Source organism: Cobetia sp. MB87, assembly GCF_011319755.1.
Classification (GTDB): domain Bacteria; phylum Pseudomonadota; class Gammaproteobacteria; order Pseudomonadales; family Halomonadaceae; genus Cobetia.
Map to the genome: position 1 here is coordinate 1 of NZ_VFBC01000010.1, position 57,671 is coordinate 57,671.

39 protein-coding genes and 3 tRNA genes (1 of these 42 running past the window's edge) are annotated in these 57,671 nt (G+C 64.4%); 20 read left to right on the plus strand and 22 right to left on the minus strand.

Annotated features, from left to right (window positions below; genetic code table 11):
* The 3 genes from CDPAHKCJ_RS11750 to CDPAHKCJ_RS11760 all read right to left on the minus strand — a co-directional run bounded on the left by CDPAHKCJ_RS11750 (window position 1) and on the right by CDPAHKCJ_RS11760 (window position 395).
* Window positions 1-76: transfer RNA gene (locus CDPAHKCJ_RS11750), tRNA-Glu, on the minus strand.
* Between the two features lie 142 nt (window positions 77-218).
* Window positions 219-293: transfer RNA gene (locus tag CDPAHKCJ_RS11755), tRNA-Gly, on the minus strand.
* A 26-nt stretch (window positions 294-319) separates the two neighbouring features.
* Window positions 320-395: transfer RNA gene (locus CDPAHKCJ_RS11760), tRNA-Glu, on the minus strand.
* Window positions 396-664: 269 nt separating this feature from the next.
* Here CDPAHKCJ_RS11760 and msrB point away from each other — a divergent pair.
* The 4 genes from msrB to htpX all read left to right on the plus strand — a co-directional run bounded on the left by msrB (window position 665) and on the right by htpX (window position 4,870).
* Window positions 665-1,087 (plus strand): peptide-methionine (R)-S-oxide reductase MsrB, encoded by a 423-nt coding sequence (msrB, locus tag CDPAHKCJ_RS11765; RefSeq protein ID WP_043334292.1) that lies wholly within the window; start codon window positions 665-667, stop codon window positions 1,085-1,087.
* Window positions 1,088-1,320: 233 nt separating this feature from the next.
* Window positions 1,321-2,298: a ribosome biogenesis GTPase YlqF gene (gene ylqF, locus CDPAHKCJ_RS11770; protein WP_166019969.1), complete on the plus strand. Its 978-nt coding sequence runs from the start codon at window positions 1,321-1,323 to the stop codon at window positions 2,296-2,298.
* 238 nt (window positions 2,299-2,536) lie between these two features.
* Window positions 2,537-3,775, plus strand: a complete 1,239-nt coding sequence (locus tag CDPAHKCJ_RS11775; RefSeq protein ID WP_166019970.1) for a pyridoxal phosphate-dependent aminotransferase — start codon at window positions 2,537-2,539, stop codon at window positions 3,773-3,775.
* A 195-nt stretch (window positions 3,776-3,970) separates the two neighbouring features.
* Window positions 3,971-4,870, plus strand: coding sequence for a protease HtpX (gene htpX / locus CDPAHKCJ_RS11780; RefSeq protein WP_166019971.1), 900 nt, complete (start codon window positions 3,971-3,973; stop codon window positions 4,868-4,870).
* A 102-nt stretch (window positions 4,871-4,972) separates the two neighbouring features.
* Here the strand turns inward: htpX and nhaC are convergent, their stop codons facing one another.
* A complete protein-coding gene (gene nhaC / locus CDPAHKCJ_RS11785) occupies window positions 4,973-6,529 on the minus strand; it encodes a Na+/H+ antiporter NhaC (protein WP_166019972.1) in 1,557 nt (518 codons plus the stop codon).
* 302 nt (window positions 6,530-6,831) lie between these two features.
* Complete coding sequence (gene pdxB, locus CDPAHKCJ_RS11790; protein ID WP_166019973.1) at window positions 6,832-8,010, minus strand: 4-phosphoerythronate dehydrogenase PdxB; 1,179 nt, start codon at window positions 8,008-8,010, stop codon at window positions 6,832-6,834.
* A 211-nt stretch (window positions 8,011-8,221) separates the two neighbouring features.
* Here pdxB and CDPAHKCJ_RS11795 point away from each other — a divergent pair, with 211 nt between their 5' ends.
* The gene (locus CDPAHKCJ_RS11795; RefSeq protein ID WP_043334304.1) at window positions 8,222-8,500 is read left to right on the plus strand and encodes a WGR domain-containing protein; all 279 of its coding nucleotides are present in this window, start codon (window positions 8,222-8,224) and stop codon (window positions 8,498-8,500) included.
* Between the two features lie 93 nt (window positions 8,501-8,593).
* Here the strand turns inward: CDPAHKCJ_RS11795 and CDPAHKCJ_RS11800 are convergent, their stop codons facing one another.
* Window positions 8,594-8,920, minus strand: coding sequence for a glutaredoxin family protein (locus tag CDPAHKCJ_RS11800; RefSeq protein ID WP_166019974.1), 327 nt, complete (start codon window positions 8,918-8,920; stop codon window positions 8,594-8,596).
* Between the two features lie 3 nt (window positions 8,921-8,923).
* The gene (gene rlmKL, locus CDPAHKCJ_RS11805; protein ID WP_166019975.1) at window positions 8,924-11,140 is read right to left on the minus strand and encodes a bifunctional 23S rRNA (guanine(2069)-N(7))-methyltransferase RlmK/23S rRNA (guanine(2445)-N(2))-methyltransferase RlmL; all 2,217 of its coding nucleotides are present in this window, start codon (window positions 11,138-11,140) and stop codon (window positions 8,924-8,926) included.
* 487 nt (window positions 11,141-11,627) lie between these two features.
* Here rlmKL and rmf point away from each other — a divergent pair, with 487 nt between their 5' ends.
* Window positions 11,628-11,837: a ribosome modulation factor gene (gene rmf / locus CDPAHKCJ_RS11810; protein ID WP_043334308.1), complete on the plus strand. Its 210-nt coding sequence runs from the start codon at window positions 11,628-11,630 to the stop codon at window positions 11,835-11,837.
* 834 nt (window positions 11,838-12,671) lie between these two features.
* On the opposite strand, the gene CDPAHKCJ_RS11815 is transcribed toward rmf, so the two are convergent.
* The 8 genes from CDPAHKCJ_RS11815 to doeA form a co-directional block, all read right to left on the minus strand.
* Window positions 12,672-13,715: a quinone-dependent dihydroorotate dehydrogenase gene (locus CDPAHKCJ_RS11815; RefSeq protein WP_166019976.1), complete on the minus strand. Its 1,044-nt coding sequence runs from the start codon at window positions 13,713-13,715 to the stop codon at window positions 12,672-12,674.
* Between the two features lie 256 nt (window positions 13,716-13,971).
* Window positions 13,972-15,108 (minus strand): hypothetical protein, encoded by a 1,137-nt coding sequence (locus CDPAHKCJ_RS11820; RefSeq protein ID WP_166019977.1) that lies wholly within the window; start codon window positions 15,106-15,108, stop codon window positions 13,972-13,974.
* A 338-nt stretch (window positions 15,109-15,446) separates the two neighbouring features.
* Window positions 15,447-20,285, minus strand: a complete 4,839-nt coding sequence (locus tag CDPAHKCJ_RS11825) for an NAD-glutamate dehydrogenase (RefSeq protein ID WP_166019978.1) — start codon at window positions 20,283-20,285, stop codon at window positions 15,447-15,449.
* A gap of 358 nt (window positions 20,286-20,643) precedes the next feature.
* The gene (gene trmA / locus CDPAHKCJ_RS11830) at window positions 20,644-21,774 is read right to left on the minus strand and encodes a tRNA (uridine(54)-C5)-methyltransferase TrmA (protein ID WP_166019979.1); all 1,131 of its coding nucleotides are present in this window, start codon (window positions 21,772-21,774) and stop codon (window positions 20,644-20,646) included.
* Between the two features lie 207 nt (window positions 21,775-21,981).
* Entirely contained in the window at window positions 21,982-22,908 is a 927-nt protein-coding gene (murI, locus tag CDPAHKCJ_RS11835; protein ID WP_166019980.1) for a glutamate racemase, read from the minus strand.
* 52 nt (window positions 22,909-22,960) lie between these two features.
* Window positions 22,961-23,464, minus strand: coding sequence for an Lrp/AsnC family transcriptional regulator (locus CDPAHKCJ_RS11840; protein WP_166019981.1), 504 nt, complete (start codon window positions 23,462-23,464; stop codon window positions 22,961-22,963).
* Window positions 23,461-24,546, minus strand: coding sequence for a N(2)-acetyl-L-2,4-diaminobutanoate deacetylase DoeB (gene doeB, locus CDPAHKCJ_RS11845; RefSeq protein WP_166019982.1), 1,086 nt, complete (start codon window positions 24,544-24,546; stop codon window positions 23,461-23,463). Before doeB ends, CDPAHKCJ_RS11840 begins: the two co-directional genes overlap by 4 nt.
* A gap of 45 nt (window positions 24,547-24,591) precedes the next feature.
* The gene (gene doeA, locus CDPAHKCJ_RS11850) at window positions 24,592-25,902 is read right to left on the minus strand and encodes an ectoine hydrolase DoeA (protein ID WP_166019983.1); all 1,311 of its coding nucleotides are present in this window, start codon (window positions 25,900-25,902) and stop codon (window positions 24,592-24,594) included.
* A 433-nt stretch (window positions 25,903-26,335) separates the two neighbouring features.
* Here doeA and CDPAHKCJ_RS11855 point away from each other — a divergent pair, with 433 nt between their 5' ends.
* A complete protein-coding gene (locus tag CDPAHKCJ_RS11855) occupies window positions 26,336-27,340 on the plus strand; it encodes a glyoxylate/hydroxypyruvate reductase A (RefSeq protein ID WP_166019984.1) in 1,005 nt (334 codons plus the stop codon).
* Between the two features lie 53 nt (window positions 27,341-27,393).
* On the opposite strand, the gene CDPAHKCJ_RS11860 is transcribed toward CDPAHKCJ_RS11855, so the two are convergent.
* Window positions 27,394-27,861 carry an Lrp/AsnC family transcriptional regulator gene (locus CDPAHKCJ_RS11860; RefSeq protein WP_205700861.1) on the minus strand — a complete coding sequence of 156 codons (468 nt, stop codon included), beginning with the start codon at window positions 27,859-27,861 and terminating at the stop codon, window positions 27,394-27,396.
* A 120-nt stretch (window positions 27,862-27,981) separates the two neighbouring features.
* Here CDPAHKCJ_RS11860 and CDPAHKCJ_RS11865 point away from each other — a divergent pair, with 120 nt between their 5' ends.
* Window positions 27,982-29,202, plus strand: a complete 1,221-nt coding sequence (locus CDPAHKCJ_RS11865; protein WP_166019985.1) for a pyridoxal-phosphate dependent enzyme — start codon at window positions 27,982-27,984, stop codon at window positions 29,200-29,202.
* 74 nt (window positions 29,203-29,276) lie between these two features.
* Here the strand turns inward: CDPAHKCJ_RS11865 and CDPAHKCJ_RS11870 are convergent, their stop codons facing one another.
* Window positions 29,277-29,837: a DJ-1/PfpI family protein gene (locus tag CDPAHKCJ_RS11870; RefSeq protein WP_166019986.1), complete on the minus strand. Its 561-nt coding sequence runs from the start codon at window positions 29,835-29,837 to the stop codon at window positions 29,277-29,279.
* Window positions 29,838-30,093: 256 nt separating this feature from the next.
* Here CDPAHKCJ_RS11870 and CDPAHKCJ_RS11875 point away from each other — a divergent pair, with 256 nt between their 5' ends.
* The 3 genes from CDPAHKCJ_RS11875 (at window position 30,094) to CDPAHKCJ_RS11885 (ending at window position 33,193) form a co-directional block, all read left to right on the plus strand.
* The gene (locus CDPAHKCJ_RS11875) at window positions 30,094-30,957 is read left to right on the plus strand and encodes a hypothetical protein (protein ID WP_166019987.1); all 864 of its coding nucleotides are present in this window, start codon (window positions 30,094-30,096) and stop codon (window positions 30,955-30,957) included.
* 195 nt (window positions 30,958-31,152) lie between these two features.
* Window positions 31,153-32,079, plus strand: a complete 927-nt coding sequence (locus tag CDPAHKCJ_RS11880; RefSeq protein WP_166019988.1) for a lysine exporter LysO family protein — start codon at window positions 31,153-31,155, stop codon at window positions 32,077-32,079.
* Window positions 32,080-32,155: 76 nt separating this feature from the next.
* Window positions 32,156-33,193 carry a LacI family DNA-binding transcriptional regulator gene (locus CDPAHKCJ_RS11885; RefSeq protein ID WP_166019989.1) on the plus strand — a complete coding sequence of 346 codons (1,038 nt, stop codon included), beginning with the start codon at window positions 32,156-32,158 and terminating at the stop codon, window positions 33,191-33,193.
* 58 nt (window positions 33,194-33,251) lie between these two features.
* Here the strand turns inward: CDPAHKCJ_RS11885 and CDPAHKCJ_RS11890 are convergent, their stop codons facing one another.
* Complete coding sequence (locus tag CDPAHKCJ_RS11890) at window positions 33,252-33,803, minus strand: gluconokinase (RefSeq protein ID WP_166019990.1); 552 nt, start codon at window positions 33,801-33,803, stop codon at window positions 33,252-33,254.
* A 333-nt stretch (window positions 33,804-34,136) separates the two neighbouring features.
* Here CDPAHKCJ_RS11890 and CDPAHKCJ_RS11895 point away from each other — a divergent pair, with 333 nt between their 5' ends.
* From CDPAHKCJ_RS11895 to betT, 8 genes are all read left to right on the plus strand, one after another.
* Entirely contained in the window at window positions 34,137-35,495 is a 1,359-nt protein-coding gene (locus tag CDPAHKCJ_RS11895; RefSeq protein ID WP_166019991.1) for a gluconate:H+ symporter, read from the plus strand.
* A gap of 357 nt (window positions 35,496-35,852) precedes the next feature.
* Window positions 35,853-37,268 carry an efflux RND transporter periplasmic adaptor subunit gene (locus CDPAHKCJ_RS11900; protein WP_166019992.1) on the plus strand — a complete coding sequence of 472 codons (1,416 nt, stop codon included), beginning with the start codon at window positions 35,853-35,855 and terminating at the stop codon, window positions 37,266-37,268.
* Window positions 37,265-40,390 (plus strand): efflux RND transporter permease subunit, encoded by a 3,126-nt coding sequence (locus CDPAHKCJ_RS11905; protein ID WP_240916789.1) that lies wholly within the window; start codon window positions 37,265-37,267, stop codon window positions 40,388-40,390. The genes CDPAHKCJ_RS11900 and CDPAHKCJ_RS11905 overlap by 4 nt, the downstream gene beginning before the upstream one ends.
* On the plus strand, window positions 40,387-41,805 hold the full coding sequence (locus CDPAHKCJ_RS11910; RefSeq protein WP_166019993.1) for an ATP-binding protein: 1,419 nt from the start codon (window positions 40,387-40,389) through the stop codon (window positions 41,803-41,805). The genes CDPAHKCJ_RS11905 and CDPAHKCJ_RS11910 overlap by 4 nt, the downstream gene beginning before the upstream one ends.
* A 33-nt stretch (window positions 41,806-41,838) precedes the next feature.
* Window positions 41,839-42,582: a response regulator gene (locus CDPAHKCJ_RS11915; RefSeq protein WP_166019994.1), complete on the plus strand. Its 744-nt coding sequence runs from the start codon at window positions 41,839-41,841 to the stop codon at window positions 42,580-42,582.
* A 199-nt stretch (window positions 42,583-42,781) separates the two neighbouring features.
* A complete protein-coding gene (locus tag CDPAHKCJ_RS11920; RefSeq protein ID WP_166019995.1) occupies window positions 42,782-43,177 on the plus strand; it encodes a hypothetical protein in 396 nt (131 codons plus the stop codon).
* 261 nt (window positions 43,178-43,438) lie between these two features.
* Window positions 43,439-44,596: a Spy/CpxP family protein refolding chaperone gene (locus CDPAHKCJ_RS11925; protein ID WP_166019996.1), complete on the plus strand. Its 1,158-nt coding sequence runs from the start codon at window positions 43,439-43,441 to the stop codon at window positions 44,594-44,596.
* Between the two features lie 992 nt (window positions 44,597-45,588).
* Window positions 45,589-47,628, plus strand: a complete 2,040-nt coding sequence (gene betT, locus CDPAHKCJ_RS11930) for a choline BCCT transporter BetT (RefSeq protein ID WP_166019997.1) — start codon at window positions 45,589-45,591, stop codon at window positions 47,626-47,628.
* Between the two features lie 121 nt (window positions 47,629-47,749).
* Here betT and CDPAHKCJ_RS11935 read toward each other — a convergent pair whose 3' ends face one another.
* Genes CDPAHKCJ_RS11935 through ptsP form a run of 3 tightly spaced genes read right to left on the minus strand, consistent with a single transcriptional unit; the run spans window position 47,750 to window position 53,621 of the window.
* A complete protein-coding gene (locus CDPAHKCJ_RS11935) occupies window positions 47,750-49,537 on the minus strand; it encodes a PTS fructose-like transporter subunit IIB (RefSeq protein WP_166019998.1) in 1,788 nt (595 codons plus the stop codon).
* Complete coding sequence (locus tag CDPAHKCJ_RS11940; RefSeq protein WP_166019999.1) at window positions 49,534-50,577, minus strand: 1-phosphofructokinase family hexose kinase; 1,044 nt, start codon at window positions 50,575-50,577, stop codon at window positions 49,534-49,536. Before CDPAHKCJ_RS11940 ends, CDPAHKCJ_RS11935 begins: the two co-directional genes overlap by 4 nt.
* Complete coding sequence (ptsP, locus tag CDPAHKCJ_RS11945; RefSeq protein WP_166020000.1) at window positions 50,577-53,621, minus strand: phosphoenolpyruvate--protein phosphotransferase; 3,045 nt, start codon at window positions 53,619-53,621, stop codon at window positions 50,577-50,579. Before ptsP ends, CDPAHKCJ_RS11940 begins: the two co-directional genes overlap by 1 nt.
* Before the next feature lie 386 nt (window positions 53,622-54,007).
* On the opposite strand from ptsP, the gene cra reads away from it, so the two are divergent.
* The gene (cra, locus tag CDPAHKCJ_RS11950; protein WP_166020001.1) at window positions 54,008-55,015 is read left to right on the plus strand and encodes a catabolite repressor/activator; all 1,008 of its coding nucleotides are present in this window, start codon (window positions 54,008-54,010) and stop codon (window positions 55,013-55,015) included.
* Window positions 55,016-55,076: 61 nt separating this feature from the next.
* On the opposite strand, the gene CDPAHKCJ_RS11955 is transcribed toward cra, so the two are convergent.
* Window positions 55,077-57,671: the 3' portion of a sensor histidine kinase gene (locus CDPAHKCJ_RS11955; protein ID WP_166020002.1), read on the minus strand. The gene runs 174 nt beyond the window's last position; only the last 2,595 of its 2,769 coding nucleotides appear in the window; its start codon lies off the right edge, out of view; its stop codon occupies window positions 55,077-55,079.

Below are 57,671 nucleotides of genomic sequence, written 5' to 3' on the forward strand. Positions count from 1 at the left end.
TGGCGTCCCATAGGGGGTTCGAACCCCTGTTACCGCCGTGAAAGGGCGGTGTCCTGGACCACTAGACGAATGGGACACACTGGAGCGGGAAACGAGATTCGATCGGACTGGCGAACCAGCTCGCGACCTTGTCGCATTGCCTTTTCCTTTGGAGCGAGAGATGAGATTCGACCGGGCTGACGTTCAGCTCGCGACCTTGTCACACCACTTGTTCCGAATGGAGCGGGAAACGAGATTCGAACTCGCGACCCCAACCTTGGCAAGGTTGTGCTCTACCACTGAGCTATTCCCGCACTCCGGTCTCTACGCTGCAAGAAAGTGGCGTCCCATAGGGGGTTCGAACCCCTGTTACCGCCGTGAAAGGGCGGTGTCCTGGACCACTAGACGAATGGGACGTAACGTTCTTGCCTCGTCGAGGTGGCGCGTATATTACAAAGCCCCTCCCCCTTCGTCAACCCCCTGCTTCAACAGGATTTTTCCGGCGTTGGCCAAGTTCACCCACCACATGCTTGTGGTCACGCCCTGACGCCCGCATTCTGGGGGTATGTACCGGGTTTCGCGTGAAGACCGGCAGCCACTCTTTTCGAATTGCCGCGCAGGAGAACTTGCTTGCAGGTTCGCACGAGCACGCATTCGAGAAACGCATAGATAGAGAGAAAAGACCATGAGCGAACAAGACCCGCAGACTCAGGACAAGTTGATTCGCAGTGAAGAGGAGTGGCGCAAGCGACTGACGCCGGAACAATACCGGGTGACGCGCGAGGCAGGGACCGAGCGCCCCTTCACCGGCGATCACGAAGTCAGCCCGACGCCGGGCACCTATCATTGCATCGCCTGTGACGCCAAGCTGTTCGACAACGACACCAAGTTCGATTCCGGCTGTGGCTGGCCAAGCTTCGACCGCCCTTATGCCGATGCCGCTGTCGAGGAGCACTTCGATACCAGTCATGGCATGCGTCGCGTGGAAGTGCGCTGTCGCCGCTGCGAATCCCATCTGGGGCACGTCTTTCCGGATGGCCCGACTGACACCGGTCAGCGCTACTGCATCAACTCCGTCGCGTTGCGCTTCAAGCCGATACGCGCCTGACGCCCGGGACATCGATAGTCGATAGAGGCGCTGGGCAGTGATGACCGGATAGCGCGCCTCCATGGCCAGGCCGCCTCTGATAGAATGCGTCGCCATACGCGTCCCCTCCTCACCCGCATGCCATGCAGCGCCACCCCTGATGGATGAGCGCCTTTCATGGCATGCGGGAAGAAGGAGGCAGGACAGAGGTGACAGAACAACCGTCATACCCCTGACGGCAGGAGAGAAGCGACATGCTGGGCTGGTATCCGGGACATATGCACAAGGCACGCCGTCAGATAAAGGACGCGCTGCCCGAGATCGACGTGGTCATCGAAGTCCTCGATGCCCGCCTCCCCTACTCCAGCACCAATCCGGTGCTGTCCGAACTGACCCGTCACAAGCCGGTACTCAAGCTGCTGTCTCGCGCCGATCTGGCGGACCCGGCACGCACCCGCGAATGGGTCGAGTATTTCGATGCCCTGCCCAACACCCGCGCACTGGCGATCACCACGCTCGAGGCCCGTGACCTCAAGCAGATTCCGCGACTGTGCCGCGAGATGGCCGGTCATATTCGCGTCGATCGCGATGCGCGCGTCATGGTGATGGGCATCCCCAATGTCGGCAAGTCGACGCTGATCAATGGCCTGGCGGGTCGCAAGATCGCCAAGACCGGCAACGAGCCCGCCGTCACCAAGCGCCAGCAGAAGATTCGCATCGACGGTGGCATCGCCCTGATCGATACCCCCGGAGTGATGTGGCCGAAGATCGAGGACCAGGCCAGCGCCTATCGTCTGGCTGGCAGTGGCGCGATCCGTGACACCGCCATCGATTACACCGATGTGGCGGTGATCGTCGCGGCGGAGCTGGCCAAGCGCTATCCCACGGAGCTGACCGCACGCTACAAGCTGAAGTCACTGCCGGCCTACAGCGCCAACCCTGACGCCGAGCGAGTCGAGAGTGATGGCCCACGCAAGGTCGATCTGATGGCGCTGTCCGGCTTCAATGGGGTCGCGATTCTGGAAGAGATCGCCAGCAAGCGCGGTGGCCTGCGTGCCGGTGGCATCATCGATCTGCACCGCGGTGCCGAGGTGCTGCTGCACGAACTGCGCGATGGCAAGCTCGGACGTCTGACGCTGGAAACGCCGGCGGACATTCCTGCCGAGCCGGTGCCGGAAGCCAGTGGCGAGACGGAAGATGGGACCGAAGCGCGTGAGCAAGAGAGCGAATAACGCTACCAGAACAAGGCGCTAACGCGACCCTCGTCCGGCTCCCGCCCGCGGGAGACGCTTGAATACCAGTTGAAAATCCCGCCAGAAAACCTCTGACGGGATTTTTTTCTGCCTGAACATCTCAAACCACAAATTTAACCACGCTATTGGCCCTTGGCCGTGGCGCGGCAGGCCAGCGGCGCGATATGCTGGACGCTCGCCCCTACACCTTACGTGACGGAGATCTACGGAAAGCATCATGGATACCGAGCAAAGAAAGCCCCGCGAAATTCGCAAGTCACACAAGCTGGACAACGTCTGCTATGACATTCGCGGGCCGGTTCTCGAACACGCCAAGCGTCTCGAGGACGAGGGCCATCGCATTCTCAAGCTCAATATCGGCAACCCGGCGCCCTTCGGCTTCGAGGCACCGGAAGAGATTCTGCAGGACGTGATGCGCAACCTGCCGACCGCGCAGGGCTATTGTGATTCCAAGGGGCTTTACTCTGCGCGCAAGGCGATCATGCAGGAGTGCCAGCGCAAGGATATCCAGGGTGTCGGGATCGAGGACATCTACGTCGGCAACGGCGTCTCGGAGCTGATCGTGCTGGCCATGCAGGCATTGCTGGATGATGGCGACGAGCTGCTGGTACCAGCACCGGATTACCCGCTATGGACTGCTGCCGCCAACCTGGCCGGTGGTCGCGCCGTGCACTATCTGTGTGACGAGGCGCAGGACTGGGCGCCCTCCATCGAGGATATCCGCGCCAAGGTGACCAGCCACACCAAGGGCATCGTGCTGATCAATCCGAACAACCCGACCGGCGCGGTCTATCCGCCCGCGGTGGTGAAGGACATCCTCCAGGTCGCGCGCGAATTCGGTCTGGTGGTGTTCTCTGACGAGATCTACGACAAGATCCTCTATGACGGTACCGAGCACGTCTCCACCGGCGCGCTGGCCGATGATCTGCTGATCGTGACCATGAACGGTCTGTCAAAGAGCTATCGCTGCGCCGGCTTCCGCTCCGGCTGGATGATTCTCTCCGGCGACAAGCGCCCGGCGGCCGACTTCATCTCCGGCCTCGACATGCTGGCCAGCATGCGCCTGTGTGCCAACGTCCCGGCGCAGCACGCCATCCAGACGGCGCTCGGCGGCTATCAGTCGATCAATGACCTGGTCCTGCCGGGCGGACGCCTGCTGGCCCAGCGTGACGCGGCCTGGAAGAAACTCAACGAGATTCCCGGCGTCAGCTGCGTGAAACCCAAGGGCGCGCTCTACATGTTCCCGCGGCTCGACCCAGAGATGTATCCCTTCGAGGACGACCAGCAGATGGTGCTGGAGCTGTTGCTGGAAGAGAAGATGCTGCTGGTGCAAGGCACCGCCTTCAACTGGCCGAATCCGGATCACCTGCGCATCGTCACCCTGCCCTACGCCGACCAGCTGGAAGAAGCCATCGAACGCCTCGGCCGCTTCCTGGCGCGACGTCGCAAGGCCTGACGTCGGCCCAGCCCCCGCGATCAAGGGGCTACGCAGGTCGCCTCCAGTGGTGATACCTTGCTGTCCTTGCAGAGCGTCCTTGCAGACTGTCGACGCAAATTCTGCCCGCGCCACTACCAGTGATTCATCTCACTGTCAGTATCGCGGGCAGATAATTGCGCCCTACCGATTTATTGGCATTGGAGACCTGACCCCATGATGCGGATAGCCCTTTTCCTGATCACCAACCTGGCGGTGGTGCTGCTGGCCAGTGTCACGCTGCGCCTGCTGGGCTTCGATGGCTACATGGAAGCCAACGGCATCAACTACACGGCGCTGCTGATCTTCTGCTTCATCATCGGCATGGCCGGTTCCGTGATCTCGCTGTTCCTGTCCAAGATGATGGCCAAGTCCTCGACCGGCACCGTGATCATCGAACAGCCGCAGAACGATACCGAGCGCTGGCTGCTGGATACCGTCGGTGAACTGGCGCGCGACGCAGGCATCAAGATGCCAGAAGTCGGTATCTTCCCGGCGCAGCAATCCAATGCCTTCGCCACCGGCTGGAACCGCAATGATGCGCTGGTCGCCGTCTCGGCCGGCCTGCTCAATCGCATGCGTCCCGAGGAAGTGCGCGCCGTGCTGGCGCACGAGATCGGGCACGTGGCCAACGGCGACATGGTGACGCTGACGCTGATCCAGGGCGTGGTGAACACCTTCGTGATGTTCTTCGCGCGCATTGCCGCGCATGCCATCGATGCCTTCTTGAAGCGAGATGACAACAGCGGCGGCCTGGGCTTCTTCGGCTACATGGCCGTGGTCTTCGTCCTTGAACTGGTGCTGGGCCTGGTGGCCTCGATGATCGTCGCCTGGTTCTCGCGCTGGCGCGAATACCGTGCCGATGCCGCAGGCGCGAGTCTCGCGGGCAGCGGTTCGATGATCAACGCCCTGGCACGCCTCAAGCAGGAACATGAGCTGCCGGACCAGATGCCCGACACCATGACCGCCTTCGCCATCACCACCGGCAAGAGCCGCAAGCTGATGGAGCAACTGTTCGCCAGCCACCCGCCGCTGGATGACCGTATCGCCGCGCTCAAGGCCGCTGCCTACAAGTAAGCTCCGCCAATCCTGCACGGCCTGAATGGCCCCTGCAGACAGCAAAAAGCCCGCCACGTGATCCACGTGGCGGGCTTTTTCTCTTAATGTCCCAGGTCTGAGTCAGCGTGACTCCGAGGTCTCGTGGGGCGTATCCAGCACCAGCGACTCGGCCAGCGGCGTCGGTTCCACGCCTTCAGCTCCCTCACCCTCTTCAAGGCGCTCCAGCTTGAAGCCGACCATGGCATAGGCCACCGCCAGCGCCAGATTGATCAGGTTGAACAGCGCAAAGGGCAGGTAGCTCAAGGTCGCGACGCCCAGGGTGGCCGCCATGTAGGCGCCACAGCTGTTCCAGGGAATCAGCGGCGAGGTGATGGTGCCGGAGTCTTCCAGCGCGCGTGACAGGTTGACCGGCGCCAGGCGGCGGCGACGGAACTCGGCGCGATACATGCGCCCCGGCAGGATGACCGAGATGTACTGATCGCCGGTCACCACATTGGAGGCCAGGCAGGTACCCAGCGTGGTGATGACCAGCGAACCGGCATTGCGTGTCGCGCCCAGAAGGCTCTGCACCAGACGCTCCAGCAGACCGAGGCGTTCGATCACGCCACCGAAGGTCATCGCCGACAGAATCAGCCATACGGTGTTGAGCATGCTGCTCATGCCACCCTTGGAGAGCAGCGAGTCGATCACCTCATCACCGCTGTGAGACACATAGCCGTCGAACATCGACATCCACACGCCCTTGAGCAGCGCCATGGCGGTGGACATGTCCGTGACGCTTGCCAGCCCCATCACCGCCTGCGGCTGGAAGATGACCGCGAAGACGGCGCCCAGCGCCGCGCCGATGAAGATGGCCGGGAAGGCGGGCATCTGACGCACGGCCATCACCAGCAGCACCAGCAGGGGAATCAGCAGATGCAGGCCGATGTTGAACTGCTCGCCCAGCTGGGCACGCAGGTTGGCGACCTGTTCCGGCGTCTGCAGGCTGGAGACGGAGTCGTGACCGAGCCACAGAAAGCCTGCCAACGCGAGCAGGATGCTGGGCACGGTGGTCCACAGCATATGGCGAATGTGCGCGAACAGCGTGGTACCGGCGGCTGCCGGCGCCAGATTGGTGGTATCGGACAGCGGCGAGAGCTTGTCACCGAAGTAGGCCCCGGAAATCACCGCGCCGGCGGTGATCGCCTCGGACAGCCCCAGGCCATCGGCGATACCGATCAGACCGATGCCGATGGTACCGGCGACCGTCCACGAGCTGCCCACCGACAGCGCCACCAGCGCGCACAGCAGACAGGCGGAGGCATAGAAGTACTGCGGGGCGATCACGTCCAGTCCGTAGTAGATCATCGCCGGCACGGTGCCGCCGAGAATCCAGGTGCCGATCATCGCGCCGACCGCCAGCAGGATCAGGATCGCGCCCAGCGAGATCTGGATGCCCTTGTTGATCCCCTCTTCGATATCGCTCCAGCGATAGCCGTTCTTGAGACCGATCAGGCCCGCGATCATCGCACCGGACAGCAGCGCGACCTGATTGGGCCCCCAGGAGGCATCGGCACCGAACAGCACCACCGCCAGCACCAGCATGGCGATGACCAGCACGATGGGAATCAGGGCATCCAGCAGAGAAGGCGGACGATAGCCGCTGTCCTCAGCAGAGTTATCAGGGTGTTGTTGCATTCAAGACACCATCTTCAAGAAATGAGGACGCCGACACGCCGCGTGGTGACGGGCATGGCAGAAGACACGGAGAATGGGGAGCAACGCCGCAGCGTCAGGCGGGGCATGCCGTCAAGACCAGCCCCGGCGCGTGTCGCCAGGCGATCTGGGGCGCATTATATCGACCAAGGTCGAAGACCGAAACGGTCAAGGATTCAGGCATGCGGCAAGGTCCTCGTCCATCAGGCGACCTCCACAACGCGAACGCCCCCGCCAGCAGGGCTGACAGGGGCGTTCCAGGCGTCTTGCGAGTCACGCCATGATCATTTGCTGACCAGCTTGACGCGGGAGAAACCGAAGCCCTCGAGTACCTCACGCAGTTCGCGGGCATTCTTCTTGAGTTCGACGCGCAGCGTGGAGAACTCGCGGCGCAGCGGATATTCCCGTCGATAACGCACGAACCCTTCGGCATTGCCGAAACGGCGCTGATAGCGACGCAGACCCAGCGCATCGCGGCGCACGTCATAGCAGGCGCGCACGCAGAGCCCGAGCGCCTCTTCCGGCGGCGCCCAGCCCGTCAGCACCAGCTTGCGCAGCCACGGATCCGGCTTGAGCTGACCTAGCTTGCGGCGCGCCGGCAGCCCGAAGTGACGACAGGCCTGTTGATAGATGATCTCGGTACCCTGCATCTTGCCATCCAGGCTATGCCCGGCGATGTGAGGCGTGGCGATGTCCACCAACGCGGCCAGCTCGGCATCGATATCCGGCTCGTTTTCCCACACATCCAGCACGGTCAGCAGATCAGCCTGCTCCTTGAGGCGCTGCTTGAGCGCTGCGGTATCGACACAGCCACCGCGGCCGGCACTCAGCAGCACGCTGCCGGGCTTCATGGCGCGGATGCGCTCGGCATTGATCAGATGGTGGGTCGGGTGCTCGCCGCTGGTGACCATCGGGGTGTGCACGCAGATGACATCACACTCGGCGACCAGCTCATCGAGGTCCACGAAGCGGGACTTCTCGGGGCGCTCATCGCTCTGACCCTCAAGCGCGGCACGCGGCGGATCGCAGACCAGCACCTCGGCGCCCAGCGACTCGAGACGCTTGACCAGTCGTGACCCGACCTGCCCGGCCCCGACCACGCCGAAGCGTCGGTCCAGCTGCAGATCCAGCCCTTCCTGCTCGGCCAGATGCCACAGCGACGACAGCACATAATCCACTACCGAGTCGGCATTGCAGCCCGGCGCGTTGGTGAAGTGGATATCATTGGCCGCGAGCCATTCGAGATCGGCATGGTCGGTGCCGATGATCGGCGAGCCGACGAAGCGCACCCGCGTTCCTTCCAACAGCGCCTGATCCACGCGCAAGGTAGAGCGACAGATCAGCATGTCGACGTCCTTGAGGACGGCATTGGTGATCTCGCGAGTCGGCATGCAGGTCACCTCTCCCAGTTCGGAGAAGAATTCCTCTGCCAGAGGGACGTTATCGTCCACGATGATATGCATCTGTTGCCTTTCCTTGCTGTGGCAATGAGTGTCGCTGCGGGTTCACGGGCCAACATGAGCGCCTGAGTGACTTCACACCTTGCCGCAAGGCACGTGAAGATTACAATGGTATGCTTGCTTGCCCGCCGCCGTGCCATCTTAGGCGCACGCAACGGGCGTCACAAGCTCATGATTGAGTCCAGCCACCATCGTTTCGCCTCGGGAGTCACGCGTGATCATCCGCTGGGAAAGCCACCACGATTACGTTCTGGTCCATGTGCATCAGGACATGTTCGGCGACTGGATCGTCAGCCGCTCATGGGGCCAGATCGGCACCCAGTTCGGCGGATTGAAGCACGATCTCGCCGAAAGCCACGAACAGGCCATGACCTGGGTCAGCGACCTCGCCCACATCCAGGCCTCACGCGGCTACACCAAGGTGCTGGAGGCCACGGCCGACAGTCCGGAAGCCGAAGACGCCATGCGCCAGATGTCGCTGCTGGAGAGTTAGCGCGCAGCACGGTGCCGGACACGAAAAGACCGCCGCTACCCTGAGGTAGCGGCGGTCTTTTTGCATCAACGTCAAGCGACACGCCTACGCCGCTCAGCGCAGAAAACGACGCCCGTTGCGCAGGCTGGGGCCCTGTGGCTCAGTGGCTGAGTCGCGCTCGGCTTGAGGCGTCATTTCGACGCCCTGCGCGCGCAACCACTCCGGCAACACCTCTTCGCCATCGGCCAGCGAATATTCCGCACCCGTTGCGCTTGCCAGTACAGGAATGCGCGTCGCGTAACGCTCGCTCAGCTGCGCGTCGAAGGCGATCTCGACCCGCGTGAGCGTGACATCCGCCCCCAGCGCCTGCAGCGTGGCTTCCAGCCGGGCACACAGATGACAGCCCGCCGTGGTGTAAAGCCACAGCGGGACGCCGGCCATCGCTCAGCCCTTCACATCGCTGGCGCGACGGATGCGGAAGACGTGGTGGATATCCGGACGACGCTTGAAGTCCGGGTCCAACAGCTTGCGCGACAGGTCTTCCACCACATGGTGCTGGCTGACGCTGTCATCCATCACGAAGCGACGATGGTTGTTGGAGAAGATCAGCGTGCCGCCCGGCGCCAGACTGGCCATCGCCAGGTCGATCAGGCGCGCGTGATCACGCTGGATATCCAGGGTGCCTTCCATCTTCTTGGAGTTGGAGAAGGTCGGCGGATCGAGGAAGATCAGGTCGAACTCCTCGCGGGAGCGCTCCAGCCACTTCAGGCAGTCGGCACGCACCAGCTGATGGCGTTTCTCGCTGATGCCATTGAGCTTGAAGTTCTCGCGCCCCCAATCCAGATAGGTATTGGACATGTCGACGCTGACGCTTTCACTCGCGCCACCCAGCACCGCATGCACGGTGGCCGTCGCGGTATAGCAGAACAGGTTGAGCACCCGCTTGCCGTCCGCTTCCTTGCCCAGCAGCTTGCGCACCGGACGGTGATCCAGGAACAGGCCGGTATCCAGGTAGTCCTTGAGATTCACCCACAGCCTGGCATCGCCTTCCTTCACCTCGATACGCTGACCGGAGCTGTCCTGGCGCGTGTACTGCGCCTTGCCCGCCTGACGGGTGCGTTGCTTGATATGGATATCGTTGGGCGAGCAGCCCAGCACCTGGGGAATCGCCGCCAGTGCATCCATCAGGCGGCGCTGCGCCTGACTGGCATCCACGGACTTGGGCGGCGTGTATTCCTGCACGTGCACGTGACGGCCATAGATATCGATGGCCAGCGCGTACTCCGGCATGTCGGCATCGTAGAGGCGATAACAGGTGGTTCCGCTCTGCTTGAGCCAACGCGCCAGTGACTTCTGGTTCTTCTTGAGGCGATTGGCGAACATCTGGCCGCCCTCGCTCAGCGCGGGCTGACTGCGGGAATCTTCCGCCACGCTGTCTTCGTCGACCGCACGCTCACGCGCCGCCACATCGATCATCAACAGCTTGCAGTCGAGCTGGCCGTTGCGGAAGGCGTACTGACGATGCGCACGCAGGCCGAGACGGTGGCCGAGATCCGGATTGCCGGTGAACATGCCAAGCGTCCAGCCGCCGAAGTGACGCTTCATGCGCTCACCGAGGCTTGCGTAGAGCGGCACCAGTGCCGGCAGCTCGCCTAGACGCTCACCGTAGGGCGGGTTGGTCATCACCAGGCCCGTGGTGGCGCCTTCGGGACAGGTCAGCTCGGCGACGGAGGCGCCTTCCAGCTCGATCAGCGCCGGAATGCCGGCACGCATGGCGTTGGAGCGCGCAGCAGAAATCGCCTGCGGGCTGTGATCACGACCGAACAGGCGCGCGGTGACCTTGCGGCGTCCGGCAATGGCACGCTGCTCCATCTCCTCCCAGAGGCCTTTCCAGATGCGCTCGTCATGGCGCCCCCAGTGGCGGCAGGCGAAATCCTGATTCAGCGACTGCGGCGCGATATCCGCGGCCATCAAGGCTGCCTCGATCAGCAGCGTGCCGGAACCGCACATCGGATCGACCAGGCTCTCGCCACGCGCCGCACGCGCCGGCCAGTCGGCACGCATCAGCAGGGCAGCCGCCAGGTTCTCCTTCAGCGGCGCATGGGCGAGATCAGGACGGTAGCCACGCTGGTGCAGACTGCGCCCCACGAGGTCGATGCCCAGGGTGATGTAGCCATTGTGCAGGTGCGCGTAGATACGCAGATCGGCATTCTTGCCATCGACGGTCGGCTTGTTGCGGCCTTCCTCGAACATCGCCTCGACGATGCCGTCCTTGACGGTCTGGGCACCGAAGAAGGTGTGCCGAATGTCTTTCCATGTTCCATGGAAATCGACGGCGATAGAGGCTCGATCCGGTAATTCCATCGCCCAATCGACACCCGCACTCGCCTTGCGCAGCTGCTCGCCGGTGTCGACGCCACCCACGCGAGTGAGCAGACGAATGATGCGGTTGGCCAGTCGCGACCACAGGATGGTGCGGTAGGCGGTTTCCTGGCTACCGTTGAAGTGTACGCCAGCGACGGTCGTGCCAGTCACCTCGGCACCCAGAGCCGTCAGCTCATCGGCCAGCAGCGTTTCGATGCCACGCGGGCAGGTCGCAAACCAGGTAGAGAGCGAGTTGCTGGGCGCGCGGGGTGTAGTCGCAGAGGTCGTATCAGTCATGAATCTCTCACCGGCAGGTGCCGGACTTATTCCTGTGAGTTGGCTTCTGGCACTAGCGATATTCCTATACGGCTGTCGACAAGCCAGAGGCAGTGTTCTAAAAACTATAGGTGTAGCTGCAATTCGGAAAGGTGGCACGCCATGCGAAATCGAGGATCAAGGAACACGAGCCTCATTCGGGCAGCCTACCTGTGCCGCTCAGGAGATCGGACTTCCGGCACGGCAAGGCAGTCGCCTTTTCACCATCACGCTCGAGCATATACAGGCAAGACCTTCCATCATCTCACACTCGTGACCTTTTCCGACAAGAATGGCCAACGACGCGAGGTGATGATGCACGAGGCCGGCAGTGCCCGACAGGGCATCGGCCAACTCTCTCACTCGGCATGTCCAATGGCAGGACAACCGCGGCCAGACAAGGTCTCGCCGGGTACGTTTCGCCATCACTGACACACAGTGCCGATGGGTTCTCACTTAGAGGTCATCCATGAAGAGACAGAAACGTGATCGCTTTCAGCGTGCCTATGTTCACGGCTACAAGGCTGGTGTCACCGGCCGTTCCCGTGATGATTGTCCCAGTATCGATGTCAATCTACGTGAATTCTGGATGAGCGGCTGGCGTGAAGGCCGCGGGGACCAATGGTCGGGAATGACCGGCGTCTCCGGCATCCACAAGAACCCCATGGTGCTCAGCTGAGCACCGCATGACGTCAAGGTTCATCATCCGCGACCAGGAGGTCATCCCATTTCAGGAAAGCGGCACGTCACGGAATGACACTGGCAATACGGCGCCTGGCGCCTTTCACCCCGCCGACGCAGCCCGATGCGCTGCCCAAGCGGATTCTCCAGCATCACGCCACCGGCGCCTGACAAGTTACAGGGTTGGCTGGCACGTACAGAGAGGACTCGAGGTGTTCACGGTGAGTCGGTTTGACGACATCACCCGGAAAATCCCACGGAAGTCGCCCAGCGACACGTCAAATCACCAGGGAGGTAACGCCTTATTTCTATCTTGATGACGCGCGGCACTGACAGGCAAGAGATGCAGTAGGCAATGGGGCCGACTCGCTTCACTTCCTGAAAGGCCGAGATGTTGGCGCTCGTGTCGTTTTAATCGTGGTATGGCTCCAGAAGAGGAGGCGCAGCAGGCGACGGCCTGCGAGGACGACGGTCCAGCGCGGAGCACGACTCGGGCAAACGTTCACCTTGACTGCATCAGCAGGTTCTTTCCAGGCCTGCTTCAACCATCCACGCACCCGATGAGCTCAAGGGGCCAACCCCCAACCGCCGTTTCTGACGGCAAAAGCGCTTCGCATCGTGCACGCTGGCTGGACATGGCAGCCAACACGACAACGGCAGATCACGCATCACTTCCCTGCCGCTGTCATATCATCATTCACGCCGGTACCGAGGCCGCCTTCTGATGTCAGAAGGCGGCTTTTCTATGTCTGCCCTTCCCCACTCGGCCCTCTATTGAAGCGCCGTAAGCGAAGGATGCCAGCATCACGCTGCGACGAAGCCCAGGCCCGGATCACACCTTGATCAGGGTATCGGCCTTTTCCAGTGCACGCGCGCACTCGCCGACCAAAGCCGGGCCGCGGTAGATCAGCCCGGAATACAGCTGCACCAGATCCGCCCCCGCGGCAACCTTCTCACGTGCACTCTCGCCATCGGTGATACCGCCCACACCGATGATCGGCATGTTCGGCAGCGCTTCACGCAGGCCACGAATCACACGGGTGGAGGATTCACGCACCGGTGCGCCGGAAAGTCCGCCCGCCTCCTGCGCATGCGGACTACCCGCCACCGCCGTACGCTCGATGGTGGTGTTGGTGGCGATGACGCCATCGATGCCGTTGTCCGCCAACGCCCGCGCCACGAACAGAATCTCTTCACTGTCCATATCAGGCGCGATCTTGATCACCAGCGGCACCTTCCTGCCGCGCTCGGCATCGAGCTGATCGCAACGTTGACGAAGCCCGGCCAGCAGCTGGCTGAGATGGTCGCCGAACTGCAGGTTACGCAGCCCCGGGGTATTGGGCGAGGAGATATTGGCGGTGATGTAGTCGGCATGCGCATGCACGGCATCGAGGCAGACCAGATAGTCGCTCAGTGCATCATCCACCGCCGTGGTCAGGTTCTTGCCGATGTTGATCCCCAACACGACACCGGAGGCACCACGCGCCTGGCTGGCCTTGACCTTCGCGACCAGATGCTCGACTCCGGCATTGTTGAAGCCCATGCGGTTGATGATCGCCTGATGCTCCGGCAGCCGGAACAGACGCGGCTTCGGATTGCCGTCCTGCCCTTTCGGCGTCACCGTGCCGACCTCCACGAAGCCGAAGCCCAGAGCGGCGAGCGCATCGAGGTGATCGGCATTCTTGTCGAGACCTGCCGCCAGACCAACGCGATTGGGGAACTCAAGCCCCATCAGCGAGACCGGATCACGCGGCGCTTCACCGCCCAGACCACGCGCCATGCCGAGGCGGTGCGCCATGTCCAGAGCACTCAGCGTCACACCATGAGCTGTTTCCGGGTCGAGCTTGAAAAGAAGCGAGCGAGCAAACGAGTACATGATGATCTCCAGACAGCGGGCGGCAGGGTCGTGACGACAGCATAGCTGGGCGCGAAGTATACCCGAAGCCCGCGGGGACAGACACTGCGCGCCCGGAACGCTCGCACAGCTGTCGAGACAATTGCTCGCGCTGCCATCGACAGCATCGCTCACGCCAAGGCCGGCACCATTGCTCATGCTCAGGGCAGCAAAAAAGGGCGACCCGATGGGCCGCCCTGGTGACACTCCCGACAGTGTCGGGGTCATCCCTTGCAGATCACTTCACGTCGAGCTGCTGCACCCGCACGGTGTAGTTGTTGACGCCCTGCATGGAGGAGCCGAACTTCTGACCGCTGACCCAGACGGTGTAACGCCCCGGCTCCAGCACGGTCTTGAGGTGGAAGTCGCCCTGGAAGCCTTCGCCCTTGTCGCTGGCGACGGTGTTGCCGTTCTCGTCGAGCAGGCGCATCTGCAGCTTGTAGGTGCCTTCGCTGCCAGGGAAGGTCTCGCTGTCGATGGTCACGGTGCCACGATCCGCGACATCGAAGGTCATGACCTCGCCCTTCTCGAGAATGCGCACATCGGTGACGATCTCATCGAAACGACGATCCGGCTCCGCTTCGGCTTCCGTCACGGCTGCACTACCCGTGGCAGCAGCGGTCGTGGCAGCCGCGGCAGACGTCTCGGCTGCTCCAGACGCGGCTGCCGTAGCAGCAGTGGCGGCGCCTGTGGCAGAAGCCCCTTCAGCCGCCGCATTGCCCGTCTCGGCAGCCTTCTTCTCGCGGGCAGCCTGTTCGGCGGCGGCAACGGTGGCCGGCTTGATGGTCGCGACTTCATCGTTGGCATCGACGAAGGCAGTACGACGGCCATCGCTATCGGTGTCCAGGAAGACCAGGCCGTTGCCGGTCTCGATGCCGCTTTCCTCGGCACTCAACTTCTCGCCACTCTCGCTCAGGCCTGCGACGTTGATTTCATAGGTGTTGCCGCCTGACTTGCCAGCCCCCAACTTGTCGGCGCGCACACGCAGCTTGTAGACGCCCGGCTCAAGCTCGGTATTCAGGGTCAAGCCATTGGAGGCCCTGTCACCTTCTGCGGTGGCCACGACCTCGCCCTGCTCACTCTCGAGCGTGGCTTTCATGGTGTAGGGGTCGGTCACATCGAAACTGGCGACGCCATCGATTTCGTAACGTCCGGCTTCCTTGATGGTGAACTGATGCACGCTGGTGCCGCCGAACAGGAAGTTCTGGCTGTGGGCATCACTGCGCGGCTTGAGGAACTTGGAGATGTCCAGCTTGCCAGCGGCTGCTTCTGCACGCTGCTGAGCGGGGCTGCCATCGGCCAGCACGGCCTGGGATGCCAGAGTGGACAGGCCGAGCGCAAGGGCGCAGGCGAGGGGTAATGCACGATGTGACATGGTGTCTCTGCCTTGTTGTACTGATGCTTTGAAAACAGAAGCCTCCAGCGAGCGCCGCAGCGACTCCGAGACTTGAAATGAGGGTCTGAAGATCAAGGACTGAAAACAGGGTCTACAGAAAAGGGTCCTACCATCAGGGCCTGTATCAGTCTGTGCACTGGTCGCCATTCAGCATACCAGACAGCTGACGACAGTTACCTTACCGCAAGCTCCAGCTATCACTTTTTTATTCATGCCCGACATGAAAAAGCCCTCACCAATGGTGAGGGCTTCTATCAGCGAGTCTTCAGCTACCCGCCGCTTGCGTCAGCCTCATGCTGCATTCGAGGCCGAACACATCAGGCTTCGCGCTTGGACTCGGCCAGATCGACCAGCTCGCGCAGGGCGACCGCGAACAGCGGGAAGCTCAGCTGAGCACCGCCCTTCATCTCGCCGAGCAGTGAGCACCAGCGGCTGACCAGACTTTCGTGGCTGACCATCCAGCTGTCGACACGCTCATCGATCTCGCGCGGGGCATTGTCCTGCTTGAGCACGCTGACGGTCAGGGCCAGCTGCTGACGATCCAGATCATCGCGGAAGCTTTCACGGGCCTGCGCCTGCCAGCTGTCCTGTACCTCAAGACCGTTGATCTTGTCACCGACCCACGGCAGCTCGAGACGATGGCCGATGCCGTAGAAGGCTTCCGCCACGCGATTGATCTTCTCGCCAGTCGCCTTGGCTGCCTCGATGATGCCAAGCCCTGCGTAGAGGCTTGAGGTCGCGGCGATGGTGCTGGCCAGGGCCTCCGGCACGCCTGCCTCGACGTAGCTGTCGCGGCGCGCTTCCCAGTTCTCACGGGCTTCGCCCTTGAGGCGCTCACCGATGCTCTCGGAGAGCTGGGCCAGACGCGGTGCGAAGTGGCCGATGCATTCCTTGACGCTCATGGAGCTGCGCTGACGCAGGAACCAGCGAGTGGCACGGCGCATCAGGCGCATCAGATCGCCCATCATGCGGTACTGCAATTCTGCCGGCACCTGGTGATCGAGGGCCTCGATCTGGGTCCACAGCGCTTCCAGATTGAAGCTGTCACGCGCCACGATGTAGGCACGCGCGATTTCCGCCTTGTCGGCACCGGTGGTGTCTTCCAGGCGACGCACGAAGGCGATGCCCATGTGGTCGACCAGATCATTGGCGATCTGGGTCGCGGCGATTTCACGCTTCAGACGATGCTGGTACATCTCTTCCGGGAAGCGCTCCATCAGCACGCGCGGGAAGGCGCGTTCGAGGTGCTGCTGCACGTAGCTGTCATCCGGCACGTCAGAGGCGATCAAGCTGGTCTTGAGGTCACTCTTGGCGTAGGAGACCAGCACGGACAGTTCCGGCAGGGTCAGGGCTTCACCGGCGTTGGAACGCTCGATCAGCGCTTCATCGGACGGCAGGAACTCGAGTTCACGGTCTAGGGTGCCGGCCGCTTCCAGCTCATTGATGAAGCGACGGAAGACGCCCATGCCTTCCTTGGACTGCTGCTCGGAGAGCGACAGTGCCTGGGTCTGACGATAGTTGTCCTTGATCACCAGCTCGCCGACTTCGTCGGTCATCTCGGCCAGCTGCTGGTTGCGCTGCTTGTCGGTCAGGTCACCGCGGGCGACGATGTCGTCCAGCAGGATCTTGATGTTGACCTCGTGATCCGAGCAGTTCACGCCCCCGGCATTGTCGATGAAGTCGGTGTTGACGCGCACGCCACGCTTGGCCGCGGCTTCCATGCGACCACGCTGGGTCAGACCCAGGTTGCCGCCTTCGCCCACCACCTTGCAGCGCAGCTCACGGCCGTCGATGCGCAGGCCATCGTTGGCCTTGTCGCCGACTTCGGCGTGAGTCTCGCTGGAAGCCTTCACGTAGGTCCCGATACCGCCGTTCCAGATCAGGTCGACCTGCGCCTTGAGCATCGCGTTGATCAGCTCGTTGGGTGCCAGACGGTCTTCGCTGATGTCGAAGACTTCCTTCATCTGCGGGCTGATGGCGATGGTCTTGGCATCACGCGAGAACAGACCGCCACCTTCGCTGATCAGGCTCTTGTCGTAGTCGTCCCAGCTGGAACGCGGCAGACGGAACAGACGCTCGCGCTCGGCGAAGCTCTTCGCGGTGTCCGGGTTCGGATCGACGAAGATGTTGCGGTGGTTGAAGGCACCGACCAGGCGGATCTTCTCGGACAGCAGCATGCCGTTGCCGAAGACGTCACCGGCCATGTCACCGATACCGACCACGCTGAACTCGTCTTCCTGGATGTTGATGCCCATCTCGCGGAAGTGACGCTGCACGCTGACCCAGGCGCCCTTGGCGGTGATGCCCATGCCCTTGTGGTCGTAGCCATTGGCGCCACCGGAGGCGAAGGCATCGCCCAGCCAGAAGCCGTACTCGTTGGAGATGGCGTTGGCGATGTCGGAGAAGGTCGCGGTGCCCTTGTCGGCCGCGACGACCATGTAGGGGTCGTCTTCGTCGTAACGCACGACGGCCGTCGGAGCCACCACGTCACCACCGGACAGGTTGTCGGTGATGTCGAGCAATGCGCGGATGAAGATCTGGTAGCAGGCGATACCTTCCTTCTGGATCACGTCGCGGTCGGTGGTTTCCGGCATGCGCTTGCAGACGAAACCGCCCTTGGCGCCGACCGGCACGATGACCGCGTTCTTGACCTGCTGTGCCTTGACCAGACCCAGCACCTCGGTGCGGAAATCTTCGTGACGGTCAGACCAGCGCAGACCACCACGCGCAACCTTGCCGCCACGCAGGTGTACACCTTCGACGCGCGGCGAGTAGACGAAGATCTCGAACATCGGGCGCGGCTTCGGCACGTCGGGAATGCTGCGCGTGTCGAGCTTGAAGCTGATGTAGTCCTTGGCCTGTCCATCTTCTGCCGGCTGGAAGAAGTTGGTGCGCAGCGTGGCCATCATCAGATCGACGTAGCGACGCAGCAGGCGGTCGTCGTTCAGGCTGGAGACCTGGTCGAGCAGACCATTGATGCGCTCGCGGCAGGCGTTGACGTCATCCTCGCCACCCTGACCCTGCGGGTCGAAGCGCAGGTTGAACAGCTGCACCAGCTCGCGGGTGATGTCCGGGTGGCTGCCCAGGGCATTGGCGATGTAGGCCTGGGAGAGACCGAAGCGGATCTGCTTGAGATAACGCGCGTAGGCACGCAGCATCGCCACTTCACGCCAGTCCAGGCCAGAGCCGATGATCAGGCGATTGAAGGCATCGGATTCGGCTTCGCCGGACCAGATCTTCTTGAAGGCTTCGATGAAGCTCTCGCGCACTTCGGAGAGCTCGACCGCGCCCTTGCCGTGATGCTCGAGGTCGAAATCGTGCACCCAGCAGGAGGAATCGGTGCGGGTGATCTCGTAGGGACGCTCACCGATGACACGTAGACCGAGGTTTTCCAGCACCGGCAGCACGTCGGAAAGCGGAATCGGCTGATGCTTGTGGAACAGCTTCAGGTTGACGCCGGAGTTGTCGTCCTCGACCAGACGATAGGTGCTCAGGCCGACGGCCTGGCCTTCGTCCAGCGCACGCAGGTGGCCCACGTCATAGACGGCGGTGCGCGGCGAGAAGTCGTCACGGTAGCTGCCCGGGAAGGCATCACGATAGCGAGTCATCAGCTCGTTGGCCTGCTCTTCACCGAAGCCTTCGACCATGGCGGCGTGCAGCTCGTCGCGCCAGCTGCGGGCCAGCTGAGCGATCTTGTTCTCCAGCGCGCGCATGTCGTACTGGCCCGGCTCATCGCCCTTGAAGCGCAGGATGAACTGGATACGCGTCAGCACGGACTCGGACAGATACGGCGTGAAGTCACCGAAGGTGGCATTCAGCTCTTCACAGAGCAGATTCTGGATGCGCACACGCAGGTCGGTGGAATAGACGTCGCGCGGCACGAACACCAGCACCGAGAAGAACTTGCCGAAGCGGTCTTCACGCACGATCAGACGCACGCGACGACGCTCACGGATGTTGAGGATACTGGTGGCGGTACGGGTCAGCTCGTCCGTGGAGATCTGGAAGAGGTCATCACGCGGATAGACTTCCAGAATCTGCAGCAGGTGCTTGCCGTTGTGGCCCTTCGGGTTGACGCCGGCGGCTTCCATGACGTCCTGCACCTTGCGACGCAGAATCGGCACGTTGCGCGGGCTCTGGTTGTACACCGTGGAGGTGTAGAGCCCCAGGAAGCGGCGCTCGCCGATCACGCGGCCTTCTTCATCGAAGCGCTCGACGGTGATGTAGTCCGGGTAGGCCGGACGATGCACGCGGGCGTGGAAGGCGCTCTTGGCGAAGGACAGCAGCTCCGGGATCAGCACGTACTGATCGCTGTTGACGCTCTGCTGGTGACGCGACTGCTCGTGATAGCGATCAAGATCCAGCTTGAGCACGCCAAGCTCCGAGCCTTCGACCTTGTTCAGCACGCGCGTGCCGTCTTCCTGCTCGTCGACGGTGTACTCGTCATAGCCCAGGAAGGTGAAGTGGTCATTGCCCATCCACTGCATGAAGTCGCAGGCTTCCTGGTGATCAGCCTCGGAGACGGTCGGCGGACGGTTGTCGCGTAGTTCCTGCAGCGCCTGGGCGCCCTGGCTGCGCATGGCATCGAAGTCAGCGACGGCAACGCGCACTTCGGCCAGCACTTCACGCAGGCTGGTCTCGAGGTCTTCCAGGGTCTCGGCGTCGTTGTGACGATCGACTTCGATGTAGATCAGCGACTCACGGTTCTGCGGGGCGTTCTCGGCACGCGGTGCCGTCACGCGCTCCAGCTGACCGGCGTCATCGCGGGCGACTGCCAGCACGGCGTTGTGGATGGCATGAACGGTGATGCCACGACGGTTGAGCTCGATACGCACGGAATCGACCAGGAACGGCATGTCCGGGTGCAGCACTTCGATGATGGTGTGCGTCGACTGCCAGCCATGCTTCTCGAAGTCCGGGTTGTAGGCACGCACCTTGGGAGCCTCGAGGCTCTGCAGGAAGTGCCATACGGCCAGGGTGGAACCGTAGAGGTCATCCAGCTTGCGCTCGGCCATGTCCTCGAAGGAGGCCGTTGCGTGATAGTCGCGCGCAAACGCCGCGATCACGTCCACCTTGTCCTTGGGAAGTCGCTTGTCCAGCTGCTCTTCGAGCTGCGCAAGAAATTCCTGCTTGCCGTCCGTCGCCACGTGTAGCATCAATCACCTCGACTGACCTGATGGATGTATCAGGGAAAATAGTCATAGAGAGTCTGCGCCGGCCAAGAAAGGCGTTGCAGCACAGACTCATGCAGTGCATCACAGACTAGCGCAGTCTGCGCCTCTGCCCCATGCCTGTTCCATATTGGTCATGCAGCATTACATCTGTGCATCGGGTATTGACTTGGCGGTGCGCGCATGAAACGAAAGTCTAATTCGAGTGACTGTCATGTGCGCAAAAAAGCCCCGTCGTCCCCTACCTGACAGGTAGATGACGACGGGGCGCTGGTTTTTCAAACGATTGCCGCGATGCCTCGCTCATGCGGGCGTGACATCGGCTGTCGGTTTGAAGATGCGCTTATCTGCGAACCAGATAGACACCGCACTCGAGGTGGTCGGTATACGGGAACTGATCGAACAGCGCGAAGCGTTCGATACGGTGCGTGCGACACAGCACCTCAAGGTTGTCGATCAGCGTCTGCGGGTTGCAGGAGATGTAGACGATGCGCTCGTAACGGGCGGTCTGCTCGCAGCTGTCGGCATCGAGGCCAGCACGCGGCGGATCGACCAGCACGGTGCGGAAGTCGTGGTTTGCGAGGTCCATCTCCGCGACGCGGCGACCTTCCTTCTCACCCGCCAGCGCCAGCGAGAAGTCCTCGGCCGACATGCGCGCCACCTGGGCATTGTCGATGGCGTTGGCCGCCAGGTTGACCTGCGCCGAGGCCACGGAAGTGCGCGAGATCTCGGTGGCCAGCACGCGACGGAAGTTCTCGGCCAGCGCGATGGTGAAGTTGCCGTTGCCGCAGTAGAGCTCGACCAGATCGCCCTGCTCACGACCTTCGGCCTTCGCCTTGTCGGGGTGGGTCACGTCACGTGCCCAGCTGAGCATCGAGCGGCAGATCTCGGCATTGGGCTGGGTGAAGCTGTTCTCGACCTGCTGATAGACGTACTCGCGACCATCGACCTCGAGACGCTCGAAGACGTGATCGCGCGTCAGCACGATATGCTGCTTGCGCGAACGCCCGATGATCATGATGCCGAGCTCTTCTTCCAGCGCACGCGCCTCGGCCTCCCAGTCCTCGCCGAGCTTGCGATGGTAGATCAGCGTGACCAGTGCCTCGCCACTCAGGGTGGTGAGGAACTCGCACTGGAACAGACGCTCGCGCAGCACCGGGCTTGCCTTGAGGCGCTCACGCAGCAGCGGCATCAACGCATTGATGCGCTGGCTGGCGACCGGGAAGTCGTCCATGCGTACGACTGTCTTCTTCTTGTTGCCCTCGTCGTCGAACTCGACCTCGAACATCGCGTAATAGAGGTCATCATCCTCGTGCCAGATACGGAACTCGCAACGCATGCGGTAATGGCTGGGCGGCGAGGGAAATACCTCGAGTTCCGGCGCATCGAAGGCAGCGAAACGTGCACGGGTCTGCTCGGCCTTCTCGGCGAGCTGCTGTTCATACTGACTGGGATCGACGACGGCGATGGCCACACTGACTCCTGCCTGCGGGCATACCGCAGCACTGAAACGATGAGCAAAGGGACGCGGGAACGTCATGGTGAACCATGCCGATCACGTCCATTCAAAGGTTGGGCGCGCTAGCCTACCATCGGCAGCGCGAAGCTCAAGCGCCAAATGGCGGGCCAAGATGGGGGCAAGCAGGTGCAAGGGGGCCGCGAGAGTCAACGCCCCTGCGCTTCAGTCGTCGAACGACAGCGCCTGCGGTGCGGCGAAACCCTGACTGGCCAACGCCGTAGCCAGCCCCGGCTGCCGGGCATCCGTCGCCAGCGCCGTGTGCTCACGTGGTGCTGGCTGAACCGCCTGAGCGACTTGCTGCCCAGCCACCTGGGCCGCAGCACCAAGCGCCAGCACCTCCGCCACACGGCGGGCGATTGCCGCGCCGGAATCCACCAGCGCCACCCGAGACTCGCCCAGCACCTGCGAGATGTCAGCGCCGAGCAGCGGGAAATGCGTGCAGCCGAGAATCACCACTTCCAGCGCCTCGACCGCCGCCAGGTCAGCCAGACTGGCCGCCACCACTTCAGGGCGCGCCGGCTCACCACGCAGACGCAGCTCGGCCTCCGCGACCAGCGGATCGGCCGCGACGCGAATCACCCGACAATCCGCCGCGAAATCGTGGATCAACTGCTCCGTATAGGCACGTCTCACCGTGGCGGACGTCGCCAGCAACGCGAAGACCGGCGGCTCGCACTCCTCACGCCGTGCTGCGCTCTGGCGCGCACGTGCCAACGCCGCAGCAGGCTTGATGGCGGGCACGGTGCCGATCACCGGAATCGACAGTGCTTCGCGCAGCGCCGTCAGCGCCAGGGTGCTGGCGGTATTGCAGGCGACCACCAATGCCCGTGCCTCGCTTGCCGCGACGGCCGCCACGCACACCTGAACGATGCGCGGTATCAACCAGTCATCCGGCTTGGTGCCATAGGGCAAGGCGGCGTTGTCACACACATAGGCCAGCGACAACCGTGGCCACTGACGACGAATTTCCGCAGCGACAGACAAGCCGCCGACACCGGAATCGAAGACCAGCACAGGGGCACTTGATGTGTCGCTCGCGACAGTGCAAAGACTGGCATCAGTGGCCAGATGGGCGTTGGTGGGCGCCATGGTGATGAGATCTCGAACGCGGAAAGAAGCACGGAAAGACAGCAGCGGCGCGCTATTTTACCTGCTTGGTGACGATGTAGGTGAAATAGCGATCGATGCCCAACTCTGACACCAGCCATTGATCGACCAGACGCTGATAGGCATCGATGCTGGCGGTCTCCAGACGCAGCAGATAGTCGACTCCCCCGCCGACGGCGACGCACTCGATCACCTCGTCCGCCTCTCGCATGGCCCGCTCGAAACGCTGAAAGCTTGCCGCGTCATGATGCTTGAGGTGGATCTCGACCCAGACTGGCGTGCGCGGGGCAGCCCCCGGAGCAGCGCCACCCTGCTGATCACTCAGGCGCTGCTGATTGATGATGGCGGCATAGCCCTCGATGATGCCCGCTTGCTCGAGACGCTTGACGCGCTCCCAGCACGGGCTGACCGACAGGTTGATCTCCTCGGCCAGCCGCGACTTGGTGATGCGGCCATCGCGCTCGAGTATGGCCAGAATCTTGAGATCGAAGGCATCCAGTTTCGGCGCTGGCAGCGAGCGGGAGGGGCTCGCGCTCATGAGGCCTCTCGCGCCAGGTCGTCCACGACTTCCGCGATCACCGCCAGGGTGTCGCCCAGACTCACCTGGGCCGGGAAGCGCCGCGCCACCAGCACGCCATCACGCTCGGCGCGATATTCCACGGCTGCCTGACCGGCACGCCCCAGCGGATAGACCCGCGCCACGCATTGCCCCGCCGTGACCTGCTCACCGAGTGCCACGCACAGCTCCAGCAGCCCTTCATGCTCACTCTGCACGTAACAGCTGGCATCCGGCATGTCGATCAACAGCGGCGCGCCCGCCTGGCTGGCACGCCGGCGCTCGATGTCCTGATCCAGATCCGCGCGACTGCGCGCGCGCAGCACACCGCTGAAGGCGAGGAAATTGTCGACGCCACGGTCGGCGATCGCCTGGCGCTCCGGCGTGGTCGAACCACCACCGCCCAGCTCCGTGGTGACGAAGACCTTGCCCTGACGCTCCACCGCGGTGTCGTAGAGTGCCTCGGCGTCCAGCTCGAACATCATCATCGCCGAGGGCGCCCCGAAGGCCAGCGCCCCGGCCAGGCTCTCGGCTTCCTGCAGGCGACACTGCTCGACGCCCAGCGACTCCTCGAGATAGTCGAGACGGTGCGCGGCCGCGAACGGCAGGATATCCAGGGTGCGACCGCCGGAATGCAGGTCCAGCGCATAGTCGCACTGCGGCACCAGCACCCGGGTGAAGTAATCGGCGATCTGTTCGGTCGGGCCGCCGGTGGGGCTGCCGGGGAAGCTGCGATTGAGGTTGCCGCCATCGAGAGGCGAGCAACGCCGCCCGGCCTTGGCCGCCAGCGCATTCATGGTCGGCACGATGATGACGCGGCCCTTGACGTCCTCAGGCGTGAGACGCGCCGCCAGCTTGTAGAGCGCGGTGATGCCTTCGTACTCATCGCCATGATTGCCGCCGGTCAGCAATACCGTCGGCCCCTCACCATTGGCGATCACGCTGATCGGGGTCATCACCGCGCCCCACGCCGACTCGTCAGTCGAGATAGGCAGCTTGAAGAAACCGTGCTGAACTCCATCGGCGAACAGATCGATGGTCAGACTGACGGGGGACTCTCGCATGACACCACTCCTTGTTATGGCGGGCTGCTGACACTTGTCGGCAGGCTATTTGACGAACAGCTGGCGCGGCACATCACACAGCGGCTCGGCACCGTTTTCCGTGATCAGAATCGACTCGGTGATCTCGAGCCCCCAGTCATCCATCCACATGCCGGGCATGAAGTGGAAGGTCATGCCCGGTTCCAGCACGGTCTCGTCACTGGGGCGCAGACTCATGGTGCGCTCGCCCCAGTCCGGCGGATAGCTGATGCCGATGGGATAGCCGCAGCGTGCGCCGCCACGGTCGAAGCCGTACTTGTCCATCGCCGCGCCCAGCGCCAGGGCGATGTCACAGCAGCGATTGCCGGGCTTGGCGATGGCCAGGCCACTTTCGATACCTTCCAGCAACGCCGACTCACCACGCACGAAATCGCGTGGCGGACGCCCCAGAAAGACGGTGCGTGAGAGCGGTGCGTGGTAGCGCTTGTAGCAACCGGCAATCTCGAAGAAGGTGCCCTCGCCTTCACGAAATGGCGTGTCATCCCAGGTCAGGTGCGGCGCAGCGGCATCACTGCCGGTCGGCAGCAATGGCACGATGGCCGGATAGTCACCGCCAAGAATCTCGCCATTCGGTCCGACCACACCCTCGACGCCGACCCGGTAGATCTCCGCGACCAGCGCACTCTTGGGCAAGCCCGGTTCGATCATCTCCAGAATGCGCGAATGCATGCGCTCGACGATGCGCCCGGCCACGCGCATGTAGGCAATTTCCTGCTCGGACTTGATTGCCCGACACCAGTTGACCAGCGAGTTGGCATCCACCAGCCGCGCGTGGGGCAGCTCCTTGACCAACGCCAGATGCGCCCGCGCCGAATAGTAATAGTTGTCGAGCTCGACCCCGACGACCCCGTCGTGCCAGCCACGCTGCGGCAGGATCGACTGGGCGAGAAACTCCATCGGGTGCATGTCCGGATTCTGCACGTAGTAATCCGGATACCACAGGATGTTGTCCTCACCCATCCAGCAGGTACGCAGCGCGCCGTTGCCGTCCTGACGACGCCCATACCAGACCGGCTCACCGGAAAGCCCCAGCAGCACGCATTGGTGCACATAGAAGGACCAGCCGTCATAGCCGGTCAACCAGGCCATGTTGGAGGGGTCGGAAATCACCATCACATCGATACCGGCGCGCGCCATGGCTTCACGCACCCGCTGGATGCGCGCGCGATACTCGCCGATGGTGAAGGCCTGGCGGCCAGCGGACAGCGCGCGTGGCGTCCAGTCACTCTCGGTGGCCGGTGCCTCGCTGCTGGGCAAGGTGGCCAGGCCAGCGAAGGCTGGCTGGGGTGCACCAATATGGGGCGGGAATTGACTCATGCAGCGCTCCTTTTCGATCAGGCCTTGAGGCAAGCAGCACGTTGGGGCGGAGCCAGTGGCCATACGCAGGGCCAGGCAGCGGGTGACCGACCTGCCAGCCGCACCGGGCTGACAATGCCTGCCTGCGCCGCGAGCGAACGATGCGCCCTGCGGGTCAGCAAGGTCGGCGTACATGCGTACATCCGAATTCCCCTCTGGATTCGAGTCTGTCACTCTGCCAACAACGGGTCAAAGGACGACTCTGGCACTGTCGCCCTTCGCTTGAGCCCTTGCAAGGCCTGCGCCATTGCCGCCCGTGAGCAGGCCATGCTCTCGCGGCAGTCGCGCATGGCGAGGTGACATTTGAATAGAGCCACGAACAGCGCCTGCGTACAGATCAGGACAGTTCAGCAATCCCGCCCCGCCACCCAGCGTCCCTGAAGAGGAGAACAGCATGCGAATACTGGTACATCATGAACGCGCCGAACGTTGGTGCGATGCTCTGCGTCAGCGCCTGTGCGATGCCGCCGACGCCAAGGGGTCGCGGCAACGTGAGTCGTCGGAATCGTCATCAAAACACGCGCCGCTGGAAATCGTTGCCGATGACGGCGAGATGCTGGGCGACGTGCTGGTGGTGTGGGCACCACCCGCCGCGCTGTTCGAGCGCCACCGCGATCATGACGTCAAGGCGATCCTCAATCTGGGCGCGGGCGTCGACAGCCTGCTCGACAACCCGGCACTGCCTGACGATGTGCCAGTGCTCAAGCTGAGCGATGCCGGCATGGCCAGCCACATGCTGGATTACGTGCGCTATGGCCTGCTGCACTTTCGGCGTGATTTCGACCGTTACGCCAGACAGCAGGCGGACACCCAGTGGGCCCCGCACCGCGTGGTGCGCGCCCATCAGTACCCGGTGGCGGTACTCGGGCTCGGCGCCATCGGCAGCCAGATCGCCGAATCATTGGCGGCAGACGGCTATCCGGTACATGGCTTCAGCCGCAGCGCCCATACATTGCAGGGCGTGACCTGCCACCATGAAAGCGGCGCCGGCGGCCGCTCGCTCAAGCAAGTGCTGGGTGACGAGTCGCTCGGTCTCAAGGCGGTGATCAACCTGTTGCCCAATACGCCGGCCACGAGAGACGTGCTGAACGCCGACGTCTTCCGGGCTCTGCCCGACGACGCCGTGCTGATCAATCCGGGGCGTGGCAGCAGCGTGGTCGAGAAAGATCTGGTCGCGGCGCTCGAGGAAGGCAAGCTCAGGGGCGCCCTGCTCGATGTCTTCCAGCACGAGCCACTGGCCGAGGACAGCCCGCTGTGGCACCAGCAACGTGTGATCATCACGCCGCATGCCGCAGCGCCGACCCCGGTGGCCGAGGCCGCCGACCAGCTGGCAGACAACATTCGCCGCATTCAGCGAGGTGAAGTGCTGACCGGCATCAGCCGCGAGCACGGGTATTGAGCGCGCTGGCGCGCGGTGCTCAACCGGCGATAAACGTCACCGCCTGACGGCCATCACAGCGGCAGTGCGGTGGTCGTCTTGATGCGCTCCATCGCGAAGCGGGCCGACACGTCGCTCAGCTCGTCGATGGTATTGACCAGCCGCTTGTAGACGCGGTCGTAGGCGTTCATGTCCTCGACCTGCACCTTGAGGAGGTAGTCGTAGTCACCGGCCATGCGATAGAACTCGGTGACTTCCTCGATCTCCTCGACGATGGCCACGAAACGCTCGAACCAGGCCCGCGAGTGATCGCGGGTCTTGAGCTGCACGAAGGCCGTCAGCCCCATGCCGATCAGCTCCGCATTCAGCAACGCCACCCGTGCGGTGATCACGCCACACTCTTCCAGGCGCTTGAGGCGCTTCCAGCAGGGAGACGTGGTCAGATGCACGGCTTCCGCCAGCGCCGCCAGCGACAGGCTGGCATCGCGCTGCAGTAGCCGCAGCAGGGCGCGGTCCGTGGCATCGAGCACTATTTTCTCCATTACCCTCACCTCGCAATGAATTCTTGCCATGAAACATGGCTCACGCCATGCATACTGGCAAGTTTTGCTTGGCGGCTGGTCGTACCATGAAAGCTCCTTCCTGCGACCGGAACCGCCGCCATGACGATCACTGCCTCCCCTTCGACAGCACCTTTCATGGCGGCCGCCGACGCCAGTACGCTCGCAGCTACGCCCCCAGAACAGTACGCCCCGCACGCGACTCAGCGTGAATCATGGCGCCAACGCAGCCTCGCCAGGCTTGCGACCTTGAAAGCCGCCACTCCGGAGACCCCTCTGTTGGAACTCAGCCTGCGCGGACTGGGCGAGGCGCGCATCCTGATCAAGGACGAGCGGGCGCATGCCAGCGGCTCGCTCAAGCATCGCCTGGCGATGTCGCTGTTCGAGCAGGCCCTGCTAAAGGATTGGCTCACACCCGGCTGTCCGGTGATCGAAGCCTCCTCGGGCTCCACGGCGGTCTCCGAGGCGTGGCTGGCACGCCGGTTGGGGCTTCAATTCATTGCCGTGGTGCCCAGGGGCACCGCCTTTTACAAGCAGGAAGCGATTCGTGACGAGGGCGGGCGCGTGGTGGAAATCGAAGACTCCGCTCGGCTTTGCCAGCATGCGCAGGCGCTTGCCGATGACAGCGGCGGTCACTTCATCAACCAGTTCCGCCATGCCGCTACTGCCGGTGACAGGGCAAGCGACGGGGCAAGCGATACGAGCCTGCCTGGGGAGTGCCTGGCACAGATCGCCGCGCGTGAGCTGCCCGAGCTACAGGCGGTATTTCTCGGCGCCGGCACCGGCGGCAGTGCCGCCAGCTTCGCGCGTCATCTGCGCCACAAGCGCCATCTGCATCACGGGAGTCATCGTGCCCGCGTGATCGGCGTGGACCCCGAGCACTCCGTCTATCACGCCTGCTGGCAGCACCATCGTGCCCATGGCACCCGTACGACCAGACTGCCCGCCCCGCAGGCGGCCAACCCCATCGAAGGCATCGGACGCCCCTGCGTGCTGGAGGCATTCGACCCCGCGCATTTCGATGACTACCGACGCATCGCGGATGCGCGCAGTCAGGTGGCCGCGCTATGGCTGGCCGAGCATGCCGGGCTTGAAGTCGGCCCCTCCACCGGCACCGCCTTCGCGGGGCTGCTCGAGAGTCTGGCGCTCAGGCGCGCTCGCGGTGAGTCGCTGGCCGGCAGCTGGTTGCTGCTGGCCTGTGATCACGCCGAGCGGTATGCCACCACGCTGGGCGATCCCGCATGGCGAGCCGCCCAGCAATCGCGACTCGCCCCGCAACGGGCCTGGATCGAGGCGTTTGCCCATAGAAACGACGGGGCCTGAAACGACGACACCCCGCCGGGTGGCAGGGTGTCGTAAGGCAAAGCCGATGTGACGGCGTGGCTAGCAGGAATGCATCACACCAGCAGCGCCTGGAACTGACGCAGCCATTCCGGATGCGCCGGCCAGGCCGGTGCGGTCACCAGCTTGCCGGAGGTCACGGCGTCGGTCACTTCCAGCGACACGAACTCACCGCCCGCCAGCTTCACCTCAGGGGCGCAGGCCGGATAGGCGCTGACGCGATGGCCTTCCAGCGACATGGCGGCGGCCAAGAGCTGCGGACCATGACAGACGGCGGCGATGGGCTTGTCGGCCTCGACGAAGTGACGCACCATCGTCAGCACACGCTCATCCAGACGCAGATACTCGGGGGCACGGCCACCGGGGATCAGCAGCGCGTCGTAACTCTCGACGGCGATCTCGGCGAAGCTGGCGTTGAGCGCGAAGTTGTGGCCCGGCTTCTCGGTATAGGTCTGGTCGCCCTCGAAGTCGTGGATGGCGGTCTTGACGATATCGCCTTCCGTCTTGTCCGGGCAGACGACATCCACGCGATGCCCCATCGCCTGCAGCGCCTGGAACGGCACCATCAGCTCATAATCTTCTACAAAATCCCCGGCAATGATGACAATGCTGGCCATGATGATCTCCTGATTGGACCCAACGTCTAGGTACGCGCCGCGCGCGGCGGAAGGACAAGGCTGTTACAGAGTACCTATCCATTGCACATGAGCAAGCGCTGAAATATCGTCGTGACCGCCTGACGGGCGTTGGCTTGATTGTGGATCGCCTCAACATCATTACATCATCATGTACAGTCGCTCTGCCCCGTCGCTGCCTGACCGCTCGACACCCCATCCACAGGCCACGGCTCCAGTGCCGATCTCGGGAGTCACCATGACCCTGCCATCTTCCGCCTTGTCTCACGTCTCTCAAGCCCCTACGTGTCGCGACGCTTGCACCGCCACACGCGCTGACCGGCCTTCGGCATGGCAGCGACTGTGCCGCGCAGGTCTGGGGGCGCTCCTGCTGCTGGCGGGCAGTGCACAAGCGGCCAGCGATGAGGCCGCTGTCAGCCCGGAGGCGCCCCTGGCGCCTGTCGCCAGCATCGCGCCGGTGCCCTTCACCGCCCACTACACCCTGGTGCTGGAAGGCTGGCCGGACGTGCCCATCACCCAGCGCGTCAGCCAGAGCGGCGAGCTGTACATCGCCAGCATGGAGGCCTCCATCAAGGTCGCCAGTGGCTATGAGCAGGGCCGCTTCACGTTCGCGGAGGATCGCCTGCTGCCCGAGGGCTATCGTTCCGGCTATCGGCTGGCCGGCATCGGCAAGGACTACAACCGGGAAGCACCGGAGCCAGGCGATACCCGCCTGCCTGACCGTCAGAGCCTGCTGGTACTGCTGAGCCAGCAGGTTGACAGCCAATGGAGCGAGCAGGCCTGTCTGGCCGCGACGCCCTGCTCACTGGACTATCTCGACCACAAGGGTCGCCAGCGCACCCTGATGTACGAGATCCAGGGCCAGGAAACGCGCCAGGCGGCACAGCGCACCTTCCGCACCCTGCGTATCGAGGCGTGGCGCAAGCATCGTGAGCACAAGCACTACCGTATCTGGCTGGCGCCGCGCTGGCCGGGCCTGATGGTCGGCCTCGATTACCTCGACTACGAAGACGTCATGGACCAGGACGGCAACCGCCACGGCGAGGTACCGCCGCGCTCGGCTCATCTGACCCTCAACCAGCTGAGCAGCGCCCGCCAGTGATGACAGCTCCCACCTCTTAAGCGGCTGATCATAAGCCCCGCTGATACACCATCAGCAAGTCTCTCGCGCAATGGTGCTAGCGGGGTTATCCAGACTCCACGCCAACCGATATAGTAAGGCCCTTCGGCGGTATTCACCGCCAATCAACCACTTGCGCCACCCCTGTTGTCCGGGTGGCAACGCCAGGGAAGGGTCATGCTGTCAGGTCTCATCTTCATTCTGCTGCCGCTGATACTCGGCTACCTGGTACGCCTCACCGATCCTGATCGCCTGGCGGTGGTCAACCGCCTGGTCAATGCCTCCATCTATCTCATCCTGTTCCTGATGGGCATGGGGCTGGCGGCGCTGGAGCAGTTGAGTGTCGGCATGGCCGCCATGAGCGGGCAGGCGCTGACGCTGTTCGCCATCATCACGCCGCTGAATCTGCTGGCGCTGTGGTGGCTGTCGCGCCGCAGCCCGCTGCGCGCCAATCCCGCCCAGGCGGTGGATGGCGCACCGATGACCCGCTGGCAGGCGCTGTCCGGCTCATTGACCCTTGCCGCCGTGGTCGCGCTCGGCGTCGGCGCCGGCGTGCTGCTCAAGACCATCGGCACCCAGCTTGATACCGACACCCTCGCCGAATGGGCTCTCTATGTGCTGCTGGCGCTGATCGGCTGCCAGCTCAGAAGCTCCGGCATGAGCCTGCGCCAGATACTGCTCAATCGACACGGCCTGGTCATCGCGCTGACGGTGATGGCCAGTTCGCTGCTCGGCGGCCTGCTGGCGGCGCCTCTGCTGGCGCTGGAGTGGAATCAAGGCATGGCGATCTCGGCTGGCTTCGGCTGGTACTCCCTGTCGGGGATCCTGGTCGGCGACCAGCTCGGCCCGATTCTCGGCGGCGCCGCCTTCTTCAATGATCTGGCGCGCGAGCTGCTGGCCTTCGTGCTGATCCCCCTGACCATCCAGCGCTACACGCCGCTGGCCATCGGCATCGGCGGGGCCACCTCGATGGACTTCACGCTACCGGTGATCCAGCAGACCGGCGGCGTGGCCTGCGTCCCGGTTGCCGTCGTCTCGGGCTTCCTGTTGTCGCTGGCGGCGCCGCCGATGATTCTGTTCCTGCTCTCGCTGAGTCACGTCTGATCCGTCGGGCAAGGCTTGCTCCCGGGCCGCCTTAACAGGGACACTCTTGTCCTCCTTCGCAGCCGCTTGAATGTCCATGCCCTCTCAGCCACACAAAGCTTCCCGCCTCAAGCGCGTCACCCTGGCCGATATCGCCGCCCGACTGGGCGTCACCAAGGTCACGGTGTCGCGCGCGCTCAATCAGCCCGAGAAGGTGTCCGCCGCGATGCGCGAGCGGGTAACCGAATGTGCCCGCGAGCTGGGTTACATGCCCAATCGTCAGGCCGGCAGCCTCGCCAGTGGTCACTCGCGGCTGATCGCGCTGCTGATTCCTTCGCTCTCCAACGCCGTATTCTCGGAGCTGCATCGCGGCCTGGAAGCCCCGCTGGCCGCCGCGGGCTATCAGCTGCTGATCGGCCATACCGGCTATTCGATGCAGGAAGAGGAGCGCCTGATCGAGACCTGGCTCTCCTTCGGCATCGACGGGCTGGTGCTGTGCGGCAGTCGCCATAGCCCTCGTACCCGCGAGATGATCGCGCGCTCGGGCTGTGCGGTGGTGGAATGCATGGAGAAACGCGAGACGCCGCTCGACATGGCGGTAGGACTGGACCAGCACGCCGCTGGCCGCGCGATGACCGAGGCCATGATCGCCCTGGGGCATCGCCATATCGGCTTTCTCGGCGCGCGCATGGACCGCCGCGTCGAACAGCGCCTGGGCGGCTGGCGTGCAGCAATGGAGGCCGCCGGCCTGTCGCAGCAGGCGCTGTTGACCACCGATGCGCCCTCCAGCGTGCGCATGGGCGGCGAGCTGCTCGATGAGATGCTGACCCGCTGGCCCGAGACCCAGGCCGTGTTCTGCTGCAATGACGACCTGGCGGCCGGCGGGCTGTTCGAGTGTCAACGCCGCGGCCTGTCGGTGCCCGACCAGCTGGCACTGGCCGGCTTCAACGGTCTGGAGATGACCCGCGGCACCTGGCCGCCGCTGGCCAGCGTGGTCACGCCACGCCGCGAGATCGGCGAGCGCGCCGCCGCTCTGCTGTTGGCGCGCTTGAGCGGTGATCTCGACGCCACGCCCCACGGCCTGTGGGAAGATCTGGGCTTCAGTCTGCAGAAAGGTGGCAGCCTGGCGCCATGATACTTTCTCCTCGTAATACGTGGCAGCAGCCTGTCCGCGTGATACGCCCGGCGACTGACTAGCGCTCTGGCGCGTCGAGGACCTGCTGACAGACACTCTCGACCAGCGCCTGCGGCGTGGCGCTGATATCGAGGGTATGGATGCGCCCTTCGTCGTCGCCGGGCACCTCGAGCGTCGCCAGCTGATTGTCGAGCATGTCAGCGCCCTTGAAGAAATGATCGGTTCGCGCCTCGAGGCGTTCCAGCAGCAGCTCGCGCGTGCCTTCGAGAAATACGAAGCCCAGCGCGGGGTCCCCGCCACGCAGTTGATCCCGATAACGTCGCTTCAAGGACGAGCAGGCCAGTACCAGACTGCGCCCGTCGCGACGCGCCGCCTCGATCAGCTCGGCCAGACGGGCCAGCCAGCCGTGGCGATCGTCATCATCCAGCGGGATGCCGCGCGCCATCTTGGCCACGTTGGCCTCACCGTGATAATCGTCGCCATCGATGAACTGCGCGCCCAGGCACGCCGCCAGCTGCTGCCCGACATGCGACTTGCCACAGCCCGACACCCCCATGACCACCAGACGCACGCCACCCTGAGCGGCCAGAGCCTCTGACCTGGTCGGCATCGACGCGACCGCTGATGCTCCTTCTGCCTGCTGCTGCATGAAAACCCTCTCCCCCTGAATGAAAACGATGGCCCCACCAGCGTACCCGATGTAGCCGATCAATCCCTTGCCCGGCGCCTCGGGACGGCTGTCGCGCGCTGAGCGACCGCCCGTTGGCGGACAATCTGCTGCCAGACGCGACCGTCTTTTGCCCCTCATGCACCTTTCGGATCATTGCGTAAGCGTTAATGTTACCGGTAACTTCCATCCTGCACGACCCACGACGCCTCACACAATACGCCTTTGGGCAATGGCGGATGATCACGCCGTTGCCAGCCGCAAGAGTTCGCCATCATGTCCCCAGATAGCACCCTCGTCCTTGCCGCCCTCGGCGGCATCCTGCTGCTGCTTTACCTCGTCATGCGCCTGCGCCTGCATGCCTTCGTTGCCCTGCTGGTGGTGAGTCTGGGGGTCGGACTGGCCACCGGCATGCAGCCCGACACCATCATCGACTCCGTCACCAACGGCATGGGCAACACCCTGGGCTTCGTTGCCACCGTGGTCGGTCTCGGCGCGATGTTCGGCAAGATGCTGGAAGTGTCCGGCGGTGTCGATCGCATGGCCAACACCCTGCTGGGGCGATTCGGCACCTCACGCTCGCAATGGGCGCTGGCGCTGACCGGCTTCCTGGTCGCGATTCCGGTATTCCTGGATGTCGCCTTCATCATTCTGGTGCCGCTGGTCTACGCACTGGCGCGTCGCAGCGGCCGCTCGCTGCTCTATTACGGCATCCCGCTGCTCGCCGGTCTGGCTGTGACGCACTCCTTCATTCCGCCGACGCCGGGACCGATCGCGGTCGCCAAGCTGATCGGTGCCGATCTCGGCTACGTCATCCTGTTCGGGGCGCTGTGTGGCCTGCCGGCGATGATCGTCGCGGGGCCGATCTTCGGTCGCTTCATCGCGGCGCGCATCGACGCCAGGATCCCGGATTACATGGAAAATACCGGCAGCGTGATGAGCGATGAAGAGGTCAATCAGCGCGCCCCGGGCTTCGGTCTGATCCTGTCCATCGTACTGCTGCCGCTGGCGCTGATCGTGCTCAACACCGTCTCGGGCTTCCTGTTCGGTGACGACAGCCCGCTGGTCGGCTGGCTGGGCTTCCTCGGCCATCCGTTCGTGGCGCTGAGTCTGGCCACCCTGATGGCCTTCACCCTGCTGGGCACGCGCCGTGGCATGACGCGCGAACAGGTGATGGAAGTCGCCACCAAGGCACTCGAACCCGCCGGCATCATCATCCTGGTCACCGGCGCGGGCGGCGTCTTCAAGCAGATGCTGATCGATTCCGGGGTCGGTGACGTGCTCGGCAACCTGATGGCCGACAGCAATCTGCCGCCGATCCTGCTTGCCTTCCTGATCGCCACCGCCGTCCGTGTCATCCAGGGCTCGGCCACCGTGGCGATGATCACCGCCGCCGGCCTGATGGCCCCGGTGATCGATACGCTGGCGCTGTCAGGCCCGGTGCTGGGCCTGGTGGTGATCGCCATCGCCAGTGGTGCCACCGTGCTCAGTCACGTCAATGACTCCGGCTTCTGGCTGGTCAGCCGCTACTTCGGCCTCACCGAGAAGGAAACGCTGAAGAGCTGGACGGTAATGGAGACCCTGATCGGCGTGATCGGGGTCTGCATGGCGCTGCTGATCGGCCTGTTCCTCTAGTTTATCCAGTTCAACTATTTCAACTATTTCAACTACTGAAATCTGGCCTGCCCACGCGGTTCAGCCAGGCTGATAGCGCGATTCATCCGTCAGAGACGCCGCCCGCCCGGCGCACTCATGAAAAGCTGCCACTTCGAGTGGCAGCTTTTTTTGTGGGGTGCCAATCACGCAATGGCAGATTGCGTTTGTTGCACGCTATTTCCCATTTTGGCATTGCGCCTGAATGGCATCATGCGATCATCCACCCATTCGTCTGCCTTTCATGGCCATGATCCACCGCCCGCTCTGACCGACGCCACAGCGACTGGCCAGAAGACGGCTGCGCATCAGGCCAGTCACTTTTCGTTCGGAGTCCGCATGGACCATAGCCCTGAGACGCCAGCGTCGTCTTCCGCGTCGCCCGCCCCTGACGGCCGCCCCGCACCGTCCTCGCGGCGCCTGATCTGGATGCGCCTGCTGGCGCTGATCATTCTCGCCCTGGCGATCGCGCTGGCCGCCTGGTGGATGAATCATCGCCCCGGTGCGCCGAAGCGCGCCCCCAGCGAGGCGCCTGCGCCCACGGTCGAGGTAGTGACGGTCAGCCACGCTGCCAACGCCCCGACGCTTGAGGGCTTCGGTCGCGTGATCGCCGATCGTCAGACCACGGTCTCCACGCGCGTCAGCGGTCAGCTGGCGCCCTTCCCCGAAGGCATCGAGGCCGGCCGCGAGGTCCGCGAGAATCAGCTGTTGGCCAGTCTCGATCAACTGGATTATCAGCTGGCACTGCGTCAGGCCGAGGCGGATCTCGCCACGGCAGAAGCCAGCCTCGCCTCTGAAAAGGGCGAGCAGATCCGCGCCGCCTCGGAATACAAGACCTTCGGTCGCAACCTGCCGGCGGCCCAGAAAGCGCTGGTCCTGCGCGAGCCTCAGCTCAAGTCGGCCCAGGCCGCCGTGGAAAGCGCCCGCGCCAGCCGCGATCAGGCAAGGCTCAATCTGGCACGCACCGAGATTCGCGCCCCCTACGACGGTCTGATCAGCGAGCGTCTGGTCGGCGAAGGCAGTGACCTCAACGCCTTCACTGACCTGTTGACGCTGGTGGCCACCGACCGCTTCTGGGTGCGCCTCAATCTGCCGCAGGCCGACATGGAGTGGCTCTCGACCCACGCCCGTGATGGCCAGGGCACGCCGGTATTGCTCTCGAGCAAGGCATGGCCGGATGGCCAGCATCGCCGTGGCGAAGTGTGGAGCGTATTGCCGTCGCTGGAAGACAACGGCCTGCTGACCCAGGTGATGGTGGCGGTGGAAGACCCGCTGGCGCTCAATGTCTCCGAGGAGGCGCGCGCCAGCACCCCGGCACTGCGCATCGGCGATGTGGTCGAGGCGACCCTGACACCCCAGCGCACCGCCTCGCTGATCGAACTGCCGATCAGTGCACTGCGCAGCGGCCAGCGGGTCTGGGTGCTGACGCAGGACGGTCATCTCGAGAAGCGCTCGGTAGGCGTGCGCCATCTGGGCAATGACACCCTGCTGGTCGCCGACGGCCTGGTGGACGGCGAACGCGTCATCACAAGCTCCCTGAGCAGCGTCGAAGCCGGCATGGCCCTGCGCGCGCGTGATGATGCGCCTACGTCGACGCCGACGCCGACCGCCCAGGCGGCAGATGCCAAGGCGACTGACGACAAGACGACGGCTGGCGACAAGAGCACCGCGACAGTCGAGAAGGACACGGCGGCTGGCGACAAGAACGCCAAGGTTGCCGACCAGAACACCACGACCGCCGGAAGTGACTCATGACGGCACAGTCGCGCCTCAAGGGCCCCATCCGCTGGATGCACGATCACGGCGTCGCCGCCAACCTGCTGATGCTGTGTCTGATTCTCGGCGGCCTGCTGATGTCCAGTCAGATCAAGAAGGAGGTCTTCCCCTCCTTCGAACTCGAGATCATCAACGTCAGCGTCAGCTATTCCGGCGCCACGCCGGATGAGGTCTCCGAAAGCCTGTTGCAGGCGATGGAGTCCGCGGTGCAGGACGTGGAGGGCATCGAGGAGATCACCGCCACCGCCGAGGAAGGCCTCGGCTCGCTGTCCATCGAGCTGCAGGACGGCGTCGAGACCATGCGCGCCTATCAGGACATCCAGCAGGCCATCGACAGTATCACCACCCTGCCCGATGAATCCGATCCGCCCGTCTACTCGCTGGCGGGCCGCTCGCGCAGCGTGATGGAGCTCAAGCTGCATGGCCAGACCGATGACCAGACCCTGCGCAATGTCGCCGAGCGTCTGCGCCTGAGCCTGCTCGACAGTGACGACATCACCAAGGTGGAGCTGACCGGCATCCGTGACCGCGAGGTGCATGTCGCACTGGAAGAAGGCGCGCTGCGCCGCTATGGCCTGTCGCATCAGGATATCGCCGGCCTGATCGGCAATCAGGCGCTCAACCTGGCCGGGGGCAGCCTCGACACCCAGCAGGGCGAATACCTGGTGCGCTATGAGGCACGTCGCGACGGCGCCGCCGAGTTCGCGCAGCTGCCGGTGATCTCCAGCCAGGAAGGCAATGTCGTGCGTCTGGGCGATATCGCCACCGTCACCGATGGCTTCGCCGACAGCGACAAGGAAGTGCTCTACGACGGCGAACCGGCGATTGGCCTGGACATCTATCAGGTCGGCTCCCAGACACCCAACGAACTGTCCGCCGCGACCATGGCGATGCTGCCGCAATTGACCGCCAGCCTGCCGCGCGGTCTGACGCTGAGCGTCGAGGACGATGACTCGCTGGTCTATCAGGACCGTCTGGAGCTGCTGCTCAAGAATGCCTGGATGGGGCTGGTGCTGGTACTGGTGCTGCTGGGGCTGTTCCTCGAGGCGCGTCTCGCCTTCTGGGTCACGCTGGGCATCCCCACCGCCTTCCTCGGCGCGATGCTGTTCCTGCCGCTGGTCGGCGTGTCCATCAACATGATCTCGATGTTCGCCTTCATCATCGCGCTGGGCATAGTGGTCGATGACGCCATCATCGTCGGCGAGAACATCCACTCGCACCGCGAGCGCGGCGCCAGCATGCGCGAAGCCGCCATTCTCGGCGCGCGCGAGATCGCGGTGCCGCTGGCGTTCTCGATCCTGTCCAACATCGTCGCCTTCATTCCGCTGCTGTTCCTGCCCGGCTTCCTCGGGCTGGTGTTCGGCATCATCCCGCTGGTGGTGATCAGCATCTTCGCGCTGAGCTGGATCGAGGCGATCTTCATCCTGCCCGCACACCTGGGTCACACCAGCGAGAAGCCGATCCGCTGGCTGGCACCGCTGGACCGCGTGCGCCATGGCGTTCAGCACGGCCTCGAGCGCTTCACGCGACGCCGCTTCCAGCCCTTCCTCGAGGGGTGCCTGAACTATCGCGGCCTGACCGCCATCTGCGGCCTGGCGCTGCTGGTGCTGGCGATGGCCTGGATGGCCAGTGGCCGCCTCGGCTTCTCGCTGATGCCGCGTGTCGAGTCCAACCGTGCCGGCGTCACCGCCAACCTGCCGGTGGGCAGCCCGATCAGCCAGGACCGCGAGGTACGCACCCTGCTGCTGGAGGCACTGGAGCGAGTCCGCGAGCGCGACGACGCCCCCGCGATCTTCTCCACCAGCGCCGAGATCGAAGGCAACTCGCTGAGCATCATCGCCAACCTGGATACCACGGTGGAGGACAACTGGTCGCCCTCGCAGCTGATCACGGCCTGGCGTGAGGAAGCCGGCACCATCGCCAATACCGAGTCGCTGCTGTTCGAGTCCGACATCGGCGGCCCGGGTCGTGGCGCTGGCCTCACCATCCGCCTGTCCTCGTCTGACAGTGGCGCGCTGATGGCCGCCGCCGAGTCGCTGGCGACGTCACTTGAGGATTACAGCTCGCTGTCGGACGTCGACAGCGGTCTGGATGACGGCAAACGCGAGCTCTATCTGCAGCTCAATGCCTACGGTCGCTCGCTGGGACTGGATGGCGCCACCCTGGCCAACCAGCTGCGTGGGCCGCTGTCCGGCGCGACTGCCCTCAAGCAGCAGCAGGGCCGCAATGAGGTCGAGGTCAAGGTGCTGCTGCCCGAAGACCAGCGCGCAAGCCTCGCCCAGCTGGAGAACTTCGGCGTACAGACCGGCAACGGCGTCAGCGTCCCCCTGGGGCTGGTGGCCGACATCGAGCAGGGACGCGCCGCGTCCAGCATCCTGCGCATCGACGGGCGCCGCGTGATCGAGGTCACCGCCAACGTGACTCCATCCGACGCGGTCAGTCAGGTGATCACCAGTCTGGAAAGCGATGTCTACCCCCAGCTGAAGAGCCAGTATCCGAGCCTGAGCATCGGCTATGGCGGGCGTCAGGAGGAGACCGCCGACAACCTGGGGTCATTGCAGGTGTCGTTGCTGCTGACGCTGGCGGCACTCTATCTGCTGCTGGCCTTGCCGTTCAGAAGCTATCTGCAGCCGCTGCTGGTGATGACGGCGATTCCCTTTGGCCTGATCGGCGCAGTCATCGGCCATCAGCTGATGGGCTATGGCCTGTCGGTGATCAGCCTGATGGGCATGCTGGCGCTGTCGGGCATCGTCATCAACGACGCCCTGGTGCTGATCGACTACGCCAACCGCCAGCGTCTGGCCGGCGCCACCGCGCGTGAGGCGATCATCATGGCAGCCACGCGGCGTCTGCGCCCCATCCTGCTGACGACACTGACCACCTTCTTCGGCCTGGCGCCGATGATCTTCGAGACCTCGCGCCAGGCGCGCTTCATGATCCCGATGGCGGTCTCCATCGGCTTCGGCATCCTGTTCGCGACGGTCATCCTGCTGATCCTGGTGCCCTCGCTCTATCTGTTGCTGGAAGACCTGCAGCACAACCTGCGACGCCTGCTGGGGCTGCCGCCCCGCACCCCGCGTCAGGAGGAACAACCCTCATGATGCCCGCCATCACCGCCTGGCGCTCACGGCTGTCCGTGCGGCTGTTCGTGATCCTGCTGCTGACCAATGTCGTGATCGGCGGCAGCATCTACATGTTCATCTCCCACAGCATGGACAGAGGATTTGCGGAGTATCTGGAGCAGACCCAGCAGGAGCGCATCGAGCTGATCTCGTCCGACCTGGTCAGCGCCTACGCCGCGGAAGGCAACTGGGACTGGATGAAGAGCCGGCGCAACTGGGGGCGCATCGTGCATTCCCAGGCGCCGCCGGACAGATTCGAGATACCGCCGGGCGCCAACCTCAATCGCCCCCAGGACTACATGCTGCGCGATACCCGCGGCCAGCGCCTCAATGGGCCGCCACGCCCCATCCCCGGCATGCAGTTCAAGGACCTGATACTGGACGGCGAGAAGATCGGCGAGCTGGGCTACCTGCCGGTGAGTGAATTCCTGCGCCGCGGCAAGGACCAGTATCTGGAGCGCCAATCACGCAATCTGACCACCATCATCCTGTCCTCCACCTTCGCCTCGCTGCTGGCGGCGGCCGGTATCGCCTGGTGGCTGGGCCACCGGGTGCGGGACCTCGCCAGTGGCGCCAGCCGTCTATCGAGCGGCGACTATGCCACCCGCCTGCCGGTGCGCGGGCGAGATGAGCTGTCGCGGCTGGCCGGTGACTTCAATGCGCTGGCGCAGACACTGGAGACCAATCGCGATTCCCGCCAGCGCTGGGTGAGTGATATCTCCCATGAACTGCGCACGCCGCTGGCGGTGCTCAAGGGCGAGATAGAAGCCATGCAGGACGGTATCCGCCCGATGAGCCAGGACAGCCTCGGCTCGCTGGAACAGGAGGTGGATGCCCTCAACCGCCTGGTGTCGGACCTGCGCCTGCTGGCCCAGAGCGACGCCGGCACCCTGGAAGCCTGGCGCGAGCCGCTGGAGCTGGATGCCCAGCTCAACGATAGCCTGGACGACCTGCGCGGCTGGCTGGAAGACAGCGGTATCCAGCTGGAGACCGACATCCAGCTGCCACTGCGCGTGCAGGGCGACATGCAGCGCCTGCATCAGCTGTGGAGCAACCTGGCCAGCAACACCCGCGCCTACACCGACTCGCCCGGCAAGTTGAAGGTCAGCCTGCTGCGCGAGGCTGCCTCACCCGGGGATGGCGCCGGCCACCCCGGCTGGGCGGTGGTGCGCTGGGAGGATTCAAGCCCCGGCGTCCCGGACGCCGAGCTTGCCCACCTCACCGAGCGCCTGTACCGGGTCGAGAACTCGCGCAATCGCTCCAGCGGGGGGTCAGGCCTGGGCCTATCGATCGCCAGCGCGCTGGTCAGTGCCCATGATGGCGAGCTGGTGCCGGGCCAGTCATCACTGGGCGGACTGCGATGGGACATTCGCCTGCCGCTGTTGTCTACTTGAAACAGTCATTTTCATCTGCAAGGACTCTTGACCATGAGCGACGTTCACGCCGACACCACTGACGCCCGGGCCGAGCCCCAGAAACCGCTGATTCTGGTGGTGGAAGACGAGCCCAAGATCGCAAGCCTGCTGTGCGATTATCTGGACGGCAGCGGGTATCGCACCCGGCATGTCGACGACGGCAACGCTGTCATCGCGGCGGTCAACGACGAGACACCCGCCCTGGTATTGCTGGACCTCATGCTGCCGGGCACCGACGGCCTGACCCTGTGCCGTCAGCTGCGGGCCGAGGACAACCTGCTGCCCATCGTCATGCTGACCGCGCGGGTCGAGGAAGTGGACCGCCTGCTGGGACTGGAACTGGGCGCCGATGACTACATCTGCAAACCCTTCAGCCCGCGTGAGGTGGTGGCGCGCATCAAGGCCGTGCTGCGTCGCAGCCAGGCCCTTGATCAGACCCTCTCGCAGACCTCCGACAAGGGCCAGCTGGTGCTCAATGAGGAAGGTTGGCAGGCGCTGGCCGATGGCAGTGACCTGGGCCTGACCGCCGTCGAGTTCCAGCTGCTCAAGGTGATGATGCAGTCGCCGGGGCGCATCTTCTCCCGCGATCAGCTGATGGACCACATGTACCGCGACCACCGCATCGTCTCCGAGCGCACGGTGGATTCCCACGTCAAGAAGCTGCGCCGCAAGATCGCCAATGTCTGGCCGGAGCGCGACGTGATTCGCTCCATCTATGGGGTCGGCTACAAGTTCGAGCCTGACGTGCTGGACTGACACCCCGCCTCACGCAGGCATCGAAACCTTTCAGAAACATGACAACCGCCGTCTGTGACCACAGACGGCGGTTGCGTTTTTGTTGCACCCACGGTGCGAACTTGCTGTCCAACTAAGGCGGATACTGTCATCACTGCCCAAGCGAGAGCCATTTACTGCTGCTCAAGCGCGGGTCTACGCCACAAGTGAGGTATTCGTCATGTCCCACAGTCCTGCCAGTCGTGCTCTCTCCCGCACTCGCCTGATCGGTACCGGCGTACTGAGCGTCATGCTGATGGCATCACCGCTGAGCGTGACCAGTGCCAGCGCCGCCGATGTCTCGCTGAACGTGCTGCTGGATGGCATCAGCCTGAACGTCAGCCAGCGTGCCACCCTCGACAAGCAATATCGCCACTATCGCCAGCAACGTCAGGCCGCAGAGAGCCATCACGACGCCAAGGCGCTTGCCAAGGCGCGCAAGGCCTACCTGGCCGATGTCGATCGCATCCTGAGCGGCCATCAGACCCAGCGCTTCCACCAGCAGTTCGACCGCCACTATCCGGCGAACGCCCAGGCGAACGCCAAGGTAGCGAAGAAGAGCCACCACGGCGGCTGACGGCAACCACGTCTGAGCGCCCCGGGTTGAATCCTGGCGCCATCACCTTGATCAAGGACTCAGCCTCTACAGGACTCAGTCTCTACAAGATTCAGGCCACATGATCACGCTGCACAAAGACGACGCAGCAAGCCGTTGCATGTTCCGCCGAAGCGCGTTGCACGCAACCCCATGAAACCTTGCACAATGCCGGCACATTCACTGCTGATAATGCTCTTATCGCTTGATTCCGGCCCTTTACCTAGACACTCGGAGTACGCCATGAACCGCATTTCTCGCAAGCTCATCGTTTCCGGTCTGCTGACCGCCCTGGCACTGCCGATGACCGCCATGGCCTCAAGCAACGACAAGCACCATGACGGCGCCGACCGCAAGGAAGGCCTCGACAAGATTCTCGCCAGCTGGCATCTCAGCGATGAACAGCAGCAACAGCTCGACGCACTCAAGCAACAGCAGATGGAAAGCCGCAAGCAGCTCAAGGAGCAGAAGTTCGACTCCCGCGAAGCGCGCCGCGACGCCATCCAGGCACAGCGTGATGAACACAAGGCCGCCCTGGCAGAGATTCTCGACGAGAATCAGGTCAAGGTGCTCGAAGCCTACTGGGCTGCCGGCAAGCCGATGCACGGCAAGCATATGGACAAGCATGACGGTAAACGTCACGGCGAAGGCAAGCATGCCGACGAGCATGGCGGCGAACGCGGCGGCAAGCACATGGCCGACGACGGCAAGCAGCGCATGCAGCTGATGGGTGCCCTGTTCGACAGCTGGGACCTGGATGATGACCAGCGCAGCGCCCTCAAGGACTCCTTCAAGTCCATGCGCGACGACATGGAGTCACTCAAGGAGAAGGACTTCGACTCGCGTGAAGCGCGCAAGGCCGCCTTCGAGGAACTGCGCAAGACCCAGCACGATCGCCTGGCCAAGGTGCTCAGCGAAGACCAGATCAAGGTGCTGGACCTGATGCACCAGCGTGACAAGCGCGGTCCGAAGATGGCCGACCGTCAGCAGCGCGAAGGCATGAAGGCCCTGCTGGCCAGCTGGAACCTGAGCGATGACCAGATGCAGGCGCTCAAGGAAGTCCGCAAGGAAATGCGTGACGAGATGCATGACAGCATGAAAGAGATGCACGACGACATGCGTGATGCCATGCAGGACGCCGACACCAAGCAGGAGCGTGTCGCCGCCCGCCAGGAAATGCGCAAGGAAATGAAGGAGCAGCGCCTGGAGCTGCGTGAGGAAGGCCGCGAGAAACTCGCCGATGTGCTGTCCGCCGAGCAGCTCGATGCGCTGGAAGCCTTCATGGCCAATGGCATGCGCCATCACGCTGGCAAGCATCATGGTGGCATGAAGGGTGACATGAAGGGCGGCGACATGCAGCGCGGCCCGATGCATGACGACGACCCGTCTGAAGATGCCTGAGTCAGGCCATCACCCGGGCAGCTGAAAGCCGGCTGATCGACAATCCGGCGAGGCAAGAACCGGACGATCGCGTCCCGGACGATCGCGTCCCGGACGATCGCGCCCCGGACACAGCCATTCAGCGGCCCTGCTGACGTCACTTTCGCCGCCCCGGCCACGATTCTGTGGTCGGGGCGGCGTCGTTGTGTCCTTTTACCGACAGCGATTTTCCAGAGCACGACACCGCGCCTGCGAGGCTCTGTCATCGGGCCTCGCGGCGATCTGATCGCGACACGAGGATAAGCGAAAGCGACAGTTGCACTGCCTTTTTCCCCAAAGGGGGGTTATATTTTTATTGAACAATCAATTAAAATAATTCTGCAAGGCTTTGAGCATTACACGGCGTGATGATGTGAGTCGCGTTTTCCTGACTGCTGAGCTCCCCTCCGCTGCCGATCTCGACCGGTGGCAGCACGACGGGATGCCTGCAACCGTCACAGGAAAGCGGACCCGGCAGATGCCGACGAGACTGACGCCTGCCACCCCGGCAACTTCGAGGGAGCAGGCGACGGCGACCGCCACGGGCTCGCGAGCAGACACCGGAGTGACCCGCCCTTCGCGAGAAGGTCGGGTGACGTCCAGGGACGCCGAGTAGACGTTCGAAGTGATGAGAGCAGCACGATGAAGGCCAGGCGTTCCCCAGCGCTCGACCCGCCATCGTGCTTCTGCGGCCAATCTGGCCTGCAGGTAAAGGGGCCGCACCGCGGTGCGGCCCCGGCGTCTCTCATGAATTGCCCATCGGCATTTCTTGCTTGCTGCCCAGCGATGCCCCTGCAATCGCGTCGCCACGGCAGTCGACACTGCCGCTGCTGCAAGCTCCGCCCCGTGCGTGAGCTGAGCACGGCCCGTGCCGTTCGTGTCCGTCTTTTCCTGCACGCCACCCGCAATGTCTGCGGCTGACGGGCAGCTAAGCACCACGCACGAGTGAAACTTCCCCTGATAAGGAGTTGCTCATGCAGAAACCTGCTTCCGCCGAGAACGCCACGCCGTCCTCGAGTCGTATCAACCCGACGGTCTTCTACGGATCGATCATCGGTATCCTCGCCTTCCTGGCCTTCGCGATGCTGTTCACCGAACAGGCTGACGCCTGGATCGGCAGCGCCCTGAGCTGGACCATCGATACCTTCGGCTGGTTCTACATGCTGGCCATCGTCGCCTATCTGGTCTTCGGGGTACTGATCGCCTGCTCGCGCTTCGGCCGCATTCGCCTCGGGCCGGATGATTCACGCCCGGAATTCTCGCTGCTGTCCTGGTCGGCGATGCTGTTCGCGGCCGGTATCGGCATCGACATCCTGTTCTACTGCATCGCCGAACCGCTGTCCCACTACGTGGCACCGGTGACCGGTGACCCCGAGACCCAGGCGGCGATCCGCAACGCCATGGTGGAAACCTTCTTCCACTGGGGTCTCTCCGGCTGGGGCATCTACGTGCTCGCCGGCATGTCGCTGGCCTACTTCAGCTACCGCCACCGCCTGCCGCTGGCGATCCGTTCGGCCTTCTACCCGCTGCTCGGCAACCGCATCAACGGCCCGATCGGCAACGCCGTGGACATCTTCGCGATCATCTCCACCGTATTCGGCATCGCCACCTCTCTGGGCATCGGCGTCATCCAGCTGAACTACGGCCTCAAGTTCATGCTCGGCGTGCCCGAGAACCTTGCCGTCCAGGCCGCGCTGATCATCGGCGTGATGGTACTGGCGACCATTTCCGTGATCACCGGTGTCGAGAAAGGCATCCGTCTGCTGTCCGAGTTCAACATGCTGCTGGCCACCGCGCTGCTGATCTTCGTGCTCGCCGTCAGCGACACCTCGCAGCTGCTCAACGCCCTGGTGCTCAACGTCGGTGATTACATCACCCAGTTCACCGCCAAGAGCTTCGATACCTACGCCTACACGCCGGGCACCGATGAGTGGATGAGCGGCTGGACGCTGTTCTTCTGGGGCTGGTGGATCGCCTGGACCCCGTTCGTTGGCCTGTTCCTCGCACGTATCTCACGCGGCCGTACCATCCGTCAGTTCGTGTTCGGCGCGCTGCTGATTCCGCTGAGCTTCATGATGGTGTGGATGAGCGTGTTCGGTAATTCCGCCATCGACATGGTCGCCAATCAGGACGTCGCCACACTGGCCACCGAAGCCCTGAACGCACCACAGAACACCATCTACACCTTCCTGGAGCAGCTGCCCTACTCCACCATCACCACCGCCGTGGTGGCGATTCTGGGTATCGTGTTCTTCGTGACCTCCGCCGACTCCGGCGCCCTGGTACTGGCCAACTTCACCTCCATCCTCAAGGACGTGAACCACGATGCGCCGATCTGGCTGCGCATCTTCTGGTCCGCCATCATCGGCCTGCTGACGCTGGCACTGCTGATGGTCGGGGGGCTGAGCGCGCTGCAGAGCGCCGTGGTGATCACCGCCGTGCCCTTCTCCATCGTGCTGATCTTCATGATGATCGGCATGTACAAGGCGCTGATGATCGAGGACCGCAAGGAGAACGTGCGTCAGGACAACAGCTGCGTCTACGAAGGTGTCGACTGGCATGAGCGTCTGGACCACGTGCTCGACTTCGCCCAGAGCGGCAGTTCCGAGGCGACCCTCAAGCGCTCCATCCGTCCGGCACTCAACCAGCTGGCCGAGGAGCTCAATCGTCGCGGTCAGGTCTCGAACGTCACCGAAGAGACGCTGGAAGATGAGCCGCTGCCCCGCGTGACGCTGGAAGTCGAGTTCGAGGACGCCTCCAACTTCGTCTACCAGGTGCGTGCGGTGCGCCAGCAGACGCCGAGCTTCATCGACGCCAATGATGACTTCTACCTGCGTCTGGAAGTGCACCTCTCCGAGGGTGGCAGCGGTCAGGAGCTCAACGGCCTGTCGCGTGCCCAGGTGCTCGACGAAGTCGTCACCGCCTACCAGCAGCATCTGGCCTTCGTGCGCCACGATACGGTCAACGAAGCCCCAGCGATGCCGGGCGTGATCGGCAAGTCCGAACTGGACTGAGCCGTCGCTGAGCGCCTGCGCTCGGCCTGCAATGCAAAAGCCCCCGCCGGGAGACCGGCGGGGGCTTTTTGCGTCTTGCCTTGTACGTTTACGGCTTGCGTCCTTGCTTGCCTGCCAGCGATCAGGTCGCGGCGACGGTCTCGACCTGCTGTGCGCCCTTCTTGATCAGCGCATAACCGATACCCGTCACCAGGGTGCCGGCGACGATGGCGCCCAGGTACATCAGCGGCACGTTGATGGCATTGGGGATCAGCAGCACGAACAGACCACCGTGCGGCGCCAGCAGCTTGGCGCCCACCAGCATCGACAGGGCACCGGTGACGGCACCGCCGACCATGCAGACCGGAATCACGCGCAGCGGGTCCTTGGCGGCGAACGGAATCGCGCCCTCGGAGATGAAGCACAGGCCGAGAATGAAGCTGGCCTTGCCCGCCTCACGCTCCGGCTCGGCGAACTTGGAACGCGCGATGAAACTGGCCAGCCCCATGCCCAGCGCCGGCACCATGCCGGCCGCCATGATGGCCGCCATCGGTGCGTAGGTCTCGCTGGCCAGCAGGCCGACACCGAAGGCGTAGGCGGCCTTGTTGACCGGGCCACCGAGGTCGAAGCACATCATCGCGCCGAGCAGAATGCCCAGCAGCACGGCATTGGCCGAGCCCATGGACTCGAGGAACTCGGTCAGCGCCGTCATCAGCCCCGCCACCGGCGTGCCGACCACATAGATCATCACCAGCCCGGTGACCATGCTCGCCACCAGCGGGATGATCAGGATCGGCTTGAGCGATTCGATCGACTGCGGCAGCTTGACGAAACGGCTCAGCCCCAGCGCGCTGTAGCCCGCCAGGAAGCCGGCGATGATGCCGCCGAGGAAGCCGGCATCCAGGGTGGCGGCCAGCCAGCCACCGATCATGCCCGGCGTGATGCCCGGACGATCGGCGATGGAGTAGGCGATATAGCCCGCCAGTACCGGAATCATCAGCTTGAAGGCCGAACCGCCGCCGATCTGCATCAGCGCCGCCGCCAGCGTGCCCTCCTCCTCGAAGGCCTTGATGCCGAACACGAAGGACAGCGCGATCATCAGGCCACCTGCCACCACCATCGGCAACATGAAAGACACACCTGTCAGCAGGTGCTTGTAGGGACCGCGCTTCTCGCCCTTCTGCTGGCCGCCCTGACCGCCCGCGGCCGTGGCGGATTCCACCTCGGCACCTTCCAGCGCCTGCTCGATGGTGTCGCGCGGCTTCTTGAGCGCGGTGCCGGTGGAGGTGCGCCAGATGCGCTTGCCGGCGAAGCGGGTCGGGTCGACCTCGATGTCACAGGCCAGGATCACCACCTCGGCCGCGGCGATCTCGGCCTCGGTCAGCGCATCCTGCGCACCCACCGAGCCCTGGGTCTCGACACGGGTCGGGTAGCCCAGCGCTCGCCCTGCCTCGCTCAGGGCCTCGGCGGCCATGAAGGTATGCGCCACGCCGGTAGGGCAGGCGGTGACCGCGACGATGGACGGCGTGTGCGCCACGTCTCCACCAGCTACGCTTGCTGCACCGCTGACCGTCGTGCTGACAGTCGCAGCAACGTCGGCGATGTCCTTGGCTTCCAGCACGCGGGCGCGAGCCTCGGCATTGGCCAGGAAGGCGGCGGGGTCCGGCAGCGCCTCTTCGATGGGCGCGACATGCACGCGCTTGCCGACGAAACGCTCGAGACCGGCGCTGGTCATCGGCGACGCCGCGACGATCACCAGCTCGGCGGCGGCGAGCTGGGCATCGCTCAGCACGAGTTCACGCTCGAATTGCGAGCGCATGTCGATGAGGGGCTCCCAGTCGCGACGACGGGCGGCCTGCTCCAGGCGGCGTGCCGCCAGGAAGCTGGTCGCCATGCCGCTCGGGCAGGCGGTAACGATGATGACATTCATGGGCGTGGCTCTCCGGCTGTCGCGACCTCGGCACTGGCCAATGTCTCGATGCTGGTGTGTTGTTGGAGTGTTTCAAGCTCCGGGGCGGCGGGATTGCCCGGCCCCGGGTGGGTCACGGCCTCGGCGGAAAGCGCCGTGGCATGACGCAGAATCCGTTCACGCATGGCCGCCGTGGGTGTCGGATGGCAGAGCACCCCATGCAGCATGGCGGCCAGCAGGGTATCACCGGCACACACGGTACTGACCACTCGCATGCGCGGCGGGCGTGCCCGTAGTGTCTCGGCGCCGGGGCTTGCCCACAGCACGCCTTCCGGACCGGCAGAGATCAGCGCCTGCTCTATGCCGTGCGCGACCAGACTCGCCAGCGCGCGCTGACGGGCAGCGTCGGTCTCCAGTGGCTCGCCCGCCCACAGCGCCAGTTCCTGCTCGTTGGGCTTCACGCCGCTGGGCGGCACCGCCAGACCGGCTTCCAGCGCCGTGCCGCTGGTGTCCAGCCAGCAGGCAATGCGGCGTGTACGCACCCGCTGCACCAGGCTCGCCAGCTGCTCGCTGCTGACGCCCGGCGGCAGGCTACCGGCGATGACGACGGCACAGCGCTCTGGGCTACCCTCGGCGTGCTGGTGATCGATCCAGTCATCGATGCGTGCCTCGAGCCGCGTGAAGGCGGCCTCATCGACCTGCATGCCCGCGCCGTTGATATCGGTGACGCGACCACTGGCCTCACCGAGCTTGACGTTGATGCGGGTGGCACCCGCGACGCGCTCGAAGGCATCATGCAGCCCCCACTCGCTGAAGGCAGCCTCGAAGTCGGCCTGGTTGTCGGCGCCCAGAAAGCCGCTCAGCGTCACCGGATGCCCCAGCGTCGCCAGCACCCGCGCGACGTTGATGCCCTTGCCCGCCGCCTCGAGATGGTGGCTGCGCGCCCGGTTGACCTTGCCCGGCACCAGGCTGTCGAGACCGATGGTCATGTCCAGCGCCGGGTTGAGCGTCACGCACAATACCGGGCAGTCGGCGGCCTGACGCGTCGTGTTGTCACTCATCACACTGACTCCCGCGGGCTGTGTCCATCACTGTGCGCATTGCTGTCCGCATCACTGGCCGCAGCGCCTGACGTGACCTCGGCAGCGGAAGGCCCGCCCTGCTCGAGCAGCGCTTCCAGAGCACTGCGCACGTCTTCCGAGGTCGGCTGGGCCAACGCGACCCGCGCCTGCTCACGCGCCGTGGCCAGGTCCAGCTCACGCACCCGCGCCTTGACCAGCGGAATCTGGCGACTGGACACCGACAGCTCATCCACGCCCAGCCCGACCAGCACGCCGACGGCCTGGTCATCACTGGCCAGTTCACCACAGACGCCGACCCAGGCACCGTGGGCGTGGGCGGCACTGACGGTCATCTCGATCAGGCGCAACACCGCCGGATGCAGGCCATCGGCCTGTGCCGAAAGCGTCGCATGACCACGGTCGATCGCCAGGGTGTACTGGGTCAGGTCATTGGTGCCCACCGAGAAGAAGTCGACTTCCGGCGCGATGCTGGCCGCCGTCAATGCCGCCGAAGGGATCTCGATCATCACGCCGACCTGCACGTCGCGCACCGGCGGCTGACCATGTTCAGCCGCGTAGGCGGCGTCCAGCTCGGCACGCACGCGATCGACGATGGCACGCGCGCCACGCAGTTCGGCCAGATCCTTGACCATCGGGAACATCAGGCGAATCGGCCGTGCACCGGCGGCCGTCAGCAGCGCGCGCACCTGTGTCTCGAGCACTTCCGGACGCGTCAGCGCCAGACGGATGCCACGCAGGCCCAGGAAAGGATTGTCCTCACGGGGCAGCGGCCAGTACGGCAGCGGCTTGTCGCCGCCGACATCCAGCGTGCGTGCCACCAGCGGTCGACCTTCGAGGGCATCCAGTGCCTCACCGTACTGGGCGGTCTGGGTGGCGAGATCCGGCGCCTGCGGGTGCGCCATGAACACGAATTCGGTGCGCAGCAGACCGACACCCTCGGCACCGCGCTCGACGGCATCACCGGCGTGGGCGGTGTTGCCCAGATTGGCGACCACCTCGACATGATGGCCATCCAGGGTCGTGGCGGGCGCCATGCGCGACTCCCAGGCAGCGGCCTGGCGCTGCTCATGCCCGGCGATCGCCTCTTCGGCGCGCGCACGGCGACTGGCAGAGGGCATCACGCTGACGCGGCCTCGTTCACCATCGACGATCAGTTCGCTGCCATCGGCGATCGCCAGCACGCTCGGGCCAGCCCCGACCACCGCCGGAATGCCCAGCGAACGCGCCAGAATCGCGCTGTGCGAGGTCGCCCCGCCCAACGCCGTGACCAGCCCCCGCACGCGAGTGGTATCCAGGCGTGCCACATCCGACGGGCCGATGTCCTCGGTCACCAGCACATGTGGTGTCTCGGGGGCGCTGGGCAGCGGCGTATCGGTCAGCACGCCGAGGACACGCCGGCCGACATCGCGCAGGTCGGCGGCGCGTTCGGCCAACAGGCGATCGGCGAGGTTCTCCTGAGCGCTGGCGGCACTGTCGATGGCCGACCACCAGGCCGCTTCGGCGCTGTGACCTTCATCGAGGCTTTCGCGCGCCGCGGCAAACAGCTCCGGATCGCCGAGCATCTCCTCGTGCATCGAGAGAATCTCGGCCATCTCGGCGCCTTCAGCGCGATTGACCAGCGCCAGCAACTGCTCGCGGGCGGTCTGGATACTGGTCACCAGGCGCTCGGCCTCACGATCGGCGCCGGCATCGCTGCGCGTCTCATAGACGAAGCGCGGCAGGCGCATCACCCAACACGGCGCGATGGCCATGCCCGGTGAGGCGGCCACCGCGGGCACCACGCTATCGGCGGCAGGAGCGGCCTGCTGAGGGTCACTGGCGGCTTGCTGCTCGCTGGCCTCCAGCGGCGTGGCGGCGTCCGCACGCCAATCGGCCAGCGGCTCCACCGCTTCTCCGAGACCGGCCTGCACCGCGCTCACCATCATGCCCAGCGCTGCCTGATTGGCCGCCGAGTCATCGCCGGAGGCGCTGAAGATCAGCGTCTGGCCGCGGCGTGCCCCCAGCCCCAACACCTTGGTCAGACTGGCAGCACTGACCACACCGCTGTCATCGCCTTCCAGTCGCAGCGCCGGAATGACGCCATGCCGCTCTCCCGCCTCGCGCGCCGCCTGCACCAGCTGCTTGGCCGGACGCGCATGCAGGCCGTGGGCGTTGAGCAACACGACCTGGGCCAGCTGCGCCATGGCGGATTCCCCCGACAGCCGCGCCAGCAAGGCACTGGCCGACAGGCCCGGCAGGCTTTCGCCCGCGCCCTCTTCCAGCAGCGTCAGCAGGCGTTCCAGCAACGGCTGATGCTGGCTATCCCGGGCATCGACTGCCAGACAGGCCAGCGCAGTGATGCGCCCGTGGCGCGTCTCCAGTGCCTTCTCCGGCGTGACGATGGCCAGCGCCGAGCGAGTGACATCCTGCTGTGATTGCGCCAGCCATACGCCCTGCCCCAGCGCCACCGGTTGGGCGGCGAGCATGGCCGAGATGAAACCATCGCTAACACAGCCGGCCTGACGCAGGCGCGCGGCCCCCGCCAGCACCAGCTCGTCACGATCGCGCGCGGGGAAGCCGCACAGCAGCGTCTCGGCATCCAGCCTCGGCGGTACCACCTCGCGGCCCAGCTCGCTCAGCACTTCCTCGGCGGTAGTCGCCGAGGCCAGGCGCTCACTGACGCCGTCGCGATCGAGCACACGCGTCAGCGCGCGCAGGATGTCGAGATGCTCATCGGACTGTGCCGCGATGGTCACCAGCAGGAAGACGCGATTACCGTCGTGCCACTCCACGCCCTGCGGAAACTGCAGGACACGCACCCCGGTGGCCAGCACGGCAGCGCGGCTGTCCGGCGTGCCGTGGGGAATCGCGATTCCCTGCCCCAGGTAGGTGGAAGACTGGGCTTCGCGCGCCAGCAAGCCCTCACGGTAGTCGGGCGTGGCGCGCCCACCGGCGACCAGAGCATCGGCGGCCTGTTGCAAGGCATCGCGCCAGTCGCTGGCATGGGCGGCGAGAAGGATGTCCTCGCGATCAAGACTGAGCATGGCTGGCTCCTTGAGGCTCCCTTCTGATGAGGAGCCTGGATGTTGGCGGTGCGCTGCAAGCGTGTCTTTCAGCTGCGCGACACGTCACTTGGCGAGTTCCGACAGGGTAGCGGTGTCGTGGTGTGATGACGAGCGTGCTGAATCGTGTCACCTCAATAGGACTCATGCTGGCCGTTTTCTTGCGCCCGATCAAGCGAACACAAACCGAAAACGCGCTTCTGGTGACTAGACATTGGGCGTAGAGCCGCCTGTGGCGCGGGCTCGAGAGGCGTCGAGCGAGGCATGCCCGGCGCAGAGAGGATTTGCACCCGAGCCCACAAGTGCGCATCATTCCTCGCACATGGAGCACGCAGATCCCGTTCCCCCTTTCCAGCAAGGACAGTGGCATGACCCTGGCAGAAATCGCGCGTCTTGCAGGCGTTTCACGCACCACCGCCAGTTATGTGGTCAATGGGCAGGCACAGGCACGACGTATCAGCCCCCAGACGGTCGAGCGCGTCATGGCGGTGGTACAACGTCATCACTATCGGATCGATGCCCAGGCAGCCGCGCTGCGGCGTGGCGAAAGCCGCACGCTGGGCTTCATGCTGCCGGACCTGGAGAACGCCAGTTATGCCCGCCTGGCCAAGTTGCTGGAGCGCGGGGCGCGTGAGCGTGACTATCAGCTGTTCATCGTCTGCTCCGACGATGAGCCGGAAACCGAGCGCGAGCTGGCGCGCATGCTCAAGGCGCGGCGGGTCGATGCGCTGATCACCGCCAGCTGCCTGTCTCCCGATGACCCCTTCTACCGCGAACTGGCGCTGGATGGCTTCCCGGTCATCGGTGTCGATCGCGCGCTGGATACCCGCCACTTCGCCAGTGTGGTCAGCAACAACGAAGATGCCGCCCGCCAGCTGACCGAAGCCGTGCTGGAACACGCGCCGCTGCGACTGCTGTGGCTGGATGCCTTGCCGGAGATCGATATCACGCAGGCGCGGGCCAGCGGCATGCAGGCAGCGCTGGCGCACTATCAGCAGCGCACCGGCAGCAGCGAGCTTGAGGCCACCATCCTGCATGCCGCACGTTACGAGCGCGAGGCCGGTGCAGCGGCGCTGACCGAGCACCTCCGCCATTCACCGCTGCCGGACGCCATCGTCACCGCCTCCTACACCCTGATGGATGGTGTGCTCGATGTGCTGTTCGCCGAGGGGCCGCCGGCCAATCCGCCCAAGGCGATGGCCAGCTTCGGCGACGACCGCCTGCTCGACTTCCTGCCGCTGCCGATCCATTCACTTCCCCAGCGCCACCAGCAGATCGCCGATGCGACGCTGACGCTGGCACTGCAGGGCATTCAGGGCAAGAGCACGCCAGGCGTGACACTGGTGGAACGCGAACTGCGCCGCCGTCAGCACTGAGGTGATGTGTCTGGCCGAAGGCGGCTTGGCTGGTGCCAAACTGTGCTGGCGTCAGGCTGAGCTAGCGGCAGGCCTGGCCGGCATCGTGGGCGATGCGGTGATCGCGAATCTCGGCCAGCAACGCCGCCACCGCGGCCTCGATGCGGGTGCGCGGCGTGTCGGATGCCAGCAGCAGCTCCAGCTGCAGGGCGGCGTCACGCAGCAGGTCGTGATCCAGGGTGGCGGCGCTGCCCTTGAGGAGATGGGCTTCATGCTGCAGCTGCTTCAGGTCCATATGATCCACTGCCCGTGACAGGCGCTGGGACTGCTGCTCGAGCTGCTCCTCGAAGGCCGCCTCGAGGGCCGCGATGCTGTCGGCATCCAGTTCATCCCGCAGCGCAGGCGTCACGGACTGTGCAAGCTCCGCCGCTGACCCGCCAGATGTCCACGACTCCCACGTGTTCATGCGCGTGTGCCCCCCATCTACCCCTTCCCGTTCGCCCTCGCCTTCGCTTTCGCTTTCGCTTTCGCCCTCAGGCTCACGCCGCTCGATGGGGCCAGCCGCCGACGGCTCACTGAGCTTGTCTGCTTCAGCTTCAGTCTCAGCTTCAGCCTCGGCCTCAGTGGCACGCGCCTGGGCCTCATGGATCATGCGACGCCGCGCTGCGGGGGAGTCGAGTGATGCCACCAGTGACGCCGCACGCGCATGTGCCTCATCGGTTTCCGGCGGTGCCTCGAAATGGGGCGGTCGCTCAGTGGTAGGGGAATAGCTGATCGGGTCGAAGGGCTGGGTGCTGGCGAGGGCATTGACGCGCCATTCGCCGAGGTCCTGACTGCCCGACTGCCAGCGCGCCAGCATGCTGGCGAGCTGCTGACGCCGGATGGGCTTGGACAGGAAGTCGTTCATGCCCGCCGAGAGGCAGCGCGCACGCTCCCCCGCCGCCACGTTGGCCGTCATCGCGACGATAAGGCTCGGCGCACGCCTGTCACTGTGCTCCATGGCGCGCCAGCGACGCGCCACCGCAAATCCATCCAGTCCCGGCATGCGCAGGTCGAGCAGCACCAGCACCGTATCGCGCTGGCGCGCATACCACGCCAGCGCCGCCTCGCCACTGTCGACCGTCGTCACCGTGTAGCCCAGGCCACTGAGCATGGAGTGGGCCACTTCGCGATTGATGTGATTGTCGTCGACCACCAGGACATGCTCGCCACGGCTGAGCGGCAGAGGCGCGGACGTGAAGGCCGGACGCTTGAGCGCCGCGGCGCGTGGCAGCGGCAGCTCGAACCAGAAGCAGGCGCCCTTGCCCGGGCGTTGCTTGATACCCAGTCGTCCGCCCATCAGCTCGACCAGCCGCCGCGAGATCGAAAGCCCGAGCCCGGTACCGCCAAAGCGGCGCGCAGTGGAGGCATCGCCCTGGGTGAAGGGCTCGAACAACTGGGCGGCCTGCTCTTCACTGACCCCGATACCGGTGTCATCGACCTCGAAGCGCACGCGCCCCGCCGGCAATGCCTCGACCAGCAGACAGACACGCCCCTGCTCGGTGAACTTGAAGGCATTGGAGAGCAGATTGAGCAGCACCTGACGCAGACGCACCGAATCGCCCATGACCTGCTCGGGCAGCTGGGCGGAGCGGCGGTCATCGAAGACGATGCGCGTGCTGTCCATCTGCGGCAGCAGCAGGTCGATCACGCCATCGATGGCCGTGTGCAGTTCGAAGGGACGCCGCTCGACGCTGAGCTTGCCGGCCTCGATCTTGGAGAAGTCGAGGACATCATCCACCAGCCCCATCAACACTTCGCCGCTGTCGCGCAGGCTGCTGGCATAGCGGTGCGCACTGCTCTGCAACGGTTCAGCCAGCAACAGCTCGCTCATGCCGATCACGCCATTGAGCGGAGTGCGAATCTCGTGGCTCATGGTGGCCAGAAACTCGGACTTGGCGCGACTGGCCTGTTCGGCACGCGCCGCCTCGTGCTTGAGGGCCGATGACATCGTCAACATCTGCTGGCGGGCCTGTTCACGCCCGCGGGCCTGCAGCCAGACCTGACGGCAGACCATCAAGGTGGCCAGCAGCATCAGCGCCAGCAACAGCAACATCAGCTGCACCAGGCTGTCGCGGCTCTGACGCTCGTGGGCCAGCTCCTCGGCCAGACGTGCACGTACCCGCAACAACAGCGTCTGGGTGGTATCGGCCAACGCATCGCTCAGCTGCTGGAACTCCGCAGCCTCGCGACCCTCGGGCCCCGGCACCCGGGAGCGCTGTGCGGCGTCATTGACTGCGGAAGCGTCATTGTCTGCGGAAGCGTCGCCAGCCTGGGCGGCCTGCATCGGGCCCGTGCCCTCGAACACCGGGCCATGCCGCCACGTTTCCAGCCGCAGATCGAGATACTCGATCTGGCTCATCAACTCATCGGCCAGCAGCGGCACGGCTGGCAGGGTCATCAGGTGGCGCTGGAAATCCCCCCGCCGGAAGATATAGGTGCGGCTGTAGAGCAGCTCGTAATTCTGCAGCACCTCATTCCAGACACTGGCACGGTCATCTGGCCCGGCGACGCGAAAGCGCGCTATCGAGGAGGAAAGGCTGACCGCCTCGCGATCCAGCTTGTAGATCGACCAGACGGCGTCGTCGCGGGTGCGGTCTTCCAGACTGATCTGGTTGTGCAGGATGGTGCCGCCGAT

Bases quoted from the DNA above. Each gene is read 5' to 3' on its own strand.
- CDPAHKCJ_RS11875 (WP_166019987.1), top strand. From the start codon at position 30,094: ATGACCCTGCCATCTTCCGCCTTGTCTCACGTCTCTCAAGCCCCTACG.
- CDPAHKCJ_RS11905 (WP_240916789.1), top strand. From the start codon at position 37,265: ATGACGGCACAGTCGCGCCTCAAGGGCCCCATCCGCTGGATGCACGAT.
- CDPAHKCJ_RS11815 (WP_166019976.1), bottom strand. From the start codon at position 13,715: ATGTACTCGTTTGCTCGCTCGCTTCTTTTCAAGCTCGACCCGGAAACA.
- CDPAHKCJ_RS11915 (WP_166019994.1), top strand. From the start codon at position 41,839: ATGAGCGACGTTCACGCCGACACCACTGACGCCCGGGCCGAGCCCCAG.
- pdxB (WP_166019973.1), bottom strand. From the start codon at position 8,010: ATGCATATCATCGTGGACGATAACGTCCCTCTGGCAGAGGAATTCTTC.
- CDPAHKCJ_RS11775 (WP_166019970.1), top strand. From the start codon at position 2,537: ATGGATACCGAGCAAAGAAAGCCCCGCGAAATTCGCAAGTCACACAAG.
- CDPAHKCJ_RS11880 (WP_166019988.1), top strand. From the start codon at position 31,153: ATGCTGTCAGGTCTCATCTTCATTCTGCTGCCGCTGATACTCGGCTAC.
- CDPAHKCJ_RS11940 (WP_166019999.1), bottom strand. From the start codon at position 50,577: ATGAGTGACAACACGACGCGTCAGGCCGCCGACTGCCCGGTATTGTGC.
- CDPAHKCJ_RS11885 (WP_166019989.1), top strand. From the start codon at position 32,156: ATGCCCTCTCAGCCACACAAAGCTTCCCGCCTCAAGCGCGTCACCCTG.
- CDPAHKCJ_RS11870 (WP_166019986.1), bottom strand. From the start codon at position 29,837: ATGGCCAGCATTGTCATCATTGCCGGGGATTTTGTAGAAGATTATGAG.
- CDPAHKCJ_RS11890 (WP_166019990.1), bottom strand. From the start codon at position 33,803: ATGCCGACCAGGTCAGAGGCTCTGGCCGCTCAGGGTGGCGTGCGTCTG.
- htpX (WP_166019971.1), top strand. From the start codon at position 3,971: ATGATGCGGATAGCCCTTTTCCTGATCACCAACCTGGCGGTGGTGCTG.
- CDPAHKCJ_RS11860 (WP_205700861.1), bottom strand. From the start codon at position 27,861: ATGGAGAAAATAGTGCTCGATGCCACGGACCGCGCCCTGCTGCGGCTA.
- CDPAHKCJ_RS11855 (WP_166019984.1), top strand. From the start codon at position 26,336: ATGCGAATACTGGTACATCATGAACGCGCCGAACGTTGGTGCGATGCT.
- ylqF (WP_166019969.1), top strand. From the start codon at position 1,321: ATGCTGGGCTGGTATCCGGGACATATGCACAAGGCACGCCGTCAGATA.
- doeB (WP_166019982.1), bottom strand. From the start codon at position 24,546: ATGCGAGAGTCCCCCGTCAGTCTGACCATCGATCTGTTCGCCGATGGA.
- CDPAHKCJ_RS11900 (WP_166019992.1), top strand. From the start codon at position 35,853: ATGGACCATAGCCCTGAGACGCCAGCGTCGTCTTCCGCGTCGCCCGCC.
- cra (WP_166020001.1), top strand. From the start codon at position 54,008: ATGACCCTGGCAGAAATCGCGCGTCTTGCAGGCGTTTCACGCACCACC.
- CDPAHKCJ_RS11820 (WP_166019977.1), bottom strand. From the start codon at position 15,108: ATGTCACATCGTGCATTACCCCTCGCCTGCGCCCTTGCGCTCGGCCTG.
- msrB (WP_043334292.1), top strand. From the start codon at position 665: ATGAGCGAACAAGACCCGCAGACTCAGGACAAGTTGATTCGCAGTGAA.
- CDPAHKCJ_RS11925 (WP_166019996.1), top strand. From the start codon at position 43,439: ATGAACCGCATTTCTCGCAAGCTCATCGTTTCCGGTCTGCTGACCGCC.
- CDPAHKCJ_RS11840 (WP_166019981.1), bottom strand. From the start codon at position 23,464: ATGAGCGCGAGCCCCTCCCGCTCGCTGCCAGCGCCGAAACTGGATGCC.
- CDPAHKCJ_RS11865 (WP_166019985.1), top strand. From the start codon at position 27,982: ATGACGATCACTGCCTCCCCTTCGACAGCACCTTTCATGGCGGCCGCC.
- nhaC (WP_166019972.1), bottom strand. From the start codon at position 6,529: ATGCAACAACACCCTGATAACTCTGCTGAGGACAGCGGCTATCGTCCG.
- CDPAHKCJ_RS11895 (WP_166019991.1), top strand. From the start codon at position 34,137: ATGTCCCCAGATAGCACCCTCGTCCTTGCCGCCCTCGGCGGCATCCTG.
- CDPAHKCJ_RS11800 (WP_166019974.1), bottom strand. From the start codon at position 8,920: ATGGCCGGCGTCCCGCTGTGGCTTTACACCACGGCGGGCTGTCATCTG.
- betT (WP_166019997.1), top strand. From the start codon at position 45,589: ATGCAGAAACCTGCTTCCGCCGAGAACGCCACGCCGTCCTCGAGTCGT.
- ptsP (WP_166020000.1), bottom strand. From the start codon at position 53,621: ATGCTCAGTCTTGATCGCGAGGACATCCTTCTCGCCGCCCATGCCAGC.
- rlmKL (WP_166019975.1), bottom strand. From the start codon at position 11,140: ATGACTGATACGACCTCTGCGACTACACCCCGCGCGCCCAGCAACTCG.
- rmf (WP_043334308.1), top strand. From the start codon at position 11,628: ATGAAGAGACAGAAACGTGATCGCTTTCAGCGTGCCTATGTTCACGGC.
- CDPAHKCJ_RS11935 (WP_166019998.1), bottom strand. From the start codon at position 49,537: ATGAATGTCATCATCGTTACCGCCTGCCCGAGCGGCATGGCGACCAGC.
- murI (WP_166019980.1), bottom strand. From the start codon at position 22,908: ATGGCGCCCACCAACGCCCATCTGGCCACTGATGCCAGTCTTTGCACT.
- CDPAHKCJ_RS11910 (WP_166019993.1), top strand. From the start codon at position 40,387: ATGATGCCCGCCATCACCGCCTGGCGCTCACGGCTGTCCGTGCGGCTG.
- CDPAHKCJ_RS11920 (WP_166019995.1), top strand. From the start codon at position 42,782: ATGTCCCACAGTCCTGCCAGTCGTGCTCTCTCCCGCACTCGCCTGATC.
- doeA (WP_166019983.1), bottom strand. From the start codon at position 25,902: ATGAGTCAATTCCCGCCCCATATTGGTGCACCCCAGCCAGCCTTCGCT.
- CDPAHKCJ_RS11825 (WP_166019978.1), bottom strand. From the start codon at position 20,285: ATGCTACACGTGGCGACGGACGGCAAGCAGGAATTTCTTGCGCAGCTC.